The 54,075-nt window shown below is 69.4% G+C and carries 46 protein-coding genes (1 of these 46 only partly in view); 30 read left to right on the forward strand and 16 right to left on the reverse strand.

Features of this window, described 5'->3' with window-relative positions; all coding sequences use genetic code 11:
- Both ACFC14_RS03925 and ACFC14_RS03930 read right to left on the reverse strand, forming a co-directional pair.
- Positions 1 to 246 carry the beginning of an ABC transporter permease gene (locus ACFC14_RS03925; RefSeq protein ID WP_091031746.1) on the reverse strand. Its footprint begins 726 nt before the window's first position, so 246 of the gene's 972 nt are visible here — the first part of the coding sequence; it begins with the start codon at positions 244 to 246; the stop codon falls past the left edge of the window.
- Positions 247 to 312: 66 nt separating this feature from the next.
- A complete protein-coding gene (locus ACFC14_RS03930) occupies positions 313 to 1,860 on the reverse strand; it encodes an ABC transporter substrate-binding protein (protein ID WP_376101311.1) in 1,548 nt (515 codons plus the stop codon).
- A gap of 166 nt (positions 1,861 to 2,026) precedes the next feature.
- On the opposite strand from ACFC14_RS03930, the gene ACFC14_RS03935 reads away from it, so the two are divergent.
- The 5 genes from ACFC14_RS03935 to ACFC14_RS03955 all read left to right on the forward strand — a co-directional run bounded on the left by ACFC14_RS03935 (position 2,027) and on the right by ACFC14_RS03955 (position 4,923).
- Positions 2,027 to 2,929 (forward strand): MurR/RpiR family transcriptional regulator, encoded by a 903-nt coding sequence (locus ACFC14_RS03935; RefSeq protein ID WP_376101312.1) that lies wholly within the window; start codon positions 2,027 to 2,029, stop codon positions 2,927 to 2,929.
- Positions 2,926 to 4,071: a sugar MFS transporter gene (locus ACFC14_RS03940; RefSeq protein WP_376101313.1), complete on the forward strand. Its 1,146-nt coding sequence runs from the start codon at positions 2,926 to 2,928 to the stop codon at positions 4,069 to 4,071. The genes ACFC14_RS03935 and ACFC14_RS03940 overlap by 4 nt, the downstream gene beginning before the upstream one ends.
- A 118-nt stretch (positions 4,072 to 4,189) precedes the next feature.
- Positions 4,190 to 4,384, forward strand: coding sequence for a hypothetical protein (locus ACFC14_RS03945; RefSeq protein ID WP_376101314.1), 195 nt, complete (start codon positions 4,190 to 4,192; stop codon positions 4,382 to 4,384).
- Between the two features lie 4 nt (positions 4,385 to 4,388).
- Positions 4,389 to 4,628, forward strand: coding sequence for a hypothetical protein (locus ACFC14_RS03950; RefSeq protein WP_376101315.1), 240 nt, complete (start codon positions 4,389 to 4,391; stop codon positions 4,626 to 4,628).
- 4 nt (positions 4,629 to 4,632) lie between these two features.
- Complete coding sequence (locus ACFC14_RS03955) at positions 4,633 to 4,923, forward strand: hypothetical protein (protein WP_376101316.1); 291 nt, start codon at positions 4,633 to 4,635, stop codon at positions 4,921 to 4,923.
- An 18-nt stretch (positions 4,924 to 4,941) separates the two neighbouring features.
- Here the strand turns inward: ACFC14_RS03955 and ACFC14_RS03960 are convergent, their stop codons facing one another.
- Both ACFC14_RS03960 and pyrE read right to left on the reverse strand, forming a co-directional pair.
- Positions 4,942 to 5,844 (reverse strand): ROK family protein, encoded by a 903-nt coding sequence (locus ACFC14_RS03960; RefSeq protein ID WP_376101317.1) that lies wholly within the window; start codon positions 5,842 to 5,844, stop codon positions 4,942 to 4,944.
- Positions 5,841 to 6,401, reverse strand: a complete 561-nt coding sequence (gene pyrE, locus ACFC14_RS03965; protein ID WP_029262822.1) for an orotate phosphoribosyltransferase — start codon at positions 6,399 to 6,401, stop codon at positions 5,841 to 5,843. Before pyrE ends, ACFC14_RS03960 begins: the two co-directional genes overlap by 4 nt.
- A gap of 37 nt (positions 6,402 to 6,438) precedes the next feature.
- Between pyrE and ACFC14_RS03970 the strand changes: the two genes are divergently transcribed.
- Both ACFC14_RS03970 and ACFC14_RS03975 read left to right on the forward strand, forming a co-directional pair.
- Entirely contained in the window at positions 6,439 to 7,302 is an 864-nt protein-coding gene (locus ACFC14_RS03970; RefSeq protein ID WP_376101318.1) for an exodeoxyribonuclease III, read from the forward strand.
- 11 nt (positions 7,303 to 7,313) lie between these two features.
- Positions 7,314 to 8,123 (forward strand): Cof-type HAD-IIB family hydrolase, encoded by an 810-nt coding sequence (locus tag ACFC14_RS03975; RefSeq protein WP_376101319.1) that lies wholly within the window; start codon positions 7,314 to 7,316, stop codon positions 8,121 to 8,123.
- Positions 8,124 to 8,125: 2 nt separating this feature from the next.
- On the opposite strand, the gene ACFC14_RS03980 is transcribed toward ACFC14_RS03975, so the two are convergent.
- A complete protein-coding gene (locus tag ACFC14_RS03980) occupies positions 8,126 to 10,078 on the reverse strand; it encodes a carboxypeptidase regulatory-like domain-containing protein (RefSeq protein ID WP_376101320.1) in 1,953 nt (650 codons plus the stop codon).
- Between the two features lie 153 nt (positions 10,079 to 10,231).
- A complete protein-coding gene (locus ACFC14_RS03985) occupies positions 10,232 to 10,879 on the reverse strand; it encodes a dihydrofolate reductase family protein (protein WP_376101321.1) in 648 nt (215 codons plus the stop codon).
- Between the two features lie 98 nt (positions 10,880 to 10,977).
- Between ACFC14_RS03985 and ACFC14_RS03990 the strand changes: the two genes are divergently transcribed.
- From ACFC14_RS03990 to ACFC14_RS04010, 5 genes are all read left to right on the forward strand, one after another.
- The gene (locus ACFC14_RS03990) at positions 10,978 to 12,243 is read left to right on the forward strand and encodes a sensor histidine kinase (RefSeq protein WP_376101322.1); all 1,266 of its coding nucleotides are present in this window, start codon (positions 10,978 to 10,980) and stop codon (positions 12,241 to 12,243) included.
- Positions 12,240 to 12,938: a response regulator gene (locus tag ACFC14_RS03995; protein ID WP_376101323.1), complete on the forward strand. Its 699-nt coding sequence runs from the start codon at positions 12,240 to 12,242 to the stop codon at positions 12,936 to 12,938. The genes ACFC14_RS03990 and ACFC14_RS03995 overlap by 4 nt, the downstream gene beginning before the upstream one ends.
- Positions 12,939 to 12,973: 35 nt before the next feature.
- Complete coding sequence (locus ACFC14_RS04000; RefSeq protein WP_376101324.1) at positions 12,974 to 14,146, forward strand: benzoate/H(+) symporter BenE family transporter; 1,173 nt, start codon at positions 12,974 to 12,976, stop codon at positions 14,144 to 14,146.
- Between the two features lie 230 nt (positions 14,147 to 14,376).
- Complete coding sequence (locus tag ACFC14_RS04005) at positions 14,377 to 15,261, forward strand: ABC transporter ATP-binding protein (protein ID WP_376107093.1); 885 nt, start codon at positions 14,377 to 14,379, stop codon at positions 15,259 to 15,261.
- Complete coding sequence (locus ACFC14_RS04010) at positions 15,258 to 16,346, forward strand: ABC transporter permease (RefSeq protein ID WP_376101325.1); 1,089 nt, start codon at positions 15,258 to 15,260, stop codon at positions 16,344 to 16,346. Before ACFC14_RS04005 ends, ACFC14_RS04010 begins: the two co-directional genes overlap by 4 nt.
- Positions 16,347 to 16,519: 173 nt before the next feature.
- On the opposite strand, the gene ACFC14_RS04015 is transcribed toward ACFC14_RS04010, so the two are convergent.
- The gene (locus ACFC14_RS04015) at positions 16,520 to 20,011 is read right to left on the reverse strand and encodes a proline dehydrogenase family protein (protein WP_376101326.1); all 3,492 of its coding nucleotides are present in this window, start codon (positions 20,009 to 20,011) and stop codon (positions 16,520 to 16,522) included.
- Between the two features lie 135 nt (positions 20,012 to 20,146).
- Here ACFC14_RS04015 and ACFC14_RS04020 point away from each other — a divergent pair, with 135 nt between their 5' ends.
- The 5 genes from ACFC14_RS04020 (at position 20,147) to ACFC14_RS04040 (ending at position 27,230) form a co-directional block, all read left to right on the forward strand.
- Positions 20,147 to 21,055 carry a LysR substrate-binding domain-containing protein gene (locus ACFC14_RS04020; protein WP_376101327.1) on the forward strand — a complete coding sequence of 303 codons (909 nt, stop codon included), beginning with the start codon at positions 20,147 to 20,149 and terminating at the stop codon, positions 21,053 to 21,055.
- Between the two features lie 104 nt (positions 21,056 to 21,159).
- The gene (locus ACFC14_RS04025; protein WP_376101328.1) at positions 21,160 to 21,747 is read left to right on the forward strand and encodes a nitroreductase family protein; all 588 of its coding nucleotides are present in this window, start codon (positions 21,160 to 21,162) and stop codon (positions 21,745 to 21,747) included.
- A 66-nt stretch (positions 21,748 to 21,813) separates the two neighbouring features.
- The gene (locus tag ACFC14_RS04030) at positions 21,814 to 24,084 is read left to right on the forward strand and encodes an ATP-binding cassette domain-containing protein (protein ID WP_376101329.1); all 2,271 of its coding nucleotides are present in this window, start codon (positions 21,814 to 21,816) and stop codon (positions 24,082 to 24,084) included.
- Between the two features lie 80 nt (positions 24,085 to 24,164).
- On the forward strand, positions 24,165 to 25,676 hold the full coding sequence (locus ACFC14_RS04035; protein WP_376101330.1) for an APC family permease: 1,512 nt from the start codon (positions 24,165 to 24,167) through the stop codon (positions 25,674 to 25,676).
- A 318-nt stretch (positions 25,677 to 25,994) separates the two neighbouring features.
- Positions 25,995 to 27,230 (forward strand): hypothetical protein, encoded by a 1,236-nt coding sequence (locus ACFC14_RS04040; RefSeq protein WP_376101331.1) that lies wholly within the window; start codon positions 25,995 to 25,997, stop codon positions 27,228 to 27,230.
- Positions 27,231 to 27,336: 106 nt separating this feature from the next.
- Here the strand turns inward: ACFC14_RS04040 and ACFC14_RS04045 are convergent, their stop codons facing one another.
- Together ACFC14_RS04045 and coaBC are read right to left on the reverse strand one after the other, a co-directional pair.
- Positions 27,337 to 29,556, reverse strand: a complete 2,220-nt coding sequence (locus ACFC14_RS04045; RefSeq protein WP_376101332.1) for an ATP-dependent Clp protease ATP-binding subunit — start codon at positions 29,554 to 29,556, stop codon at positions 27,337 to 27,339.
- A gap of 139 nt (positions 29,557 to 29,695) precedes the next feature.
- Entirely contained in the window at positions 29,696 to 30,895 is a 1,200-nt protein-coding gene (gene coaBC / locus ACFC14_RS04050) for a bifunctional phosphopantothenoylcysteine decarboxylase/phosphopantothenate--cysteine ligase CoaBC (protein WP_376101333.1), read from the reverse strand.
- A 68-nt stretch (positions 30,896 to 30,963) separates the two neighbouring features.
- Between coaBC and ACFC14_RS04055 the strand changes: the two genes are divergently transcribed.
- Together ACFC14_RS04055 and ACFC14_RS04060 are read left to right on the forward strand one after the other, a co-directional pair.
- On the forward strand, positions 30,964 to 31,665 hold the full coding sequence (locus ACFC14_RS04055) for an NRDE family protein (RefSeq protein WP_376101334.1): 702 nt from the start codon (positions 30,964 to 30,966) through the stop codon (positions 31,663 to 31,665).
- Between the two features lie 117 nt (positions 31,666 to 31,782).
- Entirely contained in the window at positions 31,783 to 32,790 is a 1,008-nt protein-coding gene (locus ACFC14_RS04060; RefSeq protein WP_376101335.1) for a LacI family DNA-binding transcriptional regulator, read from the forward strand.
- A gap of 13 nt (positions 32,791 to 32,803) precedes the next feature.
- Here ACFC14_RS04060 and ACFC14_RS04065 read toward each other — a convergent pair whose 3' ends face one another.
- Positions 32,804 to 33,775 (reverse strand): GlxA family transcriptional regulator, encoded by a 972-nt coding sequence (locus tag ACFC14_RS04065; RefSeq protein ID WP_376101336.1) that lies wholly within the window; start codon positions 33,773 to 33,775, stop codon positions 32,804 to 32,806.
- A gap of 85 nt (positions 33,776 to 33,860) precedes the next feature.
- On the opposite strand from ACFC14_RS04065, the gene ACFC14_RS04070 reads away from it, so the two are divergent.
- The 3 genes from ACFC14_RS04070 to ACFC14_RS04080 are packed head-to-tail and all read left to right on the forward strand — an operon-like array spanning position 33,861 to position 35,356.
- A complete protein-coding gene (locus tag ACFC14_RS04070; protein WP_376101337.1) occupies positions 33,861 to 34,022 on the forward strand; it encodes a hypothetical protein in 162 nt (53 codons plus the stop codon).
- Between the two features lie 32 nt (positions 34,023 to 34,054).
- Positions 34,055 to 34,687: a LysE family translocator gene (locus ACFC14_RS04075; protein ID WP_376101338.1), complete on the forward strand. Its 633-nt coding sequence runs from the start codon at positions 34,055 to 34,057 to the stop codon at positions 34,685 to 34,687.
- A 48-nt stretch (positions 34,688 to 34,735) separates the two neighbouring features.
- Complete coding sequence (locus ACFC14_RS04080; RefSeq protein WP_376101339.1) at positions 34,736 to 35,356, forward strand: hypothetical protein; 621 nt, start codon at positions 34,736 to 34,738, stop codon at positions 35,354 to 35,356.
- Between the two features lie 13 nt (positions 35,357 to 35,369).
- Here ACFC14_RS04080 and ACFC14_RS04085 read toward each other — a convergent pair whose 3' ends face one another.
- Both ACFC14_RS04085 and ACFC14_RS04090 read right to left on the reverse strand, forming a co-directional pair.
- Entirely contained in the window at positions 35,370 to 36,599 is a 1,230-nt protein-coding gene (locus ACFC14_RS04085) for a glycosyltransferase (RefSeq protein ID WP_376101340.1), read from the reverse strand.
- Positions 36,600 to 36,730: 131 nt separating this feature from the next.
- A complete protein-coding gene (locus tag ACFC14_RS04090; protein WP_376101341.1) occupies positions 36,731 to 37,960 on the reverse strand; it encodes a glycosyltransferase in 1,230 nt (409 codons plus the stop codon).
- Positions 37,961 to 38,086: 126 nt separating this feature from the next.
- Here ACFC14_RS04090 and ACFC14_RS04095 point away from each other — a divergent pair, with 126 nt between their 5' ends.
- The 3 genes from ACFC14_RS04095 to ACFC14_RS04105 are packed head-to-tail and all read left to right on the forward strand — an operon-like array spanning position 38,087 to position 39,870.
- Positions 38,087 to 38,674, forward strand: coding sequence for a hypothetical protein (locus ACFC14_RS04095; RefSeq protein WP_376101342.1), 588 nt, complete (start codon positions 38,087 to 38,089; stop codon positions 38,672 to 38,674).
- A gap of 57 nt (positions 38,675 to 38,731) precedes the next feature.
- Positions 38,732 to 39,190 carry a MarR family winged helix-turn-helix transcriptional regulator gene (locus ACFC14_RS04100; RefSeq protein WP_376101343.1) on the forward strand — a complete coding sequence of 153 codons (459 nt, stop codon included), beginning with the start codon at positions 38,732 to 38,734 and terminating at the stop codon, positions 39,188 to 39,190.
- On the forward strand, positions 39,187 to 39,870 hold the full coding sequence (locus ACFC14_RS04105; protein WP_376101344.1) for a hypothetical protein: 684 nt from the start codon (positions 39,187 to 39,189) through the stop codon (positions 39,868 to 39,870). The genes ACFC14_RS04100 and ACFC14_RS04105 overlap by 4 nt, the downstream gene beginning before the upstream one ends.
- Before the next feature lie 7 nt (positions 39,871 to 39,877).
- Here the strand turns inward: ACFC14_RS04105 and ACFC14_RS04110 are convergent, their stop codons facing one another.
- The 3 genes from ACFC14_RS04110 to ACFC14_RS04120 form a co-directional block, all read right to left on the reverse strand.
- On the reverse strand, positions 39,878 to 40,288 hold the full coding sequence (locus ACFC14_RS04110) for an MmcQ/YjbR family DNA-binding protein (protein WP_376101345.1): 411 nt from the start codon (positions 40,286 to 40,288) through the stop codon (positions 39,878 to 39,880).
- A 143-nt stretch (positions 40,289 to 40,431) separates the two neighbouring features.
- Positions 40,432 to 43,440: an alpha-mannosidase gene (locus tag ACFC14_RS04115; RefSeq protein ID WP_376101346.1), complete on the reverse strand. Its 3,009-nt coding sequence runs from the start codon at positions 43,438 to 43,440 to the stop codon at positions 40,432 to 40,434.
- 156 nt (positions 43,441 to 43,596) lie between these two features.
- Positions 43,597 to 44,727 (reverse strand): MFS transporter, encoded by a 1,131-nt coding sequence (locus tag ACFC14_RS04120; RefSeq protein WP_376101347.1) that lies wholly within the window; start codon positions 44,725 to 44,727, stop codon positions 43,597 to 43,599.
- A gap of 312 nt (positions 44,728 to 45,039) precedes the next feature.
- On the opposite strand from ACFC14_RS04120, the gene ACFC14_RS04125 reads away from it, so the two are divergent.
- Positions 45,040 to 46,071 carry a LacI family DNA-binding transcriptional regulator gene (locus ACFC14_RS04125; RefSeq protein WP_376101348.1) on the forward strand — a complete coding sequence of 344 codons (1,032 nt, stop codon included), beginning with the start codon at positions 45,040 to 45,042 and terminating at the stop codon, positions 46,069 to 46,071.
- Positions 46,072 to 46,078: 7 nt separating this feature from the next.
- Here the strand turns inward: ACFC14_RS04125 and ACFC14_RS04130 are convergent, their stop codons facing one another.
- Positions 46,079 to 47,389, reverse strand: a complete 1,311-nt coding sequence (locus tag ACFC14_RS04130; protein WP_376101349.1) for a glycosyl hydrolase — start codon at positions 47,387 to 47,389, stop codon at positions 46,079 to 46,081.
- Between the two features lie 214 nt (positions 47,390 to 47,603).
- Here ACFC14_RS04130 and ACFC14_RS04135 point away from each other — a divergent pair, with 214 nt between their 5' ends.
- The 4 genes from ACFC14_RS04135 to ACFC14_RS04150 all read left to right on the forward strand — a co-directional run.
- Entirely contained in the window at positions 47,604 to 48,905 is a 1,302-nt protein-coding gene (locus ACFC14_RS04135; RefSeq protein WP_376101350.1) for an ABC transporter substrate-binding protein, read from the forward strand.
- A 45-nt stretch (positions 48,906 to 48,950) separates the two neighbouring features.
- Positions 48,951 to 49,838: a carbohydrate ABC transporter permease gene (locus ACFC14_RS04140; protein ID WP_036302982.1), complete on the forward strand. Its 888-nt coding sequence runs from the start codon at positions 48,951 to 48,953 to the stop codon at positions 49,836 to 49,838.
- A complete protein-coding gene (locus ACFC14_RS04145) occupies positions 49,835 to 50,770 on the forward strand; it encodes a carbohydrate ABC transporter permease (RefSeq protein WP_376101351.1) in 936 nt (311 codons plus the stop codon). The genes ACFC14_RS04140 and ACFC14_RS04145 overlap by 4 nt, the downstream gene beginning before the upstream one ends.
- Positions 50,767 to 54,075, forward strand: a 3,309-nt coding sequence (locus tag ACFC14_RS04150) for a GH92 family glycosyl hydrolase (protein ID WP_376101352.1), incomplete at its 3' end; no start/stop codon positions are given. The genes ACFC14_RS04145 and ACFC14_RS04150, both read left to right, overlap by 4 nt.

Here is a 54,075-nt window from a genome sequence, read left to right on the forward strand (position 1 = left end):
GGTGAAGATGTTGCCGAGCCACGAGAAGAACTGCACGAAGAGCGGCTGGTCCAGACCGTAGTAGGCCTCGAGGGCCGCGCGCTGGGAAGGCGTGAGGGCGGCAGCCTCGGTGCCGAGGCCGGAGCTGATCTGGTCGCCGGGGATGGCGCGCAGCATCAGGAAGACGAAGATGGCGACGCCGAGGAGCGTGCCGAGGGCTGCGAGGATGCGTCGCAGCACGCTGTTGCGGAGGAGCTGTCTGAACATGCGCGTGTGGGGGTGCCTGTCGTCGGGGAGGGAGGGGGCGCGGGGTGGCCGCGCCCCCTCGATCCGCTACTTGATGGAGGTGGTCCGCAGGTACTGCAGCGAGCCGTTCACCATGGGGACGAAGCCGTCGACGGTCGAGGCCGTCGCCGTGTAGGTGTAGCTCGTGAACAGCCAGATCCACGCGGCGTTGTCCTCGAGGTTCTCGGAGACCTGCGCGTAGATGTCCTTGCGCTTGTCCGGGTCGGCCGTCTGGCGTCCCTCGGCGAACAGCGCGTCGAGCTCGGGCGAGGAGTAGCCGGCGACCTTGTTCAGGTTTCCGGTGCTGGTGAAGTAGCGGCCGTACATGCCGTCGGGGTCGGGGCGACCGCCGTTGAGCGCGACGGCGGCGTCGAAGTCGGCCGCGATCCAGCGGTCGACGAACGCGCCGGACTCGAGGACCTCGATGTCGAGCGTGATCTTCGCGTCGGCGAGCTGGGCCTTGAGGTTCTGCGCCTCGTTCACCGAGGTGGCGTACTCGCCCTGCGAGACGATCGTCTTGACGGTGACGCCGTCTTCCTTGCCCGCCTTCTTCAGGTAGTCGGCGGCCTTGTCGAGGTCGCGGTCCGGGCACGGACGCGCCTCGGGGTCGGACTTGTACGCGGGAGACGTGATCGGGCCGGTGACCTCACCCTCGCCGAGGGCGGCGGTGTCGAGCACCTCCTGGCGGTCGATCGCGCACTGGATGGCGAGTCGCACGTTGACGTCGGCGAGGTCGCCGCGCGTGGCGTTCAGCTGCAGCGCGTGGTAGCTCAGCTGCGGGGTCGTGGCGACCTCGACGTTGGCGCCCTCGGCGGTCTGCGCGACCAGCGGGTCGTCGAACACCGCGAGCTGCACGTTGCCGGACTGCATCGCCGAGACGATCGACGACTCGTCGGGGATCACGCGGAACTCGACGGTGTCGAGCAGTGCGGCGTCGCCCCAGTAGTCCTCGTTCTTGGCGAGCGTGATCGACTGGCTGGCCTTGCGGCTGTCGAGGATGAACGGACCGGTGCCGTTCGGGGTGGTGTTGAGCGCCTCTTCGGTGTCGTCAGAGGACAGCATGGCCATGTTGATCACGGCGAGGTTGGCGGGCAGGGCGGCGTCGGGAGCGCTCAGCGTGAGGGTGACGGTCGTCTCGTCGGTGGCCTCGACCGCGGTGACGGAGGCGAGGGAGCTGCTCGCGACGGCGGCGGTGGCCTCGGCGGCGATCGCGTCGAGCGAGTACTTGACGTCTTCGGAGCCGAACGTGCTGCCGTCGGCGAACGTGACGCCTTCACGCAGGTGGAACGTCACGGTGAGGCCGTCGTCGGAGACATCCCAGGACTCGGCGAGGCCGGGAACGACGTTGAGATCCTCGTCGAACTCGGTCAGCGTGCCGTACAGGTTCTGCAGCACGTTGACGGCCTGGAACTGCGTGGCCTTCCAGGGGAACAGGGTGTCCGGGTCGCTCGTGACGCCGATGACGAGGTCGCCGCCGGCCGCGCCCTCCGAGGAGCCGGAGGTGGACGCCGGTGCGGAACAACCGGTGATCACGAGCGCCAAAGCGGCGGCCGTGGCGGTGAGAGCGCCCAATGACGCTCGCCGTGCTGTGCTCATTGCAGATTCCTCCTGGCTGGGACGCGTCGCCGTGGCGTCGGGTCAGGCGCTGTTGCCTGCCGCCCCGTGAACGTCGTCGGTCTTGGTTGGTACCAAAAGTACACGAACGTCACTACAGATGTAACAGAAGTTCCTCTACTGTTATGAACAGCGATCGGAGACCGCCATGTCCAATGAAGCTGCCCGCGAAGACGCCGGCGCACACCCCGTCCTCGTCCGCATGCGCGCGATCCGCCCTGAGCTGCGTCCGAGCGAGCAGCGCATCGCCGACCTCTTCCTCGTCGATCCTGCGGGCACCGCGGGGCTCTCGATCGCCGAGCTCGCCCAGCGCTGCGAGACCTCCACCACCTCGGTCGTGCGTTTCTGCAAGCGGCTCGGTTACGAGCACGTGCGGGAGCTGCGCAACCACGTGCTGCGCGATGTGGAACGGGAGACGTTCGACACCGCCGCGCTCCCCGCCGTCTCCGGCGACATCGACCGCAACGACACGCTGGCCGACATCGTCGCCAAGGTCTCGCTCGCCGAGACGCTCTCCCTCGCCGACACCGCGAAGGTGCTCGACACCGAGTCCCTGCGCGCATCGGTCGAAGCCATCACCTCCTCGACCAGGGTCGACATCTTCGGCGTCGGCGCGAGCTCCATCGTCGGGCTCGACCTGCAGCGCAAGCTCACCCGTATCGGTCGCACCGCGCTGGACTGGTCCGACCCGCACGCCGCCTGGACCTCGGCGGCGACGCTCGGCCCCGGCAACGTCGCGATCGCGGTGTCGCACAGCGGCGCCACCACCGACACCATCGAGTTCCTCCTGCTCGCCCGCCGGGCGGGTGCCACCACCATCGCAATCACGAATCACGCCGGAGCGCCCCTGGCCGATCAAGCCGACATTGTGCTCACGACCGCCGCCCGCGAGACCGGGTTCCGCTCGGGGGCGCTCGGCAGCCGCATCGCTCAGTTGATGGTGGTCGACTGCATCTTCATCGGCGTCGCCCAGTCGAACTACGACCGCTCGATGGAGGCGCTGCGCGACACGTTCGCCGCCGTGCATCGCGTGCGGTCTGCGGGAGCGTGACGAACGCAGGGCGCGCGCGGGCAGGACTCTTCGCCGCGTTCGCGGGGCTCGGCGTCACGGCGGCCTTCGTCCCGGCGGTGCTCCCCTCCGCAGAGCGTGCGATCGGGGCCGATCTCAGCGCCGCGGTCCCCGCGCTCTTTGCGGGGCTGCTGGTGGGCGTGCTCGTCTCCGGACCGCTCCTCGTGCGCCGACCCCCGCAGACCGCACTCATCCTCGGCAGCGCACTCCAGGCCGTCGCGATCGTCGCGGTGGCCCTGGCCGGCGCACCCGCGCTGTTCATCGCCGCGGCGGCCGTCGCCGGGTTCGGGTTCGGGCTGGTGGAGGCCTCGGGTTCCGTGGCGGCGAAGTCCGTGGCGGTGGGCAGCGCGACCGGGCTGTTGAGCGCACTACTGGGGACGGTCGCGGTCTGCGCCGCGGTCACGCCGCTCCTGGTCGCCGTCGCGTCCGATGCGCGTCCCGTGCTCGGCCTCCTCGCGGTGGTGCCCCTCATCACGGTCGTGATGCTCGCCGGCCCGACTCCTGCGGTCTCCGTCGCGGAGGCTCCCGCGCATCGCGACGTGCGGGGGCTGCTCGTGCTGCTGCCATTTGCAGTGGCGCTGCCGCTGTACGTCGGCGTCGAGACCGTGCTGTCCGGCTGGTCGGCCGTGATCCCGGAGCGCATCCTCGAGGTCGATCCCGCTCTCGCAGCTCTCGGAACCTCGGCGTTCTGGACGCTGATGGCCGTCGGCCGTTTCAGCGCGGCGGCGCTGCGCCGGGCGTCCGTGTCACCGATCGTGATCCTCGTCGCCGCCACGACCGGGGCCGCTGTTCTGATGGCCACGGCCGGGATGCTGGTGGGGTCCGCGCCGGTGTGGGCGCTGGTCGCGCTGGCCGCGGTGGTCGTGCTCCTCTCCCCGAGCTACGGACTCATCCTGGGGCTCGCCCTCGACCGGTTGGATCCGGCTCGCAGCGCGGCAGTGACGGGAGCACTCGTGGCCTGCGGCGCGGTGGGCGGCACGTTCGTCCCCACGCTGATCCTGCTGGTGGGCCGCGACCCGGCCTCGAGCACGACGTTCTTCGTGTCGGCTGCCCTGTGCGCGCTCGTGCCGGTGCTGGTGCTGGTCGCGGTTCGGGGTCCCGGACCGGCCACCGCGGCGACCTGACCTCTTCTCCACACCTCGCACCATCCGCGACCTCTTCACAGATGCTGGAATACCGGCGCGCGCACCGGGAAGGGCGGCGTAACGTCGTCGATACACCTATCCGAGCAAGGAGAGACGCGTGTCCACGGAGACCCTCGCGATCATCATCAGCGCCATCGGTGTCGTGGTGACGCTCGGCACGAGCATGTTCGTCGGCGCCGCCCGGATGGTCCGCCGCATCGACGCCGTCGCCGCCGACGTCACCGACCTGAATCTCTCCGTCGCGCGACTCGAAGGCCCGCCACGGCACTTGCTCACCGCAGAACGGAGATGAGACGGTGACCACCGAGACCGCCACGATCGTCGTCAGCGCGATCGGCACCGTGCTCACCCTCGGCGCCGGTCTCTTCGCCGCCGGCGCCTGGATGATCCGCCGCATCGACGACCGCATCGACGCCGTCGACGAGAAGCTCAGCACCCGCATCGACGCCGTCGCCGCCGACGTCACCGACCTGAAGATCTCCGTCGCCCGACTCGAAGGGCCACCACGGCACCTCCTCACCGCAGGAAGGGGGTGACGCCGTGACCACGGAGACCTGGACCATCGTCATCAGCGCGATCGGCATCGTGCTCACCCTCGGAACGAGCACGTTCGTCGGCGCAGCCTGGATGGTTCGCCGCATCGACGCCGTCGACGAAAAGCTCAGCACCCGCATCGACGCGGTCGACGAGAAGCTCAGCACCCGCATCGACGCCGTCGACGAAAAGCTCAGCACCCGCATCGACGCCGTCGCCGCCGATGTCACCGACCTGAAGATCTCCGTCGCCCGACTCGAAGGTCCGCCACGACACCTGCTCACCGCGAGCCGCTGAACAGCGTTCCGGACGGTCCTACCGCAGCACGAGGGCGGCGGCGCCGATGAGGGGCCCCTCGTCGCCCAGCCCCGAGCGCACCACGCGGGTGCGCCGCGAATACTCATGCACCGCACTCGCCGTGAGCGCCTGCTGCACGAGGTCGATGTAGTCGGGTGATACGCGTGAGAAGCCGCCTCCGATGGCGACCACGTCGAGGTCGACCAGGGTCGCGGCGTCCGCGAGAGCCTCGCCCACGGCGCGCGCCGAGCGCTCGATCGCCGCTCGCGCGAGGCGGTCGCCGGCAGCCGAATCACGCGCGAGATCCTCACCCGTCGCCCCGGTCCATCCTTGCTGCTGCGCCCAGGCGGCGCTCGCGGGACCCGAGGCGATCTCCTCGAGGGTCAGCCCGCCTTCACGGCGCACCTGTCCGAGGTGTCCGGCGTTGCCGGTGGCACCGGGGATGTACGCGCCGTTCGCGACGAAGCCGCCGCCGACACCCGTCGAGACGACGATCGACAGCGAGGCGCCGGCGCCCTGCGTCGCCCCGAGCCATGATTCGGCGAGCGCCAATGCACCGCCATCGTGGCCGAGGACGGTGCGCACATCTCGCCCCACGACCGTGGATGCTGCCGCGTGAACCGCCTCAGCGAGCGCGAAGCCGCGTGCGAGCGGCATGTTGACGGGCATGATCGTGCCCAGAGTCCGGTCGACGGGGCCGGCGCTGCCCGCACCCGCACCGACGAGCTCGGCATCCGCGGGCAGGGCGGCGAGTGCGTGCTCGACGATCGCGACGACGGCGGCGTTCAACGACTCGAACGTGGCGTCGCGACCGGTCGCCTGCCGGCTGCGGCTACCCGTGACGAGCACGCCGTCCTCCGCGACGAGCGCGGCCTCCATCTTCGTGCCGCCGACGTCGACGGCCAGCGCGTAGCGCGTCACTGCGGGTCGAGTCCGAGGTCGTCGAGGTCGAAGGCGGCGCGCCACTCGAGCCCCTCAGCTTCGATGGCGGCCTGCGCCCCGGTCTTGCGGTCGACGATCACGGCGACGGCGACGATCTCGGCGCCTTCCTTGCGCAGCGCTTCGACGGCCTTGAGCGCGGACTGCCCGGTGGTCGAGGTGTCTTCGAGCACGACGACGCGCTTGCCCTTGACGTCGGCGCCTTCGATCTGACGGCCGCGGCCGTGGTCTTTCGGCTCCTTGCGCACGACGAACGCGTCGAGCGGACGATCGGTGGCGACCGAGGCGTGCAGCACGGAGTTCGCGATCGGGTCGGCCCCGAGCGTGAGGCCGCCGACGGCCACGACGTCGAGGTCGCCGATCAGGTCGAGCATGATCCGGCCGATGGCGGGTGCCGCCCTGTGGTCGAGCGTGAGCTTGCGCATGTCGACGTAGTACGTCGCCTTCTTGCCGCTGGAGAGGGTGAAGTCGCCGTGGAACACCGCCTCGTCCTTGATGAGGTCGAGGAGGGTCTGGCGGTCTGCGTCGAGTGCGGTCACGGCATCCAGTGTAGGAGGTGGGCTCTAGGCTTGACGCATGCGCTTGGCCACCTGGAACGTCAACTCCATCCGCACCCGCGTCACCCGCACCGTCGAGTTCGCCGTCCGAGAAGACATCGACGTGCTGGCGATGCAGGAGATCAAGTGCAAGCCCGAGCAGTTCCCTTACGCGCCGTTCGAAGAGGCCGGGTACCACGTCGAGGTGCACGGCCTGAATCAGTGGAACGGTGTCGCCATCGCGAGCCGCCTGCCCATCACCGATGTGCGCACGGCGTTCGACGGGATGCCGGGGTTCGCGAAGGGGCACGAGGGTCCGGATGCTCCGCTCGAGGCGCGCGCGCTCGGTGTGATGGTCGACGGGGTACGCGTGTGGAGCCTGTACGTGCCGAACGGCCGTTCGCTCGACGACCCGCACTACCTCTACAAGCTGCACTGGTTGGAGCAGCTGAAGAGGTCGACGGCGGCCGAGCTCTCGGCCAACCCCGACCTTCCGCTCGCCCTGGTGGGCGACTTCAACATCATCCCGTTCGATCACGACAACGGGGATCCCGACATCGTGGTCGGCCGCTCGACGCATGTCTCGCAGCCCGAGCGCGATGCGTTCTTCGCGTTCGCCGATGCCGGAGTCACCGACGTGGTGCGCCCGCTGCTTCCGGAGGGCTTCACCTACTGGGACTACCAGCGCCTGAAGTTCCCGCGCAACGAGGGCATCCGCATCGACTTCGTCCTGGGCTCGCGCACTCTGGCTGAGGCGGTGACCGGTGCATCGATCCACCGGAACGAGCGCAAGGGCGAACAGCCCAGCGATCATGTTCCTGTGGTGGTCGACCTCGACGGTCGCCGTCTAGGAACAGGCGGCGCCGCTGACGATGACGACGACCTTCCGATGATCTTCTCCTGACGGCCGTTCCTGTGACCGTGCGGCTGATCGCCACCGATCTCGACGGCACGCTGCTCGACTCCTCGTCCGCTGTCACGCCGCGCACGCGGGCGGCGCTCGATGCGGCTCGCGAACGCGGCATCCACGTCGTCCCGGTGACCGCACGCCAGCCCATCGGGCTGCGTGCCATCGCCGGCGATGCGGGTTTCGACGGCTGGGCGCTCTGCAGCAACGGCGCTTACGCCGTGCGTCTGGATAACGGACGGATGCTGTTCGCCGAGGAACTTCCGCCCGACACGATCCGCGCCCTGGTCGAGGCGCTGCGCGCCAGCATCCCGGGCCTGCTGTTCGCGAGCGTGCGCGAGGGCGGTGAGACCTTCGTGGCCCAGGACGGTTACGCCGAGATCGCTCAGCTGTCCGACCACAAGCGTGACCCTCGCACGATGGGCGGCGTGCCGCTGGAGCAGGTGCTCGCGGCACCGAGTCTGAAGCTCGTCATCCGGCATCCGGAACTCGCCCCTGCCGCTCTCTTCGACACGCTGCGCAGCCTCGGGCTGACCGGGTTCGAGGCGACCCTGTCCGGCGCTCCGTTCGTCGAGGTGATGGCCGAGGGCGTCACGAAGGCCACGGGGCTCGCCCGCCTGTGCGAGCACCTCGGCATCGGCCGCGCCGACGTGGTCGCCTTCGGCGATGCGCTCAACGACGTCGAGATGCTGCGCTGGGCAGGGCACGGCGTCGCCATGGCCCATGCGGAACCCGTGGTTCAGGACGCGGCCGACGAGACGACCGCCTCGAACGACGACGACGGCGTCGCTCAGGTGATCGAGCGCCTGCTCGGCTGAGGTCAGCTCTCCACTCGACGACGCCGGACGAGCATCCCTCCCAGCACGGCGAACATGACACCGAGGGCGATGATCGCGGTCGGAGTCTCTGCTCCGGTGTTCGCCAGTTGCGCTCCCGGAGTCGCCGCAGCGCCGCCGCCGGCCGCGGCCGTGACGGTGAGCGTCGCGCTCGCGATCACGGCACCGCCCGAAAGTGCGACGAGAGCGTGCGTACCGGCCGGTGCGTTGGCCGGAATCCGCAGCGATCCCTGAAGGACGCCATCTGTGTCGGCGACGAGCGTGCCGAGCATCAAGGGGTCGGAGCGCAGTTCGAAGGCGATGGTCGCCCCCGGCGCGAAGCCGGTGCCGGAGACCGTGATGTCCTTGCCTGCCTGAATCGAACCCACCGAGAGCTCCAGAGTCGGCTTCGGCTGGGGTTGCCCCTCCACGGGGATGAGCGTGAAGTCGACACCGTTCACCGGCGTGCCGATGACGGCCGCGACGGGCGTCGCTGCGGCAGCGGTGTCCACCCCGTCGAAGTACTGCGGCTTCGCAGTGAGCGTGGAACCGTCGCGGAACTCTGCCGATGCCTTGAGGATGTAAGACCCCGGTCGCAGGCGCAGCGTGTACTCCCCCGTGCGGTAGTCGGCCTGGGCGGAGCCGACGAGCCGGCCGCCCTGCCACGCTTCGACGAGGATCCCCCACACGTCGGGGCTGTCGATCGCTACGGTTCCGGAGATCAGACCGGCGCGGTCCATCACGGCGTCGATGCCCGGAACGCGCTGGCCGGAAGCCACCACGACCGGAGTCGCTTCCGCGATGGTGCGCGCGTCGTCCCAGTACTCATCCGCGTGTTCGTCGCTGAACGAGCGGAACTCGACGACGTAGGTTCCCGGCGGCAGCGCTGCCGAGTATGTGCCGTCGTCTTCGACCGAGTGGCCCGAGAGGAATCCGTCGCCGTTCGTCGACCTGATCCACACGGTCGCCAGGGGGACGCCCCGGCCCTCCTGCATCACCGTGCCTTCGATGTGACCGACCGTGTCGAGCGCAGCGTCGATGCCGGTCTCGGTCTCGGTTCCCGCGACCGAGACCGCAGTCGCCGCGTCATACCCGTATGCGTTCTGCCAGTACTCCGTGGCGAGCCGTTCCCCGTCCGGCGAGAGGAACTGCACGACGTAGTCGCCCTCGCTCAGTCCTTCGATGCGATACGAACCGTCGGCTCCCGTCTGCGCCGAGCCGACGATCTCATGCTGGTCGAGCGCGTTCACCGTCGCGCCGGCGACTGCCGAGCCGTCGCCGGCGGTCGTCACGACACCGGAGATGGTCGCGCCGCGCTTCAACGAGGCATCGATGCCGGTGACTGCGGCCCCCTCACCGAGGACGATCAGCGTGCCCTCGCTCCAGATCGCGGTGTCCTTCCAGTACTCGCGCTGGAGGTCGGTGCCTACCGGGAAGAACGACACGAGGTAGGAGCCGGGGGCGAGCCCCGTCAGCGAGTACGCACCGGACTCGTCCGTGTAGTCCATCACCCAGGGCGTTCCCTCCCCACCGGTCGACACCAGCACTCCCTCGACCGGAGTGCCGCCATCTTCGCGGGTGACCACACCGCTGATCGACCCTGTCGAGGCACCAGCCGGCACAGCGGGCTCGCTCGCCTCGGGCAGCGTGGGCTCGGTCTCTTCCGGCAACGTGGGCTCGGTCTCTTCCGGCGCTGCGGGCTCGGTCTCTTCCGGCGCTGCGGGCTCGGTCTCCTCCGGCGCGACGGGCTGACCCAGTTCCGGGCTGCTCGCCTCTGGCTCGCCTCCCTCGGCCACGCTGATGTCCACCGTGCCCGTGCCTTCGGCGCTCCACGTCACCACATCCGAGATCGAGGCGCCTGATTCGACGGCCATCGCCGACGTGGCACCCCCGAACGCGAGCGCGAGAGCCGCGACCCCACCGATGACAGCCTGAATGAATGCGCGACGTCGCGCCATGTTCCCCACCCTCCGAAGCGAGGTCGCGCGCGGCACCGTGCCGTCGCGTTCGACCTCGAAAAGCCGCCGATCGCCCGGCAGCATCTGCCCTGAATCTATCGGCTCACGGCACGCGAGCGGAATAGTCGATTCGGGTGATCAACCCCGCGGTGTTCACCCGAAGGTGCCGACCTCCGGCACGCGATCGGTGCGCCCGTAGTGGAGGAACGTCACGCCGGCCTCGTCGGTGACCGGCGGACGCAACAGGCGCAGCACGCACGGCAGTGCCCCGTCGTCGAACACCTTCTTTCCCGTGCCGAGCAGGATCGGGTAGACCCAGAGGTTCAGTTCGTCGAAGAGTCCCTCGGCGAGCAGAGTGTGCACGAAGTCGATGCTGCCGATCACATGCACCTCGCGGTGCGCCGTCCGCATCGCGGCGATCTCGGCGGCGAGGTCATCCCCGACCCGGGTGCTGCCCTGCCAGTCGAGCGTGAGATCGGCACTCCGAGTCGCCACGTACTTCGGGACGCGGTCGAACAACCGGCCGATGTGCCCCTCGGGGCCATCGGTGTGGTGCGGCCAGTACGAGGCGAAGATGTCGTAGGTGCGACGGCCGAGCAGCAGGGCGTCGAGGCCCCGCATCCCGTTGTCGACCTCCTCCCCCATTCCCGGCGACGGGTACCCCGCCTGCCAGCCGCTGAAGCGGAATCCGCCGGACGTGTCTTCGCCCACTCCGCCCGGCCCCTGCGCGACGCCGTCGAGGGTCATGAAGAGATCGATCAGGATGCGGCCGGATGCGTCCTCGGTCTTGTCAGCGCTCATGCCAGCAAGTCAATAGCAACTGAATCTCGCCTACCACCCCGTTTCCGATCCTCCGCTCGGGGGATGCCGCCGCGCGGCCGTCGCCCTACGGTGGAGGGATGCCTGCCACTGCGTTCACCCGCACGCCGACCGAGCGACAACGACGATCCGATGTCATCCTCGCCGCCGTCATGTTCGTCGGCGCGGTGCTGAGCGCAGGGCTGTCCTCGATCGCCGAGATCTACGGCGACGAGCAGGCGCCGCTGTGGTGGGCCCTGGTCTACGCCGTCGTCGCCACCGCTCCCCTGGCGTTCCGCCGCCGCTGGCCGGGCACCGCCGCGGTGATCGTGGCCGTGGCCTACTTCACGGCCGTCACGATCCGCGTGCCGGAGATCTACGTCGGCAACATCGTGATGTTCCTCACGCTGTACACGGTCGGCGCCTGGATGAACGACCGGCGTCGCGCGATGCTCGTGCGGGTCGGGATCATCGTCGGCATGTTCGTGTGGCTGATCATCACGATGTACCGGGACGCGATCAGCGAGGCGGACAAGGCCGACGTCGCCGCCGGCGCCATGTCGCCCTACGTGGCCTTCATGCTCATCCAGCTGCTGCTGAACGTGCTGTACTTCGGCGGCGCGTACTACTTCGGCGAGCGCTCCTGGGCGGCGGCCGAGCAGCTGGCCGTGCTCGAGCAGCGTACGGCGGAACTGGAGCGTGAGCGCGAGGTCACCGCGGCCCAGGCCGTCGCTCTCGACCGGGTGCGCATCGCGCGCGAGCTGCATGACGTCGTCGCGCATCACGTCTCGGTCATGGGCGTGCAGGCGGGCGCCGCGCGCCTGGTGCTCGAACGCGATCCCGCGCAGTCGGCGCGCATCCTCACCGGCATCGAGGATTCGGCGCGCGACGCGATCCACGAGCTGCGTCAGCTGCTGGAGACCCTGCGCACGCCCGGCGGCGAGACGACGGATGCGGCGTCCACCCTCGCGCTGGACGACATCGCCGAGCTCGTCGAGGCATCCACCGAGGCCGGGCTGCCGACGGACTACGCGGTGATCGGCGAGCCCGTGCCTGTGCCGTCGCTGGTCGCCGTGAACCTGTACCGGATCGCCCAGGAGTCGCTGACGAACGCCCGCCGTCACGCCGGCAGCGGAGCCACTGCTGACGTCCGCGTGCGCTACGAAGACGACGGCGTGGAGGTCGAGATCGTGAACACCGGACGAGCGGTCACCCACCTGCGCCCGGGGCTGGGCCAGCTGGGGATGCGGGAGCGGGCCGCCGCATCCGGGGGCACGCTCGAGGTCGCACCGCGGCCGCTCGGCGGGATGCGGGTGCGTGCTCGCGTGCCCCTCGCGACCCCGGCAGGATCGGGGGCGGGGCGATGAGCGACCCGATCCGCGTGCTGCTGGTCGACGACCACGCGCTGCTGCGCGCCGGCTTCCGCACCATCCTCGACACCCAGCCCGACATCACGGTGGTGGGCGAGGCTTCGTCGGGGGCAGAGGCCGTGGCGCAGGCATCCGCTCTGCGTCCCGACGTGATCACGATGGACGTGCAGATGCCCGACATGGACGGCATCGAGGCGACCCGTCGCATCGTCGCCGATCCCGCGGTCGAGGCCGCCATCGCGATCGTGACCACCTTCGACAGGGACGATTACCTGTACCAGGCGCTCGATGCCGGGGCCAGCGGCTTCCTGCTGAAGAACGCGGGCGCGGAGGACCTGATCGCCGCGGTGCGCGCTCTGGCCGCCGGCGACGGGATGCTCGCGCCCGAGGTGACCCGTCGGGTGCTGGCGCGTTTCGCCGCGACCCCCGCGCCGGCACCGTCACCGTCACCGGCGGCCGTCTCGATCGAGAGCACCGCGATCCCGAGGGTCACGCTCGCCGAGCCGCTCACCGACCGCGAGGCCGAGGTGCTGACGCTGCTCGCCGATGCGCGTAGCAACGCCGAGATCGCGCGGGCGCTGTACATCGGCGAGGCCACGGTCAAGACGCACGTCTCCCGCATCCTGCAGAAGCTCGGCGCCCGCGATCGCGTGCAGGCCGTCGTGCTCGCACACCGCATGGGTCTCGCGTAGGCGGCCCTACGCGCCTGCGCGATAGCCTCGGAGCCATGCCCGAATCGCCCTCCCTGTCGCGCCCGATCCTGGCGGGGGTGGTGACGGCGCTGGTCGGATTCACGAGCTCATTCGCGGTCGTGCTGACCGGTCTCGATGCGGTCGGGGCGGATGCTGCGCAGGCGGCCAGCGGGCTCCTCGCGGCCAGCCTCACCATGGGCCTCGCGTGCGTCGTGCTCGCCTGGCGGTACCGGATGCCGATCACCGTCGCGTGGTCGACCCCCGGGGCCGCCCTCCTCGTCGCGACCGGGACCGTCGAGGGAGGCTGGCCGGCGGCGGTCGGGGCTTTCCTCGTCACCGCCGCACTGATCCTGCTCACGGCGCTCTGGCCGGCGCTCGGCGCCCTGATCGCCCGCATCCCGCCCTCGATCGCGCAGGCGATGCTCGCCGGGGTGCTGCTGCCGCTGTGTCTGGCGCCGATCACGGGCATCGTCGCGAATCCGTGGGGCGTGGTGCCGGTCGTGCTCACCTGGCTGGTGTTCGCGCGCCTCGCGCCGCGGTGGGCGGTTCCCCTCGCGTTCGTCGCGGCCGCCGTGGTGGTCGCCGTCTCACTCGTCGGCGAAGGGGCTCCGTTCGACCCCGCCATGCTCCTGCCCCGACTCGAGTTCACCGCGCCGACGTTCACGGTCGGCGCGCTCGTGGGCCTCGCGCTGCCGCTGTTCATCGTGACGATGGCCTCGCAGAACGTGCCGGGCATCGCGATCATGCGCAGTTTCGGGTACGAGGTGCCGTGGCGTCCGGCCATGCTGGTGACGGGTGTCGGCACTGCGCTCGGTGCGACGGCCGGAGGCCATGCCATCAACCTCGCCGCGATCAGCGCCGCCCTGGCCGCGTCTCCGGATGCCGACCCCGACCCGAAGCGGCGATGGGTGGCGGGCGTCTCGACCGGGGTGTCCTACCTCGTGCTCGGCGGGTTCTCCGCCGCCTTCGCCGCACTCGTGGTGCTCGCACCGGCCGCCGTGATCCCCGCGGTCGCCGGCCTCGCGCTGTTCGCCGCGTTCGGGTCTGCCGTGCAGCAGGCCATCGACGATCCGGGCGAGCGCGTCCCCGCGGTCGTGACCTTCCTGGTCGCGGCGTCCGGCATCTCGGTGCTCGGGGTCAGCGCCGCGTTCTGGGCGTTGGTCGCCGGTCTCGTGGTGCGGACCGTGCTGCACGCCCGCCGCCCCTGACCCGGGGTCGGCCACCCCCGTGCCGAGTGCACGGCTTCGCGTCGAGCGCACGGGTTCTTCACGCGAACACCCTGTGCACTCGGCAGCATCCCGTGCACTCGGCGGCGGGATGCGGGCGCGGCGGGCGACGTGAGGCGGGGGGTCAGCCGCGGGACGGACGGGGGCGGGTCCGCCACAGGGGGGATGCCCGGGACACCTGCGCTCCGTAGCGTGAGGGTATGACGACAGGAATGCTCGAACTCTCCGGCATCACCAAGAGCTATGGCTCTCGGCGCGTGCTCGACGATGTGTCCTTCACGGTGGCTCCCGGCCGCCTCACGGGGTTCGTCGGCGGCAACGGCGCCGGCAAGACCACGACCATGCGGATCGTCCTGGGGCTGCTGTCCTCGGACAGCGGCCGGGTCGACCTCGACGGCGCGCCGATCACGGCCGAAGACCGCCGCCGCTTCGGATACATGCCCGAGGAGCGCGGTCTCTACCCGAAGATGAAGGTGCTCGAGCAGATCGTCTACCTCGCCCGGCTGCACGGCATCGGCAAGCAGGAGGCCACCGACAGGGCGACGGACCTCCTCACCGAGCTCGGGCTCGGCGAACGGCTGAACGACACGATCGAGTCGCTGTCGCTCGGCAACCAGCAGCGCGCGCAGATCGCCGCCTCGCTCGTGCACGACCCCGAGGTGCTCATCCTCGACGAGCCGTTCTCCGGCCTCGACCCGCTCGCGGTCGATGTGGTCGCCGGCGTGCTGCAGTCCAGCGCCGCGAAGGGAGCATCCATCCTGTTCTCCTCCCACCAGCTCGACGTGGTCGAGCGCCTGTGCGACGACCTCGTGATCCTCGCCGGTGGCACGATCCGCGCGGCCGGCTCCCGCGATGCGCTCCGCGCCGAGCACGCCCGCGACCGCTACGAGCTCGTCTCCGCAGGCGACGCGGGATGGCTGCGCACCGAGCCCGGTGTGACGGTCGTCGACTTCGAGGGAGGCTATGCGCTGTTCGACGCGGACGGCCCAGACACCGCCCAGCGTGTGCTCCAGTCCGCCGTGCAGCGCGGCGACGTCGCGAGCTTCGCACCGAAGCATCCGTCCCTCGCCCAGATCTTCAAGGAGGTCATCCAGTGAGCACCCCCGCCCCCGTCCGCAGCAGCAACGGCATCTGGCTCGTCGCCGAGCGCGAGATCGGATCGAAGCTCCGCAGCAAAGCGTTTCTGATCTCCACCGGCATCCTGCTGGTGCTCGCGCTCGCCGGCATCATCCTCGGCGGCTTCGCCAGCAAGAGCACCGACACGACGCCGATCGCCGCGACCGCGGAGACGGCATCCGTCGTGTCGGCGATCCCCGGAGTCGAAGTCACCGAGGTGGCCGACCAGGCCGCCGCTGAGGAGCTCGTGCGCGACGACAAGGTCGACGCCGCAGTGCTGGAAGGCGATGGCCCCTCGGGCTACACGATCATCGCCCTGCAGGATGCCCCGGGCTCGATCGTCTCGGCACTGTCGATCTCTCCCGAGGTCGTCATCCTGGAACCGGCGACCACCAACCCGCTGCTGCGCTACTTCATCGCGATCGCGTTCGGCCTGGTGTTCATGATGGCCGCGGCGACGTTCGGCGGCACGATCGCGCAGAGCGTGGTGGAGGAGAAGCAGACGCGCGTGGTGGAGGTGCTGCTGTCGGCGATCCCGGCGCGCACGCTCCTCGCCGGCAAGGTGATCGGAAACACGGTGCTCGCGATGGGACAGATCCTCGCGCTCGCGGCGGTGGCCACGATCGGGCTGATCGTCACCGGTCAACGCGAGGTGCTCACGACCCTCGGAGCACCGATCATCTGGTTCGCGGTGTTCTTCCTGTTCGGCTTCATCCTGCTGGCGGCCATGTTCGCGGCCGCCGCCTCGATGGTGTCGCGCCAGGAGGACATCGGCTCGACGACCACGCCGATCACGATGCTGATCATGGCGCCGTACATCCTGGTCATCGTCTTCAACGACAACCCGCTGGTGCTCACGATCATGTCGTATGTGCCGTTCTCGGCTCCGGTCGGCATGCCGATGCGCCTGTTCGTCGGCGAGGCGCAGTGGTGGGAGCCGCTGCTGAGCCTGGTGATCCTGCTCGCGAGCTGCGTGGCCGCGATCGTCATCGGCGCGAAGATCTACGAGAACTCGCTGCTGCGCATGGGCTCGCGGGTCAAGCTCAAGGACGCGCTGCGCGGCTGACGCGCCGCCCTCGCGTCTCGCGCCTCGCGCCTCGCGTCTCGCGTCTCGCGCATCGCGTCTCGCGCCTCGCGTCTCGCGCCGAGACCCCGCCTTCACGCCGAAACCCCCTGCTGCGGATGTCTGCAGCAGGGGGTTTCGGCGGTTACCGGGGGTCTCGGCGGGCAAGCAGCTCGTCAGATCACGCCGTCGGCGAGGGTGGTCGGGTTGCCGAAGCGGTGGTTGGTGATCGACACGGCCTGCTCGTGCAGGAACGGCAGGATCTCGACACGGCCGGCACCCGTCACAGCGTGCGACCACACCGCCACGTCGGGGCTTCCGTCGAGCGCTTCGTGCAGGGCTGCGGCGTCGCCGCCGACCAGACGTACGCGGTGCCACGAGTTCGCCGCCTTGGCGTAGCGCTTGGTCCATGAGGCATCCGACTCGTGCTTCACGGTGACCCCGTGCGCCCGCAGCACCTTCTCGACGCGCGAGGGCAGGGCCGGCGCCGACACCGTGAACGGGCTGCCGCTGCGGAGTGCCGCCGCGAGCACGCGGATGCCGTCCGCCAGAGGCGCGTTCTCGGCGATGCGCACGTCGACCGCGACCGAGCGGTAGCGGAAGAGGTTGCGCTCGACCCCGAGGCCCGACTTGTCGCTGACCGCGCCGAACTCGTCGACCCAGGCACGCTCGTCGGATGCCGCGGCGCGGTGCAGCCATTCCGCTTCGGCCGCATCGACCTCGGAGGCGGCAGCATCCAGCAGCGCGCCGACCACCGGCACGACGGCCGCGCTCGGCGCGGCGGCCGGGAGCTCCGCCGGAGCCCACTCGCCGAGGCCGAAGAGGTAGTTCGGTCCGCCGGCCTTCGCGCCCGCGCCCACGGCCGAGCGCTTCCAGCCGCCGAACGGCTGACGCTGCACGATCGCCCCGGTGATGCCGCGGTTCACGTAGAGGTTGCCGGCCTCGACGCGGTCGAGCCAGGTGGCGACCTCGTCGGAGTCGAGCGAGTGGATGCCCGCGGTCAGGCCGTAGTCGACCGCGTTCTGCAGGCGCAGCGCCTCGTCCAGGTCTTTGGCGTGCATGATGCCGAGCACCGGGCCGAAGAACTCGGTCAGGTGGAAGTACGAGCCCTCGCGCACGCCGGTCTTGACACCGGGCGTCCACTGCTTCCCTTCGTCGTCGAGCTTGCGCGGCTCCACGAGCCAGCGCTCGCCCTTCTCCAGCTTCGTCAGCGCCGTGAGCAGCTTGCCGTTCGCGGGCTCGATGATCGGCCCCATCTGGGTAGCCGGGTCGTCGGGCAGTCCGACCCGCATCGAGGTCACGGCATCCACCAGCTGACGCTCGAACCGCTTCGAGTCGGCCACCGATCCGACCAGGATCGCGAGTGACGCCGCGGAGCACTTCTGCCCCGCATGACCGAACGCACTGCGGGCCACGTCGGCGGCCGCGAGGTCGAGGTCGGCGGACGGGGTCACGATGATCGCGTTCTTGCCGCTGGTCTCCGCGAGGAGCGGCAGGTCGGAACGGAACGAGCGGAACAGCTGCGCCGTCTCGTACGCCCCGGTCAGGATCACGCGGTCCACCGCGGGACCGGCGACGAGCCGCGTGCCCAGGTCGCGGGAAGCCAGGTCGACGAGCGCGAGCAGGTCTCGCGGCACACCCGCTGCCCACAGCGCCTCGACCATCACGGCACCGCAGCGCTGGGTGAGCTTTGCCGGCTTGATGATCACGGCCGAGCCGGAGGCCAGACCCGCGAGCACACCGCCGGCGGGGATGGCGACCGGGAAGTTCCATGGCGGCGTGACCACCGTGACCTTCGACGGCACGAACTCGGCGCCCGAGACGGTCTCGAGGTCTTTCGCGCGCTCGGCGTAATAGTGCGCGAAGTCGATGGCCTCGCTGATCTCGGGGTCGGCCTCGGCGATCGTCTTGCCCGCCTCGTGGGCCATGATCTCGATGAGCTGCCCCCGGCGCGCAGCCAGCTCGTCTCCGGCGCGGTGCAGCACGGCGGCGCGGTCGGCGGCGGGCAGGGCGGCCCACTTCTCGGCGGCGGCGGTGGCGGCGGTGAAGATGCCGTCGAGCTCGGCATCCGTCTCGACCTTCGCGATCGCGATGGTGTCGAGGCCCAGCGTCGATCCGACCGAGCGGCCGAGGATCTCGCGCCCCCACGCCCGGTTCGCGGCGATGGCGGGGTCGGTGTCGGCCTGATTCTCGAAGCCCGTCGTGGTCCCCGGAGCGACCTCTGCCGTGCGGTCCTGCACGCGGTGGGGCGCCGGGACGAACTCCGGAGCATCGGTCTCCAGCGCGGCCAGCGAGCGCTCGAACCGCTCCCGCTCGCGGGTGAGGAGCGTCGGGTTCGAGGCGAGCTCGAACACGGCCGACATGAAGTTCTCCGGGCTGGCGTTCTCTTCGAGGCGGCGCACGAGGTACGCGATCGCGACGTCGAACTCGGCCGGGTTCACGACCGGCGTGTAGAGCAGCAGGCGTCCGACGTCCTTGCGGACGGCCTCGGCCTGGCCGGTCGCCATGCCCAGCAGCATCTCGTACTCGACGAGGGGCTCCGCCTCCCGCTGGGTCCCTGAGCCTGTCGAAGGGCGCGCCACCCCGCGCGCCTGCGCCAGCAGCCACGTGTAGGCGATGTCGAACAGGTTGTGGCCCGCGACGCCGATGCGCACGGCATCCAGACGCTCCGGGGTCATCGCCCAGTCGAGCACTCGCTTGTAATTGGTGTCGGAGTCCTGCTTGGTGCCGTAGGTGGCGAGCGGCCAGCCGTGGATCGCGGCGTCGACCTCTTCCATGGCGAGGTTCGCACCCTTGACGACACGCACCTTGATCGGTGCACCGCCCTTCGCGCGCCGGGCGGCAGCCCACTCCTGCAGGTGCTGCATCGCGCCGAGCGCGTCGGGCAGGTAGGCCTGCAGCACGATGCCGGCTTCGAGGTTCTCGAGCCCCGGCTGGTCGAGGATGCTCGTGAAGGCCGCGATCGTCAGGTCGAGGTCGCGGTACTCCTCCATGTCGAGGTTGATGAACTTGGCCTTGCCCTTGGCTTCGGCGCGGGCGGCGAGCTCGTAGAGCGGGGTGAGCTTCTCGACGACATCGGCCACGGCCTCGTCGAACGACCACATCGACAGCTGACTCACGACGCTGGAGACCTTGATCGACACGTAGTCGACGTCATCGCGGGCGAGGAAGTCGCGGGTGCCCTGCAGACGGTGCCCGGCTTCGCGCTCGCCGAGCACGGCCTCGCCGAGGAGGTTGAGGTTGAGGCGGTTGCCGCTCTTGCGCAGCTTCGCGATCGCGGGGCCGAGCTTGGAGGGTGTGGCGTCGAGCACGAGGTGCCCGACCATGGCCCGCAGCACGCGGCGCGAGATCGGCACGACGACGCCGGGCAGCTTCGGCGCCCAGAAGCCGCCGGTCTTGATCGCGGCCCGGAGGTACCCGGGCAGCAGGATCGGGGTGATCTCCGAGATCTCGGCGAGCTTGCGACCCGCGACACGCAGGTCTTCGGGGCGCATGACGCCGTCGACGAAGCCGACCGTGAATGCGAGGCCGTTCGGGTCTTTGAGCACCTCGGACAGGCGCTGGGCGGCCGGCTCGACGGGGTGGGTCTCGCTCTCGGTGAGCCAGCGCTGCACCAGGGCGGCGACGTCTTCGGTGCGGGGAGTGGTGGTGTCGGCGGCGACAGGCATCGGTGGGACCTTCCAAGAGAGCGCACACCGGGGTTTCGTGTGCGGGCTCGATCATTGTCCTGCCGGTCGGTAGGCTCCGTCTATCAACCGATTTGCGTGGATTCTGTTCACTCAAGCTGAACGAATGGAACGGCCGTGCTCGATGTCAATCGCCTGCGGATGCTCGTGGAGCTGTCGCGCCGCGGAACCCTCTCCGCCGTCGCCGACGCCCTCTCGTACAGCAAGGCCTCGGTGTCGCAGCAGCTGAGCGCACTGGAGCGCGATGTGGGAGTGCCACTGCTGCGCCGAGTCGGCCGCGGCGTGCAGTTCACGCCGCAGGGAAACGTGCTGGTCAGCCAGGCCATCGGCATCCTCGATCAACTCGAGCATGCCGAGGTCGCCGTCGCGGAGTCGCTCACCGAGGTGACGGGCACCGCGCGCATCGCCGTGTTCCAGTCGACCGCGCACTCTCTGCTGCCGCGCGCGCTCGAGTCCCTCAAGGAGAGGCATCCGGCCCTGCGGGTCGAGGTCACCGAGTGCGACCCGGAGACCGGGCTCGTCGGGGTGTCCAGCCGCGACTTCGACCTGATCCTCGCCGAGCAGTATCCGGGGCGGACCCGCCCGATCCACGCCGACCTCGACCGGGTGGTGCTCGCCCACGACACGATCGCCCTCGCCCGGCATCCCGGAGCGCCCGCGCACGCGGATGCCGTCGCCGCTCTGTGGTCGACCCGCGAGGAGCCGTGGGTCCTCGAGCCCGAGGGCACCGCATCCCGCGCCTGGGCCGAGCAGCTCTGTCGCACGGCCGGGTTCGAGCCCGACGTGCGGTTCGAGATCGCCGACCTCACCGCGCACGTGCGGCTGATCCACGCCGGGCTCGCGGTCGGACTGCTGCCCGAGCTCGTGTGGGCCGGCGACAACCCGACCGTCGACCTGGCGCCGCTCCCCCGCGAGCCGCGGCGCGAGATCTTCTCCTCGGCACGGCGGGTGTCCGCCGCCGCCCCGTCCATCCGCGCCGTGCGCAACGCGCTCGCGGACGCCGCTTCGCACAACCTGCCCGCCTGACGAAGACACACACCCAAACTCGGGAATATGCATGCACATGCATCTGTTCTGTCCCGTGTACCCGGACGAAGGAGTCCGATCCACTCCTTCTGAAAGGCACTTCCGTGAGCACTCCCGTCATCGACCGCACCGCCCCGACCGAGCACCCCGTCCTCGACGTCCTCGCCGGCCGCTGGAGCCCCCGCGCCTTCGACGCGCAGAACTCGATCGACGAGGCCAAGCTCGCCACCGCTCTCGAGGCCGCCCGCTGGAGCCCGTCCGCCAACAACACCCAGCCGTGGCGCTTCATCGTCGCCCGCCGCGGCACCGCCCTGCATGCCCAGGTCACAGGCGCCCTGATGGGCTTCAACCAGGCATGGGCGGGCAACGCCGCCGTGCTCGTGGTCGCGATCGCCGAGACGGCCGCGGCCGACGGCACGCCGATCACCCACGCCCTGTACGACCTCGGTCAGGCCGTCGCGCACTTCTCGGTGCAGGCCCACCACGACGGCCTCGTCGTGCACCAGATGAGCGGCTTCGACCCGGAGGTCGTCCGCGAGTTCGCCGACCTCGAAGCCCGCTTCGTCCCCACCACGGTCTTCGCCGTCGGCGAGTTCGGCGACATCGAGGCGCTTCCCGAGGTGCTGCAGGAGCGCGAGGTCGCTCCGCGCGTGCGTCGCCCGATCGACGAGACGGTCGTCCTCAGCGCCTGACCCGCACCCACCCTCCGCTGTCGACGGGGCCCCCGGATTGTCCGGGGGCCCCGTTAGCGTTTCCGGATGGACACTCTCCGCATCACCGGCGCGCGGACGAACAACCTCCGCGACGTCTCGGTCGACGTTCCCAAGAAGCTGCTGACCGTCTTCACCGGCGTCTCCGGGTCGGGCAAGTCGTCGCTCGTGCTCGACACGATCGCCGCCGAGGCGCAGCGGCTCGTCAACGACTCCTATTCGACGTTCATCCGCGCACGGCTGCCGCAGATGCCGGCGCCCGACGTGCAGTCCATGGACGGTCTGACCTTCACGGTGCTGATCGACCAACGTCGGTTCACGGGCAACGCGCGCTCGACGGTGGCGACCGCGACCGACCTGGCCTCTCTCGTGCGCCTCGTGTTCTCGCGCGTGGGCGAGCCTTCGGCCGGCTACTCCCCCGCCTACTCGTTCAACGATCCCTCCGGCATGTGCCCGACCTGCGAAGGACTCGGCACGGTGTACGACATCGACATCGACGCCCTGATCGACCCCGAGAAGAACATCGACGAGGGGCCGGTGCGGTTCAGCCTGTTCCGCCCGGGCGTGTACCGGTGGAAGCGGTTCGCCTACTGCGGGCTGTTCGACCGCGAGAAGCCGCTCAAGGACTACACGGCCGAGGAGATGGACCAGTTCCTCTACGCCGACAAGCTCAAGCTCGACGATCCGGATCCGCGGTTCCCGCAGAGCGCCCGGTTCGACGGCGTGATCACCCGCATGCGCGACGTGTTCCTGAAGCAGCGCCCGGTGAAGATGTCGCCCCAGGTGCGTGAAGAGCTCGACCGGCTCGTGACCCACCACACCTGCCCGGACTGCCGGGGCGCACGGGTGAACGAGGCGGCGCGGGCGAGCCTCATCGACGGGCGATCGATCGTGGACTGGATGCGGATGCCGGTGGCCGAGCTGCACACGCTGCTCGACGCCTTCGACGATGCGCGGGTGGCACCGGCGGTCGAGGGCATCCGTCATGTGCTCGACGCCCTGCTCTCGGTCGGCCTCGGCTACCTCACGCTCGACCGCGAATCGTCGACCCTGTCCGGCGGCGAGGCGCAGCGGGTCAAGATCGTGCGCCACCTCGGCAGCGCCCTGACCGACGTGACCTACGTGTTCGACGAGCCGAGCACCGGGCTGCACCCCGCCGACATCCAGCGCCTCGTGGCCCTGCTGCAGCGACTGCGCGATGCGGGCAACACGATCCTCGTCGTCGAGCACCATCCGCAGGTGATCGCGGTCGCCGATCACGTGGTCGACCTCGGGCCCGGGGCGGGCTCCGCCGGCGGCATGGTGCAGTTCGAGGGCACGCCCACGGCGTTGCGCGGCAGCGACACCCTCACCGGACGAGTGCTCGCCGAGCCGCTGACGATCCGCGAGACGGCACGGGAACCCTCTGGCCGCATCACCGTGAAGGATGCGCGATCGCACAACCTCCGCGGATTCGACGTCGACGTCCCGCTCGGCGTGCTCACCGCGGTCACGGGGGTCGCGGGTTCGGGAAAGAGCTCTTTCGCCACGGTGGAACTGCCGCGCCAGCATCCCGAGTTCACGGTCGTCGGGCAAGACCCGCTGCGCGGCGGAGCACGGTCGACGACGCTGAGCATCCTGCGCATCGCCGACACGGTGCGCGAGGTGTTCGCCGCCGAGTCGGGCCTCGACCCGTCGTGGTTCAGCTTCAACTCGCGCGGAGCCTGCCCGACCTGCCGTGGGCGTGGGCACATCACGACCGAGCTCGCGTTCCTCGACGACGTCTCACTGCCCTGTGACGCCTGCGGCGGCCTGCGCTTCAATCCGAAGGCGCTCGACGTGCAGGTCGACGGCGCCTCGATCGCCGACGTCCTGGCTTCGACGCCCGCCGAGGTCAGCGCGCTGTTCTCCGCCCACCCCGATGTGGTCTCGGCGCTGGAGTGGGTGCAGCGCACCGGTCTGAGCTACATCCCCGTCGGACGATCGCTCGACACGCTCTCGGGCGGCGAGAAGCAGCGGCTGCTCCTCGCCCGGCATCTCAGTGATCCGCGGCGCGACCCCGCCGACCGGATCATCCTCGACGAACCCACCTCTGGCCTGCATCCGACCGACGTCGACACGATCAACACCCTCTTCGACGATCTGCTCCATGACGGCGCGACGCTGGTCGTCGTCGAGCACAACCTGCGCGTGGTCGCACGCGCGGATCATGTCATCGACATCGGCCCGGGCGCGGGCTCGGACGGCGGTCGGCTGGTCTTCGCCGGCGCCCCGGCGGCGATCGTGCGCGACGCCGCGTCGCTCACCGGCCGAGCCCTCGCGGCAGCCTCCAAGGGCTGAACACCCTCGAGCCGGAGGGCAGACGATGGAGCGCCGTTTGTGAGGGGTGCGGCGCGATGCTCCGATCTACAATCGTCGGCATGGCAATCCAGCGAAGGATCAAGTCCGTCGAACAGTCGATGGCAGAGACGCACGACGAGAAACGCTCCCTGAAACGCTCCCTGGGCGTGTGGGATCTCGCTGTCATGGGCGTCGCGGTCGCCGTCGGTGCAGGCATCTTCTCGGTCGGTGCCGAGGCGTCCGCGCGGCATGCCGGCCCGGCAGTCATCGTCTCGTTCATCATCGCCGCGGCCGTGTGCGGGCTCGCGATCCTCTGCTACGCGGAGTTCGCCTCCTCCATCCCGGTCGCAGGTTCCGCCTACACCTTCACCTACTCGACCCTCGGCGAGTTCCTCGCCTGGATCATCGGTTGGGACCTGATCCTCGAGATGCTCATGGCGTCGGCCGTGATCGCGAAGTACTGGGGCGTCTACCTGGGCGATGCGGTGTCGCTGTTCGACCTCGAGATCCCGATGACCCTCCAGATCGGGCCGCTCAGCTTCGACTGGGGGCCCGTCGTGATCGTCGCGATCTTCACGCTGCTGCTCGCCCTCGGCACGCAGCTGTCCAGCCGCGTCAACAGCGTGTTCACGGTGATCAAGGTCGCGATCGTGCTGTTCGTCATCGTCGTCGGACTGTTCTTCATCAACGGCGCCAACTACTCCCCGTTCGTGCCGCCGGCGCAGGAGGGCGCGGCGTCGGAGAGCGTCTGGACGCAGTCGCTCTTCTCGTTCATGACCGGCTCCGACCCCTCGATCTACGGTGTGTTCGGCATCCTCAGCGGCGCGGCCCTGGTGTTCTTCGCGTTCATCGGCTTCGATGTCGTCGCCACGAGCGCCGAGGAGACCAAGGACCCCAAGCGCACCGTCCCCCGCGGCATCATGCTCGGCCTCGTGATCGTGACCGTCCTGTACGTGCTGGTGGCGATCGTCATCACCGGCATGGTCTCGTACACCGAGCTCGCGAAGCTCGAAGAGCCCTCCCTGGCGAGCGCGTTCGAGCTCGTCGGGGCGACCTGGGCGGCGCAGGTGATCGCCATCGGCAGCCTCGTGGGACTCACGACCGTGGTGATGGTGCTGCTGATGGGGCTCGCGCGCGTCGTGTTCGCGATGAGCCGTGACGGCCTGCTGCCGCGCTCGCTGAGCGTGACGAACGCGAAGCGCGGCACCCCGATCCGCATCCAGCTCATCGTGGGCGTCGTGATCGCGATCATCGCCGGCTTCACGGATGTGCAGGTGCTGGGCGACATGATCAACATCGGAACGCTGTCGGCCTTCGTGCTGGTGAGCATCGGTGTGCCGATCCTCCGCAAGACCCGGCCCGACCTGGAGCGCCCGTTCACGGTGCCGCTGTCGCCGTGGCTGCCGTGGATCTCGGCGCTCGCCTGCTTCTGGCTGATGCTGAACCTCAGCACCGAGACCTGGGTGCGCTTCGCCATCTGGCTCGCGCTCGGCCTGGTGATCTACTTCGCATACTCGCGGCGGCACTCGCTGATCGGAAGAGAGCTCGAGAAGGACGCGCTCGGCGGGCTGCACCGCCCACCGCTGCGGTAGTTGCGACGCGGCCCCACGCGACCACCCTCCCGAAATGAAGGAGAACTCGCACCCGGAAGGATGCATTGCAGCATCCGCTCCTTCATAGCGTGAGTTCCCCTTCAGAACGTGCGGCGGTCGCGCCGCGCCGCACGGGAACGACTCAGTCGTCGAGCAGCTCCGCCTCGATCACGTCGTCGTCGACGGGCGTAAACCGATACTCCGGCACTCTTGTCGTGCACACCCACCGTCGTGAACGAACGCGCATTAGCCTCGTGGACTGTGAGTTTCGACGAGTTCCGACGCGATATCGCCCGGGTCCTGAAGCACGCAACCCCGATGATGCTGGCCCAAATCATCCCTCTCGGCGCATCGTTCGTCCTGATCGCGGTGGCTCTCGCAACAGGACGAACCGACTTCGCTGCCATCATCGGCACTACGGCGACCATCAGCGGACTGGCTACGCTCATCAACGTCGGTGTCGGGATCGGCACTCTGCGTGATCTGGCCGAAACCCATGCAGATCCCGCCCGGGTCGCGGACGCCATCGCCAGCAACCTTCGTCTCGCGTCGGCGGTGTCTTTCATCGTCGTCGCGATCAGCGCCGCAACAGGCCTCGCACTCACCTCTGCCTCACCATCCGGCTCGGTCCTCGTGGTCGCACTGTGGGTGGCGCTGGTCGTGCAGCTTCCCGCGAACATCCTGTCGTCGCACACCAGCGTTCTCGCTGCCGCGTTCCAGCACCTCGGCCGCGAGAAGGACAACCTGACGATCACACTCACCCGATCGCTGATCGGTCTGGCGCTCGGCCTGGCCGTCGTTCTGCTCATCCCGAGTCCGATCCTCGCCATCGCGCTGCAGTCGACGCTCGCCTCGCTCATGGTCATCGCCATGCTCTGGGAACGTCGGCGGCGACTACTCCGAGCCGGAATCCGGGTCCGCGTTCTCCTCGCCCCCGACTTCTCGCCCCGCCGCATCGGGGATCGCGTCCTGAACTCCCTCGACGGCGCCGTCTTCATGGTGCTGTTCATGGTCGCGCAGCTGGTCGCGGCCAGCATCTCCGCCGAAGTCGCGGCTCAGGTCGCCGCCGGTGTCGCGCTGTGCCGGACCGTCATCATTCCGCTGAAGATGGTGGGCCAAACCGCCGGGCGGATGACGCTTCAGGACCGCGGTCGGGAGCCTGCGTACCGCGCGGCGTCGTACGGCGTCGTCGGCATCTTCGTCGTCCCCCTCGCGCTGTCGCTCATCCTGCTCTCCGCGTTCGGCCTGAGCCCGGTGGGTGATCCGGTGCTGGGTCTGCTGATCGCCCTGCAACTCCTGCTCGAGCCGTTCTCCGGATCGCTGTTCGCCTACATGAAGGTCACCTTCGGCGCCAGAGCAGGACTGCTCGGGCTGATCCTCACCTATCTCGTGCTCGCGCCCGCCGCGCTGATCGTCTGCAGGTTCACGGCCCCGAGCGCGGTAGGCCTGTGGGCCGCTCTGCTCCTCGTCAGGCTCCTCTTCAGCGTGGCGAACCTCGCTGCACTCCGGACGCTCCTGCGCTCACAGCTCCACCCGACCACCCGCCCGAAATGAAGGAGAACTCACGCTTGGAAGGATGCATTGCAGCATCCGCTCCTTCATAGCGTGAGTTCTCCTTCAGAACGTGCGGCCGTCGCGCGGCGGCTCAGGAGGGAACGACTCAGTCGTCGAGCAGCTCCGCCTCGATCACGTCGTCGTCTTCCTCGGGCTCGGGCGCGGGCTCGGGCGTCGTCGAGGTGAGCACGAGGCCCGCACCGTCGGCGCCCACATCCACCCGCACGGTGTCGCCGTCGCGCACGCCGCCCGAGAGCAGCGCGGTCGCGAGCTTGTTCTGCACCTCGCTCTGGATGAGGCGGCGCAGCGGCCGGGCACCGAACATCGGGTCGTACCCGCGCTCGGCGAGCCACGACCGCGCATCCGGCGTCACGGCGAGTGTGAGCCGGCGGTCCTTCAGCCGGTCGTGCAGCTGGTCGACCGAGAGTTCGACGATCTGGGCGAGGTCGTCTTCGCTGAGCGCCGAGAACATCACGATGTCGTCGAGACGGTTCAGGAACTCCGGACGGAACGCCTGCCGCACGAGGGCCATGACCTGGTCGCGCTTCTCATCGGGTGCGAGCACCGGGTCGATGAGGATCGGCGAGCCGAGGTTCGACGTGAGGATCAGGATCACGTTCGAGAAGTCGACAGTGCGGCCCTGACCGTCGGTCAGACGACCGTCGTCGAGCACCTGGAGCAGCACGTCGAACACCTCGGGGTGCGCCTTCTCGACCTCGTCGAGCAGGATCACGCTGTACGGGCGACGCCGAACGGCCTCGGTCAGCTGACCGCCCTGCTCGTAGCCGATGTATCCCGGAGGGGCGCCGACGAGCCGGGACACCGAGTGCTTCTCGCCGTACTCCGACATGTCGATGCGCACCATCGAGTGCTCGTCGTCGAACAGGAACTCCGCCAGCGCCTTGGCCAGCTCGGTCTTGCCGACACCGGTCGGTCCGAGGAACAGGAACGACCCGGTCGGACGGCCGGGGTCGCTGATGCCGGCACGCGAGCGGCGCACGGCATCCGACACCGCCTTCACCGCATCCTTCTGCCCGATCAGGCGCTTGCCGAGCTCGCTCTCGAGGTGCAGCAGCTTCTCGCTCTCACCCTGCAACAGGCGACCGACGGGGATGCCCGTCCACGCGGCGATGACCGCAGCGATGTCCTCCTCGGTGACCTGCTCGTTGACCATGCGCGGTTCGGCGGGGGTCGCGGCCTCGGCCTGCTCGGCTTCGGCGATGTCGCGCTCCAGGCGCTTGATGGTCTCGTATTCCAGCTTCGAGGCCTTCGTGTAATCGGCGTTTCGCATCGCGAGGTCGCGCTGGGTGATCGCGTCGTCGAGCTGCTTCTTGAGCTCGCCGACCCGGTTCAGGCCCTGACGCTCGCGCGCCCACCGGGCCTCCAGCCCTGCGAGTTCCTTCTCCATCTCGACGAGGTGCTCACGGAGCGTGCCGAGGCGCTCCTTCGACGCGGCGTCCTTCTCGCGCTTGAGAGCCAGCTCCTCCAGCTTCAGCCGGTCGACCTGGCGCTTGAGCTGGTCGATCTCGACCGGCGAGGAGTCGATCTCCATCTTGAGCCGAGACATCGACTCGTCGATCAGGTCGATCGCCTTGTCGGGCAGCTGCCGCGCGGGAAGGTACCGGTTCGAGAGTGCGGCAGCGGCGACGAGGGCGCTGTCGGAGATCGTGACTCCGTGGTGCGCCTCGTAGCGCCCCTTGAGCCCGCGGAGGATCGCGATCGTGTCCTCGACCGTGGGCTCGCCGACGTACACCTGCTGGAAGCGACGCTCGAGCGCGGCGTCCTTCTCGATGAACTCGCGGTACTCGTTGAGCGTGGTGGCGCCGATCAGACGCAGCTCGCCGCGGGCCAGCATGGGCTTGAGCATGTTGGAGGCCGCGACCGAACCCTCGCCGCCACCCGCGCCCATCAGCACGTGCAGCTCGTCGATGAACGTGATGACCTGGCCGTCGGACTCGGTGATCTCTTTGAGGACCTGCTTCAGCCGCTCCTCGAACTGCCCGCGGTACATCGCGCCGGCCACGAGGGCCGAGATGTCGAGCGTGACCAGCTCTTTGTCCTTCAGAGATTCGGCGACGTCACCGGCGACGATGCGCTGGGCGAGGCCTTCGACGACGGCGGTCTTGCCGACGCCGGGCTCACCGATCAGCACCGGGTTGTTCTTGGTGCGGCGGGTGAGGACCTGGCTGACGCGACGGATCTCACTGTCGCGTCCGATCACCGGGTCGAGCTTGCCCTCGCGGGCGCGGTCGGTCAGGTTGATGCCGAACTGCTCGAGGGCGGACTGCTGGTCTTGGTTCTGGTTGCCGGTCTGCGGGTTGCTCATGCGCTCCTCCTGGAGATGCTCCTTCTGGTCGTCTCCCGCCGGCCGGATCGGACGGCGGGATCAAAGTTGAGTCCTGTTGACTCAAGTTTAGCACTCGGTCGCATTCTCCTCCAGTCGATGCCCCGCTCCGAGCCCGGCCTCAGCGCACCCGCTGGACGGCGTCCCAGATCGCGGCCGCGACCGCACGTTTCGAGCCGGATGCCGCGCCGGCATCCGCCCCGCCCGGGCCGAGGATGTGCACGGCGTTCTCGGCGCTCTCGAACCCGCGCTCCCAGCCGACCTCGTTCACGACGAGGAGGTCGACCCCCTTGCGCAGCTGCTTGCGGCGAGCGCGGGCGAGCAGCTCGGCCTCGTCCTCCGGGGTCTCCGCGGCAAAGGCGATGATGAGCTGTCCGGGCCGCCGCACCGCAGCGAGTGCGGCAACGATGTCCTCGTTCTCGACCAGCTCGATCGCGGGCACTCCGCCGCTCTCCTTCGTGAGCTTGCGGTCCGACACCGCGACCGGTCGATAGTCGGCCACGGCCGCAGCCATCACCACCACGTCGGCGCCCGGGGCCTCCCGCTTCATCGCGTCGGCGAGGTCCGCCGCCGATCCGACGGAGACGATGCGGATCGCCGGATGCCGCACCTCGGCGAGCACGTCGCCTGCGATGTTCGCCGCGACCAGGGTCACCTCCGCGCCGCGGGCGGCAGCCTCGGCCGCGAGGGCCGCCCCCTGTCTGCCGCTGGACCGGTTGCCGAGGAAGCGCACGGGATCGATGGGCTCGCGCGTGCCGCCGGCCGAGACGACGACGCGCACACCGACGAGGTCTCCGGGAGCGAGCAGCGCCTGTGCCGCCGCGAAGATCTCCTCGGGCTCCGCCATCCGCCCGGGTCCGCTGTCACCGCCCGCGAGTTCGCCGTCCGCGGGGCCGACGAGGTGCACGCCGCGCTCCCGCAGCGTCGCGATGTTCGCCTGCGTTGCCCTGTTCCGCCACATCTCCGCGTGCATGGCCGGAGCGATCAGCACCGGGGCCTCGGTGGCGAGCAGGGTCGTGCCGAGGAGGTCGTCGGCGAGTCCTGCGGTGATCTTGGCGATCGAGTTCGCGGTCGCCGGCGCCACGATCACGAGTTCGGCGGCTTGGCCGAGCGCGACGTGGCGCACCTTCGCCACGTCGTCGTGCACGCTCGTGGTGACCGGGTGGCGACTGATCGCCTCCCAGGTCGGCAGCCCCACGAAGCGCAGCGCATCCTCGGTGGGCACCACGGTCACGTCGTGCCCGCCCTTCGTGAGCAGGCGCACGAGGTGCACCGTCTTGTACGCGGCGATGCCGCCCGTGACTCCGACGACGATGTTCACGTCTCGATTCTGCCCCAGCATCCGCCGCCGCGGGCCGACACCGGCGTCATCGACCTAGACTTGGCCCCGTGTGCACGGTCGTGATCGATGTCGAGGATGCCGGTGTCGCGAGGCTTCTGGCGGTGCGCGACGAAGACCCCCAGCGGGAATGGGATGCTCTCGGCCCCTGGTGGCCGGAGCAGTATCCGGGGGTGATCGGCATCCGGGATCGTCGCGCGGGCGGGGCCTGGCTCGCCGCGAACCCCTCGGAGCGCCGGCTGGCGGTGCTGCTGAATCGCGCTGACGTGCGCGACCTCCCCGACGCTCGGGCCGTCTCGCGCGGATCCCTCGCACTCGAGTCGGTCGTGAGCCGCTCCCCCGTCGCCCCGCTGCCCATGCACGGCTTCAACCTGCTGGAGGTCGGACCCGAGGGCGCGCGCGTGCTGTCGTGGGATGGCGTCGAGCTTCGCGAGACCCCCATCGTGCCCGGCACGCACATGATCGCGCACGACGACCTCGACGACGAGGCGACGCCGCGGATCACCGCCTGGCTTCCCGAATTCCGCGCGCTGGGTCCGACGGCCGACATCGAGGACTGGGCGGCTGAATGGACCGCGCTCCTCGCGTCGTCGGCGAAGCTCGCCCCCGAGGACGACCGCGCGATCATCCGCGACAACCGCCCGCACGGGTACCCCACGCAGTCGCTCCTCTATGCGACGGCATCCGTCACCCCCGCAGGCCTCGAGGTGCGCGATCATGCGCTCCCCTCGCCGGCGCACTGGAGCGACTGAGCGCACATTCCCCATATCCCGCGGTGCGGTAATGGATGCGCCACGCCGAGGACTGCGTAGTCATTCCTCTCGTCCACCCGGTCTAGCATGGGAAGCCCGGCACGAAGAGGAGGGCCCATGCCGCCGAAGTCCCGCGGTGTGACCAGCGTCGACGTCGCCCGAGCGGCGGGCGTGTCGCAGACGACGGTGTCCCGCATCGTCAACGGCCATGAGGGCGTCTCGGAGCGGGTGCGCGCCAAGGTCGAGGCGGCCATCCAGCAGCTCGACTACCGCCCCAACCTCAGCGCCCGGAGCCTCGTCACCAGTCGCACCCAGACGATCGGCGTCGTGCTCGGCGACCCGCGCAACAGCTACTACGCCGAACTGCTGCACACCATCAGCGACGATCTCAATCGGGCCGGATATCGCGCTCTCATCCTCAGCGGTCGCGCCGACACCACCGAAGACCTCGCGAGAACCCTGCGGGAGACGAACGTCGACGGCGTCATCCTCACGACCACTCTGCTCTCGCCCGATGACGAGGGTCGCATCGTGTCGCTCGGCGTCCCCGCGGTGACGATGGGCCCCGGCGCGGTGCCGGACAACGACTCGATCTCGCCCGACAACATGGACGGAGGCCGCATCGCGGGCCGCCATCTGGCGTCTCTCGGCCATCGACGCATCGGGGTGATCGCCGGCCCTCTCGGCACGACCTCGGTGCGCGATCGGCACGAAGGCTTCCTGTCGGAGCTCGAGGCCGCGGGGGTCGCGTTCGACCCCGCACTGCTCGACGTCGCCGACCTCGACTACACCCGAGCATTCGAGGCCGCGACACGCCTGCTGCAGCTGCCGGAGCCTCCCACCGCACTCTTCTGCCACAACGACCTCGTGGCTTTCGGCGCCTTGAACGCCGCGAAGGCGCTCGGATTCGGCGTGCCAGACCAGGTGTCGGTGCTCGGGTTCGACGATGTCGCGATGTCGTCGTGGCAGGCCTTCGATCTCACGACAGTGCGGCAGCCGATCCTCGACATGGCTCACGGCGCCGTCGAGCTGCTGCTCGCGCGTCTCGCCGCTCCGGAACAGGATGCCGCGCACGTGCTGCTGCCCTGCTCGCTCGTCGAGCGTTCGACCACGCGGGCGATCTGACCGGAACGCCGGCTCAGGCCGCCGAAGACTCGTCCGTCGCGCAGGAGAACCGCGCGCGGTAGGCCGTGGGCGTGAGTCCGAGCACCCTCGCGAAGTTCTGCCGCAGCACGGCCGCCGAGCCGAACCCGCACTCGTCGGCGATGTGGTCGAGGGGGAGGTCGGTGCGCTCCAGCATCCGCTGGGCATGGATGATGCGCTGGCGTGCGAGCCAGGCCGCGGGCGTCGCGCCGTACTCGGCCTTGAAGCGTCGGGCGAAGGTGCGCGGCGACATCAGCGCCCTGGCCGCGAGTTGATCGACTCCAAGGTCATCGCGGAGGTGCTCGACCGCCCAGTCGGCGACCGCGGCGAGCGAGTCGGTGGGCACCACGGGAATCGGACGGTCGATGAACTGCGCCTGGCCGCCGTCACGCTGCGGGGGCACCACCATCCGGCGCGCGATGCGGTTGGTGAGCTCGGCGCCCACCTCCTGGCGGAGCAGATGCAGGCAGGCGTCGATGCCGGCGGCGGTGCCGGCACTGGTGATGATCTTCCCGTCCTGCACGAAGAGCACATCGGGGTCGATGTCGATCTGCGGGTACATGTCGGCCATCACGTGCGCGTACATCCAGTGCGTCGTGGCTCGTCGCCCGTCGAGCACGCCGGCAGCGGCGAGGATGAACGACCCGCTGCAGACGCTCATCACCCAGGCGCCTCGGTCGACCGCATGCCGGGCGACGTCGAGCAGGAGCGGATCGATGTCCGCCCAGCGCTCGCGCGGCACGGGGCAGAACACGACGAGGTCGGCTTCGTACGCGAAGGCCAGGTCGTGCTCGACGTTGACCGAGAAGCCGATCTTCGACTTCACCACCCCCGCGCGCGGGGCGACGATGCGGAAGTCGAAGTTCGGTACGCCGTCGGAGGACCGATCGAGTCCGAACGCCTCGCAGGCGACACCGAACTCGAACGGCGCGAAGCCGTCCTGGATGACGCAGGCCACTGTCTTCATGCACACTCCCGGTTGGCAGTTTTCATACGATGATAGTCGATTCTGCCACTCGTGACAGTTCAGCATCGAACGTAGCGTTTCTGCCATGATACTCGTCATCGCACTCATCGCCCTGGTCGCGTGGGCGACCGTCGCCACCGTCATCGAACTCCGCCGCGACGGCCACCACCGCGTGCCGACGGACTGGAGTCGCGTCTCGGGCCGTGACGTCCACCAGCAGGCCGAGCCCGGGCACGGCTACCGCTGAACCCGGCTCGAGCCGCGGTGTATGGTCGGCTCATGATCCCGCTCGACAGCCTCGTCGCCTTCGCCGTCGCCTCCGTCGTGATCATCGTCATCCCCGGTCCGAGCGTGCTGTTCGTGATCGGCCGCTCACTCTCGCTCGGCCGGCGCGCAGGCGTGCTCAGCGTCGTCGGAAACGCACTCGGCACCGTGCCGGCCGTCCTCGCCGTGGCGTTCGGGGTCGGGGCGATCGTCGCCTCCTCCGTGGTGGCGTTCACCATCATCAAGATCGTCGGCGCCGCCTACCTGGTCTGGCTCGGCGTGCAGGCGATCCGCCACCGTCACGACCACGCCCCGGATGCGGGTCGCGCACCGGCCTCCGCCGCGAAGCTGCTGCGCCAGGGCTTCATCGTCGGGCTGACCAACCCGAAGACGATCGCGTTCTTCGTGGCCGTGCTCCCGCAGTTCGTCGTGCCGGCGGCCGGCCCGGTCTGGGCGCAACTGCTTCTGCTCGGGCTCACCTTCCAGACGCTCGCCCTGGTCTGCGACAGCGTGTGGGCCCTCGCCGCCGGAACCGCTCGCACCTGGTTCGCCCGCTCGCCCCGCCGCATGTCGACGCTCTCCGGTACCGGGGGCGTGATGATGATCGGGCTGGGCGGCACACTCGCGCTGACCGGCGCGAAGAGCTGAGCGGAATCCCCCGTGCGGATCGCGGGCACCACGGCTACGCTCGTCGTCATGAGCGAGCCCTCGCAGCCTCCCGCGCACCTGCCCGCCGATCCGCAGTACCCCGGCACGCACACGTTCCCGACGCACGCGTCGAGTGGACCACCCTCTGACCCCGCCGACCCCGCTGCCCCTGCTGCCCCTGCTGCTCCCGCGTATCCCACGGCGTATCCGACCGCCACCACTCACCCGGCCGGCACTCCCGCGCATCCCACCGGCTACCCGCCCGGCGCCGGCTACCCGACCGCCGCTCCGGCCCATCCTGCGGGAGCGCCCGGTCAGCCCGCGTCCTGGCCGATCGCGTCAGGAGCGCCCACCGCACCTGCCGGCAGCCTGCTCGGCCGCACCGCCTTCGTGATCGCCGTCGTCACGCTCGCGGTCAACCTCATGTCCTCGATCGCCCGACTCCTCATCTACACGTCGGACTTCGGGTACGGAGCGGCCTACGCGATCGACGACGCGATCGGCGTGATCTCGTTCTTCGCCTATGCCGTGGCCCTCGTGCTGGGTATCATCGCCGCGCGCCGACCGGGTGCGCGCCTTCTCACCGGCATCGCGATCGGGATCGCCGGGGCCGGTACTCTCGGGATGATCTTCAGCTGGGTCGGCATCGCGTTCCTGCGCTTCGCCTGAAACTCAGCCCGCGTCAGCGCCCGGCGAGCACTCGCTCGTAGACCTCGACCATGGCCGCCGTGCGCGACGACTGCCGGAACGCCTCCGAAACCTCGGGAACCGGGGTGGGCGCGGTGCCGGCGGCGATGTCGGATGCGGCACCGCGCAGGGTCTCCGCGAGCGCGGCCACCCGTCGGGCCTCGAGCTCCCGGGCCGACGCGTTGGTGCCGGCATCCTGAACCGCCCACAATCCCCCGCCGAGCTCGGCCGCGATGTCGGGGTCGCAGATCACGGAGGGCGTGCCGAGGGTTGCCGCCTCGAACGGGGTCATCCCCTGGGTCTCGAAGCCGATCGACGTCTGCACGAGCGCGTCGGCGGCGGCGATCCGCTCCAGGGTCTGCGGGTAGGTCAGTCGTCCGGCGAAGCGCACGCCGTCATGCCCGCGCACGATCTTCTCGGCCGCGGCGCGCTGCCCCCCACCGCCGATGATCTCGAGTTCCGCGTCGATTCCGGCGGCGACGAACGCCTCGAGGAACGGCAGCAGGCGCTTCTCCGGGCTCATCCGGCCGAGCCAGACGAACCGGGGCGGTCCCGGCTCCCTGACTGCGGGTCGTGCAGCGAGCGTCTGTGCACGCAGGTCGTCGTCGATGCCGTTCCAGATCACGTCGACCCGCGGGAAGACATCGTGCTGTTCCAGGCGTCGCGCGAAGTGCGTCGACGGCGCGGTCACGGCGGATGCTCCGACGGCGAGTCCGCGCAGGAATGCCCAGCCGTCCGCACCGCGCACCGGGTCGCCGATTCCTCGCATCGCCCCGCGGCGCCAGGCGTTCAGCACGCCGAGCACGGGCCGGTGGAGCGGGGTCACGGCGGCGATACCCACATCGACTCGGTTGTGCATCGTGTGCACGACCGGGATGCCGTGTCGCTGGGCGTAGCGGTGCCCGATGAACCCGCCCCAGAAGTCGGCCTGCACGTGCACCAGGTCGACCGCCGGGCGGCGGGTCATCGCCCTGTCGAGGAAGCGGTCGGTCGCGCGCCCCGGCCAGCTCATGGCGTACTCGCGGTCGAGCGTGATCGGCACCGAGGGGAGGTCGATGTACGCCCCGCCGTGGGCGCCGGATGGCGTGCGCGATCCGTGCATCTTCGGCGCGACGACCGTGACGGTGTGTCCGGCGCGTTCGAGGAATTCCCGCTGGAGCCGCATCGACACCTGCGCTCCGCCGAGGGAGTCGAGGTGCTGATCCCCGAAGAAGACGATGTGCATGCGGGTCACTCCGCCGCTGACGCGTCGCGGCGCCGTGAACCGATGGGGATACTGTGCATGCGGGTCACTCCGCCGCTGACGCGTCGCGGCGCCGTGAACCGATGGGGATACTGTGCATGGCGGGATGCTCGCTACTCGGGAAGCGGCTCGTCGCGGTACAGCGCCTCGAAGGTGTCGAGGGTGCGATTGATGTCGTGGATCGCGACGCCGTCGAGCGAGGCGCGCTGCATCCGCTCGTACTCCGCGGGGTCGGCCGTGAGCACATCGGTCAGGCGCGCGGCGAGCTCGTCGACGTTGCCCGGCTCGAACAGGTAGCCGTTCTGGCCGTCGTGCACGAGGTGCGGGAGTGCCACGGCATCCGCCGCGACGATCGGCAGCGCCGACGCCATGGCCTCCATGGTCGCGATGGACTGCAGCTCGGCGATCGACGCGATCACGAACAGGCTCGCACGGGACAGCAGCGCGCGGAGCTCCTCGTCGCTGGTGCGCCCATGGAACGTGACGCGGTCGGCGAGCCCGAGCTGCGACGCCAGGTGCTCCAGCTGCTTGCGCTGGTCGCCACCGCCGACGATGTCGAACGTGGTGGCGAGGGCGGGGTCGAGCTTCGTCATCGCCTTGAGGATGACCTCGACCTGCTTCTCGGCGGTGAGGCGGCCGACGAAGACGATGCGGTTCGCATCGCGCGGGGCGATCACGGGCGTGTACTGCGTGCGATCGATGCCGCAGCTGACGGGGATCACCCCCTTCACCTCGACCGTCTTCTCGAGGAAGTCGGCGGCGCGGCGGGTCGGCGTGGTGATGGCACGGGTCTTGTCGAAGGTGCGCTTCGCGTCGGCCCAGGCGAACTTGAGCACGAGGTCGTCGATGAACTTCGGCATGGTCGTGTGGTCGAGGATGTTCTCGGCCATCACGTGGTTGGTCGCGATGACCGGGATGCCGCGCTCGTTCGCGATGTACGCGAGGCCGCGGCCGATCACGATGTGCGACTGGATGTGCACGACATCCGGCTGCACCTGGTCGATGACCTTGCGGGCGTAGTGCTTCGAGCGCCACGGCCAGACGAATCGCAGCCAGTCGTGCGGAGCCCAGCGCACCGACGGCAGACGATGCAGCGTCATCGGCTCGCCCTCGATGACCTCGGTGTGCGGGTCCGCCCGACGGTAGGCCTGGTTGGGAGCCACGACGTGCACGTCGTGGCCGCGCTGCACGAGGCCTGCGGCGAGGCGCTCGGCGAAGCGGGCGGCGCCGTTGATGTCGGGCGCGAACGTGTCGCAGCCGATCACGATCTTCAGCGGGCGGGGCGCGGGGGCGGCGGGGCCGCTCGACGGATCGATCGGATCGTCGGAGGAGGTCACAGACATGCTGCCTTACGATGTGGCGGCCAAGGGAAAGCCCTGGTCGGGGCGCTGGCCACTCTACCCGAGGGGCCTGATCGGACAGCGGCGGCATACCGGCATCCCCTCAGCCTCAGCCGATACCGTGGAGCCATGCGACTGACTGCCGACGCCGATCCCCAGCTGTGGATTCCCGTGACGGATTCGCTCGGGTGGAAGGGCCGCCGGCATCGCAAGGCGGCGATCCGCATGCTGCTGGGGCAGGTCAACGCCGCCGTGGGCGCGACCGAGCGCCCCGGGTCTCGGTTCGGCGCGTGGGCGATGAGCCAGGCGGCGCCGATGCTGATGAAGCGTGCGGATGGCCGCGTGCTGGTGTGGACCTGGAAGGCCGAGCCGGAGCTGGTCGTGGCGATGGCGTCGGCGCAGGTCCTGACCCCCGATGTGCGGATCGCTCGCGCGTCGATGCCGATGGACTACGACGACACCGAGTCGTTCCCCACCCGCCTCGGCGTCGGTGAGAAGCTGCTCGTGCCGATGCCGCCGTCTCCCGCGTCGCCGCCCTTCGCGACCTACACCTGGGACACGGGCACCCATCTGGTGACGCTGACCGCGGTGTGCAGCGACAAGGAGCGGTTCGGCACCCTGACCGGCGCTCTCGACGACCTGGCGCGCAGCATCCGCATCGCCGACGACCTCACCGGTGGAGAATCCCCGGACGTGCTGCGGCTCGATCCCGCCTGAGCACACTCCTGCTTCACAACTAGTGAAGTCAGGTAACTATGTAGTAGCATCAGCATTATGAACCCGCTGCTGCTCGACCGCCTGCTCCAGATCGGCGACCTCTTCCAGCGCGACATGGCGCGGGCGTTCGACGGCACCGGCCTCACCACGGCACGCGTGCACCTGCTGTGGATGCTGCAGCACGCCGGGCCCTCGACGCAGCAGACGCTGGCCCGCCTGTGCGGGGTCACTCCGCGCAACATCACCGGCCTCGTCGATGCGCTGGAAGCATCCGGTCACGTGCGACGCACCCCGCATCCGTCTGATCGGCGGGCCGTGCTGGTGGAGCTGACCCCCTCGGCCACCGAGACGATGGCGCGGATGCAGAACGACCACGTCGAGCTCAACGCAACCCTCCTCGATGCCGTCGCCCCGGAGGATCGCGACGCCGTGGAGCGCGGCATCATCGCCATCGCCGACCACCTGGAGCGGCTCGTGATTCAGGCTGCGAGCGAACCATGGAAGGATGCCCCGTGAGCGCCGAACCGAGCGTGAGTCGGGCGCACCAGCCCACCCCGCCGCCCACTCCGACGCGCACCGCCCGCATCCTCAACATGCTCCACCGCGCACTGATCGCCGAGCTTCGCGTGTACTCGAGCATCGGTCGCGCGATCGCCCGTCGTCCTGCGGTCCCGGAGGGCGGCACCGGCATCGGCTACCACCGCCCGGTGCTGACCGTGCTCATCATCTTCATCGTGCTGTCCGCCGTCGAGATCCCGATCCTCGATCTGATCGTGCACCCGTGGCCGGCAGTGCGGATCCCGATCCTCATCCTCGGGATCTGGGGGCTGACCTGGATGATCGGGCTCCTGTGCGCGATGCTGCTGCGTCCGCATGCCGTGGCGCCGGACGGCATCCGGGTGCGGAGCGGCCTGGAGGTCGACGTCTTCGTCCCCTGGGACGCGGTCGCCTCGGTGGCGATCTCGAAGCGCGTCGACGAGCCGAAGCAGCCACGCATCTCCGTCACCGACCACGGAGCCGAATACGCCGAGCGGATGCAGGACGAGACGAACATCGAGATCGAACTGGAGCGTCCGTTCGCGATCCGCCTTCCCGGACTCGCGCCGCGCGGCGGAGAGCACCAGGTCACGACCATCCGGCTCTGGGCGGATGAGCCGCGCGCGTTCCTCGACGCCGCCCGCCCGTTCCTGGTCTGAACCCGTCTCAGTCCAGTCCTCGCTCCGCGAGCCACTCCTTCGCGACGCGGGCGGGCGCGCGCACCAGCCACGCATCCGTGACGATCTCCGTCAGCCGTTCGCGGTCGATGACGTCCAGACGCACGAGCAGCCCGGGGTAGCCGTCGAAGTGCGGGATGGCGAAGAGCACGTCGGGTTCTGCGGCGAGCAGCGCCTCCTTCTCCTCGAGGTCGGCGACGCGCACCGCGAGCACCGTTCCCGCCGGCCATTCCCGCCCGAGTTCCGCGAGCTGCCGCAGGTCGGTCGCGCTCGGGCCACGGAGCCACGCGAACTGCCCGCTCTTCATCCGCCACGCCGCCTCGCCGGTGTGACCGCTCACCGCTTCCTCGGCGCCCGGGAGGGCGAGGGCGATCGCCCGCACGTCGTCGATGCTCACCATCCCGCCATCGTCGCGCACGCGGGCGTCCGCCACAACAGACGGGCAGGCGAGCACGCACGCGAGATCAGGCACACACGCGAGATCAGGCACTTCCGCGGGCGTTCCGCCTGATCCCGCGCTTCCGCCTGATCACACGCCCTTGCTCAGCGCAGGATGCGCAGCGTCCGCACCTCGAACGGACGCAGCTGCAGTCCTCCACCGGTCCGCGCGTCGTCGATGTCGTCTTCGATCAGGCTCACCTCGCGCACCTCGCGGTGCTCGAACCCGACCGAGAGCTCGCCGGTCGCACGTCGCCCGAGCGCCTCGTACACGCGCACGATCACGTCGCCGGACCCGTCGTCGGCGAGCTTGACCGCCGACACCACGATGCCCTCGCCTTGCACCGACACCAGCGGCTCGACCTCGCGCGCACCGCGCACGACGCTCGGCAGCGCGTTGATCCGAATACCCTCGGCCGTCGCGATCGCGGCGTCCGCACCGATCACGAAGCCCACCTCGATCTCGTGGTGACCGTGGTCGGTGTCGGGATCGGGGAACCGCGGCGCCCGCAGCAGCGACAGTCGCACGGTCGTCGTCACGGCGTCGTCCGACACCTCGCGCGACGTGTCGTAGCCGTAGATCGAGTCGTTCACGAGGGCGACGCCGAAGTCCTGCTCGCGCACCAGCACGAACCGGTGCATCGAGGTCTCGAACTTCGCCGCCTCCCAGCTGGTGTTCGTGTGCGTGACCCGTGACTGGTAGCCGAACTGCGTCTCGGCCTCGGTGTGCGCGGCCTGGATGTCGAGCGGGAAGGCGAGCTTGAGCAGCTTCTCGGTCTCGTGCCAGTCGATCTCGTTGCGCAGCAGCACGGTCCGGGAGTCCGGCGGCAGGATGATGGTCTGCTCGATGGTCGACTCCGAGAACGGGCGGACGACCACGATCTTCGCGGCCCGACCGACCACCGATGCCTCGATCGACGTGACGGCGGTGAGGTCGTCGACGCTGTTGCGGTAGTACCGGTCGATGTCCCACGCATCCCACATGTTGGGGAAGTCCTGGTGCAGCTGGAACAGGTTCGCCGCCTTGCCCGCAGCCACCGCCTCGCGCCCGGTGGCCTTGTCGACTGCCGAGACGATCAGCCCCTCGGCCGACACGAGCACCGAGACGAGCTCGTTCTCGAGCCGCCAGCCACCGTCTTCCTCCGTGAGCGACACCGGCGCCGCCGTGGGCTCAGCCACGAAGGTCGCCCCGAGGGCGCGTCCGCGACCGACCGACGTCGGCTCGAACTGCAGTTCCCGGTCGCCCTCGCCCGCGAGCGAACGGCGGGCGGCATCCGCGATGTCTTGGGCGTCCGAGAGCACGTCCGACAGCACGGCGACGGCCTCGCGGTGCACCCAAGCGATCGAGGTGCCCGGCAGGATGTCGTGGAACTCGTGCAGCAGCACGGCCTGCCACAGGCGGTCGAACTCGGCCTGCGGGTACGCGGCACCGGTGCGCACGGCATCCGTGGCGGCCCACAGCTCCGCCTCGATCAGCGCGTGCTCGGCCCAGCGGTGCAGCGCCTTCGTGGCGTGCTGGCTGGTGAGGGTTCCCCGGTGCAGCTCGAGGTACAGCTCGCCGACCCAGACGGCCGGATGCGGCAGCTCGGCCTTTGCGGCATCGAAGAAGACGTCCGGATGCTCCCACACGACCTGCGCGCTGCCCTCGAGATCTCGCAGACGCTCAGCCTTGCCGGTCATCTCACGAGTCGTCCCGCCGCCGCCGTCGCCCCAGCCGACCGGAGCGATCGACCGCGAGCTGAGCCGGTTCTCCTTGAACTGACGGGAGGCCTTCGCGACCTCCATGCCGCTCAGCTGCGAGTTGTAGGTGTCCATCGACGGGAAGTGCGTGAACACCTGCGAGCCGTCGATGCCCTCCCAGAGGAACGAGTGGTGCGGGAAGACGTTCTGCTGATTCCACGAGATCTTCTGCGTGAAGAACCACTCGAACCCGGCACGGCGCATCAGCTGCGGCAGGGCGGGCGAGTACCCGAAGCTGTCCGGCAGCCACACGCCCTTCGACCGGATGCCGAACTCCTGCTCGAAGAACCGTTGCCCGTGCGAGAACTGCCGCACGAGCGACTCGCCCGTCGGCATCACGGTGTCGGACTCGACCCACATGCCGCCCAGCGGCAGGAAGCGCCCCGCGGCGACGGCGGCCTTGACCCGCTCCCACACCTCGGGGCGGTGCTCCTTGATCCAGGCGTACTGCTGTGCGCTGGACATTCCGTACTGGAACTCTGGCTGCTCCTCGATGAGCGTCGTCATCGAGGAGGTGGTGCGCGCGACCTTGCGGATCGTCTCGCGTACGGGCCACAGCCAGGCCGAGTCGATGTGCGCGTGACCGACGGCCGAGATGCGGTGAGCGCTGGCTTCGGCGGGCGCGGCCAGCACATCGGCGAGACGGGCGCGGGCGTCGGGGGCGGTCTCCACGATGTGCTGCAGATCCAGCACATCGAGCGCGTCATCCATGGCCTGCAGGATGCGCATGCGCCGCGGCGAGGTCGCCGGCAGCTCGGCCTGCAGCTCGAACAGCACCTCGAGGTCGAGCGACAGGTCGAAGACCTCCTGCTCGAACACGGCCAGGTCCATCCGCCGCGCGCGGTACAGCGGCTCCTTAGAGGAGGTGAGGATGTCGCCCTCCTGCGTCGGGAGGAAGGGGTGGTAGTCCAGGAGCACCGGGTTGGATGCGGCCTCGAGGTACAGCTCGACCGGCTCGTCGCCCTCGGCCGTCTCGGTGATCGGCACCCACTGGTTGCGCGGGTTGATGCTCTTCACCGGGATCGGGTCGGACCCCGCGGCGTTCGGTCGGTAGGCCAGGGCCTCGCACTGGAAGCCGGTCATGTTCACGTCGAAGCCGAGGTCGATGAGCGCTTCCACGCGACGCCCCGCCCACTCGGCCGGGACGCGTCCGGTGAGCTTGAACCAGGTGGTGCCCCAGGCGGGACCCCATGGTGCGCCGACGACGCCGGGCTCGAAGGCGAGGGCGAGTCCCTCGGCGGGCGGGATCGGCTCGCCGGGCAGTTCGTGGATCGCGACGTCCAGCGGCACGGACGCCGAGTGGATCGCCGGGCGGATGCGCTCCTCGAGGACCCGCTTGACGCGGCCGACGGTGAGCGAGGTGTCGTCATGCATGGGAATCTCCGGGCTCGACGGTGAGTGCTGGTCCGCGGCGCGACGGGCGACGCCGTGTTGATGCTATCGGATTTACTAAAACGATCTAGTAGCCAAGTCTAAACGCATCGTCACTTCTTCCGCGAGATGGAGATCGGTTCCTTCCTCGGCGGCCCCTCAGGACCGTTCCGTCATAGTGACGAGCGCGACGATCACGTAGAGGACCACGCTCGGGAGGACGGCGACGATCGGATTCGCTGAGTCCGCCAGGATGCCGACGAGGATCGCCGCGGCGCCGGCGGTGAAGGAGCTGAGAAGCGAAACGACCGAGGTGGCGCCCGCGCGCTGGTCGTCGGCCACGACCGCCTGAAATTCGGCCTGACAGTACACGCTGATCGCAATGTGAAGGAGGACATGAATCCCGAAGCAGAGAACGATGAGCACGACAGGAGCGAAACCGGCGAAACCGAAGATGGCGGCAATGTTCACCGCGACGAGCACGTAGAAGAACTTGCGATCGATCCGACGGTTCCCGACCAGTTGCCCGCCCAGGACGCCGGCGATCTTCATCACCGCAAACCCCGCAAGGACCGCGAAGATACCGGTGCTCCCCAGGCGAAGTTGCCAGAGAAGAAAAGGCGCGACGAGCGCAGCATCCGCCGCAATCGAGAGCCACGCGCGCGGATGTCTGGCGATTGTGCCCAGCCCGATCAGATAGGACCGCAGCGGCTCGAGCTGTCGCCGACTTGACGTTCGATCCTTCGGACGCCAGAAGAAGAAGCAGAGTCCCGCGATACCCATGAACAGGGCACCCAAGCCCCAGATGAGTCGCGGCTCCCTGAGGAAGCCGAGGAGGCCGATCCCACCGCCGAGGAGCGAGGCCGCCGACCCGAGAACCGCAACGAGACCGATGATCTTGCGACGATCATGGGCACCCACATCACCGATCCTGTTCAAGATGAATGCGATCGAGGTCCCACTCATGGCCGCTGCGCCGATTCCGGCGATGGCTTCGGCAGCGAAATCAGACCAGACCCCGAAGGCTAAGAAGAAGAGAACGAGACCAACGAAGCGGAGACCGTTGCCCATCTGAATCGCGGCCCAGTGCGATCTGCGGTCGAAGATCATGGCCGATGGAAGCTCTGCCACGGCGACGCTGATATTGAAGGTCGCGGTCAGGGCACCGATTGCGACGACGGCGTATCCACGATCGTGGAAATAGAAGTTGTCGAAAGCACTGAAGCATCCGACCCCGACCCCGCTGATCGCGAGGAATACCCAGATTCCAAGACCCGTTTTCCTGACCATCACATGAATAGGGGGCCGGTGTAGGTGACTCGCCGGGCGGCCACGCCGCCGTGCGCCAGCTGCCCGCATGGGGGGAACTCGGCCTGTGCAGGGTCGTGTAGGGCGCTCATGTATCTCCTTGCAAAGCGGGGGCCAGAGCCAGGGTTGTCGCGCCGCCCGCGGAGGGGCAAGGGTAGAGCATCGGTATTTCGATATGAGAGATCCGGTTCGCGTTTGCCGCCGAACCCCAGGATCGCGCCCGCGCGACCGACCGCTTCAAGCGCATCGTCACTTCTTCCGCGAGACTAAATCGATCAAGTATTGTGAGGGACTATGACTCCGGCGAAACGCGTCACCATCGCCGACATCGCGCGCATGGCGGGAGTCTCCCCCGGTGCCGTGTCCTTCGCACTGAACGGCCGCCCCGGCGTGAGCGACGAGACCAGACGGCGCATCCTCACGATCGTCGAGGAGAACGGCTGGCAGCCGAGCTCCGCAGCGCGCGCGCTGGTCGGGGCGCGCGCCAACACGGTCGGCTTCGCGCTCGCCCGACCCGCCCGCTCGCTCGGCTCCGAGGCCTTCTTCACCGACCTCATCGCCGGTATCGAGTCACGACTGTCGGAGAGCAAGGTGAGCCTGCAGCTGCGGCTGGTCGCCGACATCGCGGAGGAGATGGAGGTGCACCGGCAGTGGCGCTCCTCCAACCAGGTCGACGGCTTCATCTTCATCGACCCCCGCGACGGCGACCCCCGCGTCGGGCGTATCGAAGCTCTCGACGCACGGGCCGTGATGATCGGCTCGGAACCCGCCCCGGAAGGCTCGGTGCCGAGCGTCTGGATCGGCGACGACACGGTCGCCGAGACCCTCTTCTCCTACCTCGCCGCCCTCGGGCACGCCCGAATCGCCTATGTCGCCGGCCCCGCCGAGCTCGAGCACACGCGACTGCGCGCCGAGGTGCTCGAGCGCATGGCCGCCGATGGCCTCGAGGGCGAGATCATCACCACGGACTTCTCGCCCGCGCGCGCCTCCGCCGTGACGCGGGCGCTGCTGTCGGGCCGGCAGCATCCGACCGCGATCGTCTACGACAACGACGTGATGGCGGTCGCAGGTCTCCGCGTCGCACAGGAGATGGGCCGCGCCGTTCCGCGCGACGTCTCCCTCGCCTCGTTCGACGACTCGGTCATCGCCGGTCTCATCAACCCGTCGATCACGGCGATGACGCGCGACACCTTCGAGCTCGGCGAGCGCGCCGCCACCCTCCTGCTGCAGCAGATCGAAGCGGGAGTGAACCTGCCGAGCGTCGAGGGCCCGACGCCCGTGCTCACCGCGCGCGAGAGCACGGCTCCACCTGCGCGCACGGCCTGAGCAGCCGTCAGCCCTGGACGACGGTGTTGACCGAGCCGTAGGGGTCGACGACGCCGGCCGACAGGTCGGGACGGATGAGACGACGGATGCCTCGCGCGTCGAGCGCTGCGGTGTCGAGCGCGTCGCGCGACGTGACCAGTGCCGGATCGAGGCCCGCGGCACAGGCATCCACCCAGGCCTGGAACACCGCACCGCCCGGGCTCAGCGCCGCTCGACTCACCGGCACCTCGCGGTCGTCGACGTCCACCACGATCGCCGTGTCCCGCACGGGCGGCGCGGCCCGCCGGCGCAGTTCGGGGATGAGTTCGGCAAGGCGGCGACCGATGGGCTTCGCCGCACCGTCCTGCCTGACCAGACCGAGCGAGTACTCCAGCTCGGGGAAGTCGCCGAGGTCGCGGCTCACGTCGTGCGAGCACCACCAGGTGATGCCCCAGAGGTTCTCGGTGCGCGCCGCCGAGCGCACGGTCGCCTCCAGGAAGCCCGGCATCTCGTCGTCGGTGAGGCAGTTCGACGGAGCACCCACCTCCTGCAGCCACACCACCCGGTCGGGGTCGGTCGCGAAGGCGCGGGAGAGCTCGATCAGGTACTCGGCATGACGGTCGGACGCGACGGAGCGACCGCCGTAGCGCTGGGCGGTGCCGTTGAAGATCCAGGAGTGGATCGTGGTCATGGCCCCCAGCCGCGACGCATGCGCCGGAGTGAAGCCGTGGCCGTCCATGTACCAGACGGCGTCGTATTCGCTGTGGACGTGCGGGAGCCCCGGCGCCGCAGCCTCCGCCGCCGCCAGCAGAGTCGAGATCCAGCCACCGGCCTCGTCCTGCGTGACCGGCCACGGCGACGGATGCGTGTGCGCGGAGAACTGGTTCGTCTCGTTGCCGAGCGTCAGACCGAGGAAGTTCGGCGCATCCCCCAGCGACCTTCCGAGCCGATCGACGAGTGCGACCTGACCCTCGAGAGCGCGGGGATCGGTGAACATGTTCTTGTCGTGCCACGTGTACAGCCACGACGGGACGAAGTCGAAGCTCGAGAGGTGGCCCTGGACCACGTCGATCCCGGCATCCATGCCGAACTCGCCGGCGATGTCGACCACGGCGCGCACGTCGTCGATCGCCTTCTGCCGGATGAGTGTGCGGTTCGGCTGCAGCACGGTCCACAGCGGGAAGACCCTGACGTGATCGAGCCCGAGCTCGGCCAGTGCGGCGAAGTCACGGCGCACGTCGTCGGGAGTGAAGTCGAGCCAGGAGTGCATCCAGTCCTTGGACGGCGTGTAGTTCGCCCCGAACCTCAGAGGAGCATCGAGGGCGCCGCGCTGCGTCATGTGTCAGACCTTTCGGACGTGCCCTTCGAGGAGGGCGGAGTTCGCACCACTATAACGCTTGAGCAACAAGGCGCACCCATCTTCCTCGTTCACCGCAAGGCCCACGCGTGCGGGCCTTGACAGGCGCGGAATCGGATGGTTTCATCTGCTAAAGCGTTCCAGTGCCATTTTGATGGACGGAAGGCAGAATCGCCCGCCTCGAGGAAGAAGCACGATGAAGATTCGGACACGCATTGCCGCCCTGGCAGGATTCAGCATCGGCGTTCTGGCGCTGACGAGTTGCACCGGGGGTGGCGCCACCGCCGGTGACGCGGGCCCCATCGACACCTCGGGCGACCTGAGCGGCACCATCCAGTTCCAGACGTGGTCGCTCAAGAACGAGAAGTTCACCCCGTACTTCGAAGACCTCATCGACGCGTTCGAGAAGGAACACCCCGACGTCACGGTCGAGTGGCTCGACCAGCCGGGAGACGGCTACCAGGAGAAGATCCTGAGCCAGGCGAACGCCGACACCCTGCCCGACGTGCTCAACCTGCCGCCCGACATCGCGTACCCGCTGGTCGCGGCGGGCAAGCTGGTCGACCTCGAGACCGCCGACCCCGATCTGAAGTCCGCCTACAACACGGGCGCCTGGGAGGCCTACAGCCAGTACCCGGGCACCGAAGGCACCTTCGGGCTGCCCTGGTACCTCTCCAGCGACGCCTCCTGGTGGAACCTCGCACAGCTCGCGCCCTTCGGCGTCACCGAGGAGAACCTGCCGACCACGGTCGACGAGCTCCTCACGCTTGCGAAGGACGTGGCCACCGAGTCCAACGGCAAGGTGCAGCTCCTCTCCTCGATCCCGGCCCTCGACACGTTCACGGCCGCCGGCATGGAGGTCATCAACGACGAGGGCGAGTTCGACTTCAACACCGACGAGGCCGCGGCGATCATCGAGAAGTATGCCGACGCGTATGCCGCGGGTGCGATGCCGGCCGAGGCGCTGACCGGCGACTACGGGGGAAACGCGGAGGCGTACATCCAGGAGAAGGTCGCCTTCACCACCGGCGGCACCGGTTTCACGACCGACCTGCAGAAGGACGCACCGGCGCTGCTCGAGAACACGGTGGCGACCCCGCGACTCGGTGTCGCACCGCTGTACGTGCAGGGTCTCAACGTCTCGGCCGACTCCGACAACAAGGAAGCTGCGCTCGCCTTCGCGGAGTTCGCGACGAACCAGGAGAACCAGGTGGCGTTCTCGTCCCTCGCCGTCGGCACCGCCCCCGGCACGGCCGAGGGTGGCGACGAGGTCGTCGACAACATCGCCGCCACGGTCACCGACCAGAAGCAGCTGTCGGCGATCGACACGGTGTTCGGCGCGATGAAGGACGCCAAGGCGCTGCCCTTCCAGTGGACGTCCGACATGGCCACCTACATGACCCAGCAGATCGCCCTCGCGGTCAACGGCGAGGCGGACGCGAAGACGCAGCTCGACAAGATCGTCGAGTACGCCAACGCCAACCGCGTGGACAAGTAAGCCATGCGTGCGAGCACCGGCAGCCCGGCCGGCAGGAAGACCACGATGAGATCCCACCGGTGGTTCACACCCTGGCTGCTCCTCGGGCCCGCCGTCGCCTGGGTGCTGGTGTTCGCGCTCTGGCCGTTCCTGAACACGGTCTTCCTCAGCTTCACCGACGCCAAGCCCCTGCGGACGCCTGAGTTCGTCGGCGGCGCGAACTACGAGCGCATGTTCGGCGATGAGATGTTCTGGAACGCCCTCACCACGTGTCTCATCTACGTGGTGGTGTGCGTGCCCCTGCTGACGATCCTGCCGCTGCTGCTCGCCCTCCTCGTGCAGAAGAAGCTGCCTGGCATCTCGTTCTTCCGCACCACGTTCTATTTCCCCGTGATCGCCTCGGTGGTCGTGGTCGCCCTCATCTGGACCTGGCTGTTCGACAGCCGGGGCATCATCAACCAGACGCTCGAGTTCCTCGGGCTGGTCGACAAACCGATGGCGTTCCTCGTCGACCGCTGGCTGCTGCTCGGCTGCGCCATCCTGCTCACGGTCTGGAAGGGCCTGGGCTACTACATGGTGGTGTATCTCGCGGCCCTCGGGAACGTCGGCAAGGAGCTGCACGAGGCGGCGATGCTCGACGGCGCCGGTTCCTTCCGTCGCTTCCTGTCGGTGACGATCCCCTCGGTCCGCGGCGCGATGCTCCTCATCTCGGTGCTCATCGCCGTGTCCGCCATGAGGGTGTTCGCCGAGCTCGATGTGCTCTCCAAGAGCACGGGCGGCCCGGGCGGATACGACATGTCGCTCGTGATGCTCATCCGCCAGGTCGGCTCCGGCCTCAACGGGAACATCGGATACGCCTCCGCCATCAGCGTGGCGCTGTTCCTGCTCACCCTCATCCCCCTCGTCGCGATAGCCGTCATGAATCGCGAGAAGAAGGCGAAGGTCTCCGCATGAGCACACTCACGCCGCCCCGTTCGACCGACGACGCCCGACCCTCCGAGGAGCTGTCGGCACCGCCCCGGGAGCGCATGTTCCGCCGCCGCGGCTCCGGCGACTTCAGCAAGCCGACCCTCGGCGGGCTGATCGGTCGATACGCCCTCCTCCTCTTCGTGCTCGTGCTCGTCATCGGGCCGTTCATCTGGCAGCTGTCGACGTCGTTCAAGGGTCCGCAGGAGAACATCTACTCGTTCCCGCCCGAGCTCATCCCGCGCGAGCCGACGCTGCAGAACTACAGCAGGGTCGCCGACATCGTGCCGGTGTACCTCTACGCCTGGCACTCCCTGCTCGTCTCGGTCGGCACCGTCGTCAGCAACGTGGTCCTGGCCACGTTCGCCGGCTACGCGCTGGGATGCATGAGGTTCCGCGGCAAGTGGATCGTCATGGCGATCCTGCTGTCGACGCTGCTCTTCCCCGGTGAAGTGACGGTCACCAGCAACTTCCTCACGATCCGCGCTCTGGGGCTGGCCGACACCCTCTGGGGCGTCTTCCTTCCCGGTGCGATCAGCGCGATGAACGTGCTCCTGATCGCCACGGCGTGCCGCATGATCCCCAAGGACGTGCTGGATGCCGCGACGGTCGACGGCGCGACGACCTGGCAGCGCATCCGGCACATCGTGTGGCCGAACATCCGCGGCATGGTCTCGGTGGTCGCGATCTTCGCGTTCATCGGCGCCTGGGACGACTACCTGTGGCCGCTCATCGTGCTCTCGGATCCGTCGAAGTACACCCTGACGGTCGGCATGGCATACCTGAACAGCAGCTTCTCGGTCGACCCGCGCCTGATCGCCGCCGGCACCATGATCGCGCTCGTGCCGATCGTCATCATGTTCTCGTTCACGCAGCGGTTCTTCTTCAAGGGCGTGCAGGAGGGCGCGATCAAGGGGTGAGCGCCGCGCATCTGACGCCGGCGGACGGGCCGGCAGATCCTCCCTCCTCCCGTCCTCGTGCGGGCGTGCTGCCCGGCGCGGTGCACGCCTTCGCGTTCGATCCGGCGGCCGGCGAGCAGCGGATCGATGTGCCGGGGTTCGCCGACCTCGAGATCTCCCCCGACACCGTGCTGCACTGGGCGTTCTATGCCGACGGCCCCTCGGCGACGCTGGCTCCGCACGCGGCGCTCGCCGTGACGGTGGATGTGCGCTTCCCCGATGGCACGCGGCTGAGTGACATCTCGGCCGTGCGGGACCGCTACGACTTCCCGATCACGGCGCACGCCCAGTTCGATGCCCGGTGGAGCCTGCCCGAGCAGTGGAACGCCGACACCGTCTCCCTCGCCCCGTTTGCACGCCGCAGCGGCACCGTCGAGATCGTGCTCGGCACCGCGTCCCTCCCCGGCACCGCATCCCTCCCCGACGGCGCGGACCTGCCCACGCGGTGCGCCGGGTTCGTGCAGGTCGTGGTCGAGGAGCGGGCTCCCTCCGCCGACCTCGCTCCCGTCGAACGGGTCGACACCCGGCGCGGGACCCATTCCGGTCCACGGTTCTCGCGCGGCAACACCATCCCGGCGGTGGCGATACCGCACGGATTCACGTTCGTCACCCCGGCGACCGACGCGGAAGACGCCCGGTGGCCCTACCGTCCGTTCCTGCACGACGACGCGCAGGGGCGACGGCTCGAAGCACTGCAGTTCTCCCATCAACCGAGCCCGTGGATCGGCGATCGCTCGGTGCTGCAGCTGATGCCGTACCTCGGCGAGCCCACCTCGCATCGCGCCGGCCGCCGGCGTTGGATCACCCCCGGCTCCGAACGCGCCCGTCCCCACGAGTACGCGGCCGAGCTCGGCGACGGTCTGCGCGTGGAGATGACGGCGACGTCGCACACGGCCGCGTTCCGCGTGCGCGGCGTGGACGCCGATGCCCCGGTCGGGTTCGTCATCGATCAGCTCTCGGATGACGGGCGCCTCGTCTGGACGGATGCGGGAGGATTCGAAGGGTGGATCCCGGAAGGGCCCGAGGATTGGGGCAATGCGCCGCGCTGCTTCTTCGCCGGATCCGTATTGCGGACCCCGCACGGCGTCGAAACCGACGAGCGTGGACCACTCGACGACGACGGGCGGGGCAGGGTCGCCGGCTACATCGGCGGACGCGGGGCGCTCGAGGTACGGATCGGCATCTCCTTCCTCTCGGTGGAGCAGGCACGGCACAGTCTCGACTCCGAGGCTCGGGCGACCATCCCCTATGAGGAGCTGCGGGGCGCGGCCGCCGCATCCTGGAATCGCCTGCTGTCGCGGGTGACGATCCCCCCGTTACCCGAAGCCGACGCCCCCTACCGCGCGCTCGCCGACGAGGAGAATCGGTCTCGGATCGCCGCCGCGCTTCACCGGATGAACCTGTACCCCAACAGCGCGGCCGAGAACGCCGGGACCGCGGAGGCACCCGTCTGGCGATTCGCCGATGTGTTCGCCGCGCGAGAGTCACACGACGAGAGCGGAGTCGCACCGGCCGTCGACGGCGAACTCGTCGTGAACAACGGATACTGGGACACGTACCGCACCGAGTGGCCGGCTCTCGCCCTGCTCGATCCCGCCCTCGCCGGGCGGCTCCTCGACGGGCAGCTCGAGCAGTATCGCCGCGGAGGCTGGATGGCGCGATGGAGCGCACCCGGATACGTCGACAGCATGGTCGGCACCTCGAGCGACCAGATCTTCGCCGACGCCGCACGCTGGGGCGTGGACTTCGACCGCGTCACCGCGTTCGAGAGCGGATGGCGGAACGCGTGCGAGCCGGGGCCGGATGCGCGCCGCGGCCGCAAGGGCATCGCGAGGGGCCGGTTCACCGGATACATCTCCTCGAACGTGCCCGAGGGCATGAGCTGGAGCATCGAGAACGCGGTGAGCGATGCCGCGCTCGGGAGGCTCGCGGCGCAGCTCGCCCGAGAGGTCGCATCCGATTCCGCATGCGAGACCGAATCCGCTGCCGCGCGCTATCGATCCTTCGCCCGATACTTCGAGAATCGCGCCCGGTCGTACCGCGCGCTGTTCGACCACGACACCGGGTTCTTCCGCGGCAGGGACTGTGAGGGCGCCTTTGCCGCCAGCGCATTCGATCCGCGGTCCTGGGGCGGCGACAACGTCGAGACCAACGCCTGGGGCATGTCGGTCGGCGCCGTGCACGACGGCGCGGGCCTTGCCGACCTCTACGGAGGTCCCGCCGGTCTCGGACGCCACCTCGACGCCCTGTTCGCGGAAGCGGAGACCGCAGACGAACGGTTCGGCGGCGCGTACGGCACCGTCATCCACGAGCAGCGCGAGGCGAGGGCGCTCCGGTCGGGGATGTGCGCGATCTCGAACCAGCCCGCACACCACATCCCGTTCATGTACGCGTTCAGCGACCACCCGTGGAAGTCCGCCGACATCGTGCACGACCTCGCCGGACGCCTGTTCGCCGGCGCGCACATCGGCCAGGGGTTCCCGGGCGATGAGGACAACGGCGAGATGAGCGCCTGGTGGCTGTGGGCCGCGCTCGGGCTCTATCCCCTGGAACTCGCCTCGGGCCGGCTGCGGATCGGGTCGCCTCTCTTCGACGACGTCTGTGTGGATCGGGGCGACGGCTCCTCGCTGCGCATCCGGTCGGTGCGGAGTGAGCCGTCGGCGCGCATCCTGCAGCGGGCTCGCCTCGACGGGGTGCCGCTGCCGGCGGCGGAGCTGCCGATCGACGCACTCGTCGGCGACGCCGTGCTGGAGCTGGAGTTCGGGGTCGACCCGGCCACCGCGCTCGAACAGGGACCTTCCACCGGCGACGTCGCGGTCTGGCGGGCAGACCTGACGTCCGGTCCCGGTCACCTCATCGCCTCGCCCGAGACGGTCGCTCCCGAGCGGATCTTCGACGACGGTTCGCCGTCGGGTGGCGCCGGCGTCATGCTGCGCCCCGGGGAATGGGTGGGATGGCGGTTCGGGGCGCCTCGAGGTGTCACCGACATCAGCGTGACACTCGTGGTGACTGCGGCATCGTCATCGTCCCTTCGATGGGAGGCCGAGGGCACGGATGGTCGGTGGATGCCGGTCACGATGACGCACCGCGCGGAGCTGCCGGCAGACCGCACGACGCCGTTCACGCTGACCTCGCGGGTCGGGGGGGGGGGGGGGGCCCCCCCCCCCCCCCCGGGGGCCCCCCCCCCCCCCCCCCCGGGGAGGAGCCGGCCGGGGAATAGGTCGCCCGGGCGACCCCCGCGTAGTCCGGGGCGCGGCGCGGCCACC

The organism is Microbacterium sp. NPDC055988 (assembly GCF_042269505.1).
GTDB lineage: Bacteria > Actinomycetota > Actinomycetes > Actinomycetales > Microbacteriaceae > Microbacterium.

What these genes read in the sequence shown, in the direction of transcription:
- ACFC14_RS04040 (WP_376101331.1), top strand. Translation starts at nt 25,995, where the DNA reads ATGATGCTGGCCCAAATCATCCCTCTCGGCGCATCGTTCGTCCTGATC.
- ACFC14_RS04085 (WP_376101340.1), bottom strand. Translation starts at nt 36,599, where the DNA reads ATGCACATCGTCTTCTTCGGGGATCAGCACCTCGACTCCCTCGGCGGA.
- ACFC14_RS04005 (WP_376107093.1), top strand. Translation starts at nt 14,377, where the DNA reads ATGCTCGAACTCTCCGGCATCACCAAGAGCTATGGCTCTCGGCGCGTG.
- ACFC14_RS03995 (WP_376101323.1), top strand. Translation starts at nt 12,240, where the DNA reads ATGAGCGACCCGATCCGCGTGCTGCTGGTCGACGACCACGCGCTGCTG.
- ACFC14_RS04100 (WP_376101343.1), top strand. Translation starts at nt 38,732, where the DNA reads ATGAACCCGCTGCTGCTCGACCGCCTGCTCCAGATCGGCGACCTCTTC.
- ACFC14_RS04125 (WP_376101348.1), top strand. Translation starts at nt 45,040, where the DNA reads ATGACTCCGGCGAAACGCGTCACCATCGCCGACATCGCGCGCATGGCG.
- ACFC14_RS04110 (WP_376101345.1), bottom strand. Translation starts at nt 40,288, where the DNA reads ATGGTGAGCATCGACGACGTGCGGGCGATCGCCCTCGCCCTCCCGGGC.
- ACFC14_RS04075 (WP_376101338.1), top strand. Translation starts at nt 34,055, where the DNA reads ATGATCCCGCTCGACAGCCTCGTCGCCTTCGCCGTCGCCTCCGTCGTG.
- ACFC14_RS04070 (WP_376101337.1), top strand. Translation starts at nt 33,861, where the DNA reads ATGATACTCGTCATCGCACTCATCGCCCTGGTCGCGTGGGCGACCGTC.
- ACFC14_RS04140 (WP_036302982.1), top strand. Translation starts at nt 48,951, where the DNA reads ATGAGATCCCACCGGTGGTTCACACCCTGGCTGCTCCTCGGGCCCGCC.
- ACFC14_RS03980 (WP_376101320.1), bottom strand. Translation starts at nt 10,078, where the DNA reads ATGGCGCGACGTCGCGCATTCATTCAGGCTGTCATCGGTGGGGTCGCG.
- ACFC14_RS04120 (WP_376101347.1), bottom strand. Translation starts at nt 44,727, where the DNA reads ATGGTCAGGAAAACGGGTCTTGGAATCTGGGTATTCCTCGCGATCAGC.
- ACFC14_RS03935 (WP_376101312.1), top strand. Translation starts at nt 2,027, where the DNA reads ATGTCCAATGAAGCTGCCCGCGAAGACGCCGGCGCACACCCCGTCCTC.
- ACFC14_RS03985 (WP_376101321.1), bottom strand. Translation starts at nt 10,879, where the DNA reads ATGAGCGCTGACAAGACCGAGGACGCATCCGGCCGCATCCTGATCGAT.
- ACFC14_RS04130 (WP_376101349.1), bottom strand. Translation starts at nt 47,389, where the DNA reads ATGACGCAGCGCGGCGCCCTCGATGCTCCTCTGAGGTTCGGGGCGAAC.
- ACFC14_RS04060 (WP_376101335.1), top strand. Translation starts at nt 31,783, where the DNA reads ATGCCGCCGAAGTCCCGCGGTGTGACCAGCGTCGACGTCGCCCGAGCG.
- ACFC14_RS04145 (WP_376101351.1), top strand. Translation starts at nt 49,835, where the DNA reads ATGAGCACACTCACGCCGCCCCGTTCGACCGACGACGCCCGACCCTCC.
- ACFC14_RS04000 (WP_376101324.1), top strand. Translation starts at nt 12,974, where the DNA reads ATGCCCGAATCGCCCTCCCTGTCGCGCCCGATCCTGGCGGGGGTGGTG.
- ACFC14_RS04045 (WP_376101332.1), bottom strand. Translation starts at nt 29,556, where the DNA reads ATGAGCAACCCGCAGACCGGCAACCAGAACCAAGACCAGCAGTCCGCC.
- ACFC14_RS04115 (WP_376101346.1), bottom strand. Translation starts at nt 43,440, where the DNA reads ATGCATGACGACACCTCGCTCACCGTCGGCCGCGTCAAGCGGGTCCTC.
- ACFC14_RS04030 (WP_376101329.1), top strand. Translation starts at nt 21,814, where the DNA reads ATGGACACTCTCCGCATCACCGGCGCGCGGACGAACAACCTCCGCGAC.
- ACFC14_RS03970 (WP_376101318.1), top strand. Translation starts at nt 6,439, where the DNA reads ATGCGCTTGGCCACCTGGAACGTCAACTCCATCCGCACCCGCGTCACC.
- ACFC14_RS04035 (WP_376101330.1), top strand. Translation starts at nt 24,165, where the DNA reads ATGGCAATCCAGCGAAGGATCAAGTCCGTCGAACAGTCGATGGCAGAG.
- ACFC14_RS04065 (WP_376101336.1), bottom strand. Translation starts at nt 33,775, where the DNA reads ATGAAGACAGTGGCCTGCGTCATCCAGGACGGCTTCGCGCCGTTCGAG.
- ACFC14_RS04090 (WP_376101341.1), bottom strand. Translation starts at nt 37,960, where the DNA reads ATGTCTGTGACCTCCTCCGACGATCCGATCGATCCGTCGAGCGGCCCC.
- ACFC14_RS04135 (WP_376101350.1), top strand. Translation starts at nt 47,604, where the DNA reads ATGAAGATTCGGACACGCATTGCCGCCCTGGCAGGATTCAGCATCGGC.
- ACFC14_RS04080 (WP_376101339.1), top strand. Translation starts at nt 34,736, where the DNA reads ATGAGCGAGCCCTCGCAGCCTCCCGCGCACCTGCCCGCCGATCCGCAG.
- ACFC14_RS03990 (WP_376101322.1), top strand. Translation starts at nt 10,978, where the DNA reads ATGCCTGCCACTGCGTTCACCCGCACGCCGACCGAGCGACAACGACGA.
- ACFC14_RS04095 (WP_376101342.1), top strand. Translation starts at nt 38,087, where the DNA reads ATGCGACTGACTGCCGACGCCGATCCCCAGCTGTGGATTCCCGTGACG.
- ACFC14_RS03930 (WP_376101311.1), bottom strand. Translation starts at nt 1,860, where the DNA reads ATGAGCACAGCACGGCGAGCGTCATTGGGCGCTCTCACCGCCACGGCC.
- ACFC14_RS04015 (WP_376101326.1), bottom strand. Translation starts at nt 20,011, where the DNA reads ATGCCTGTCGCCGCCGACACCACCACTCCCCGCACCGAAGACGTCGCC.